Here is a 57,671-nt window from a genome sequence, read left to right as displayed (position 1 = left end):
ATCCAGAAGAATTTTTAATCATATCTATTGCCTTATTTATTAAAGCTTTAATTTCAAAAAGTTCAAGCTTTACAGTTTCTATAATAACCTTTCCCCATTTAGTTTCTTTAAAATCAAAATCCTCATTTACATTAAAAGCTTCATAAGCCTCTTTAATCCATTTTTCAGGCCAAGGTCCACTCATTACAAATTTATATAAATTAATAACTATATCTTTAAGTTTAGCATCACTTCTTCCTCCTCCATAAGCTTCAACAAGTCTTAAAAAATTACTTTCAGTATTTTCTTCTGCTTCTTTATACTTTTCTTCAAAAAATTCATCTATAGTTTCTGATTTTAAAAGTATTTCTTCCGTACTATCTGCAATTCTAAAATCAGGATCTAAATCTATGCGATGAAAATTATTTCTTATAATATCTAAACAAAAAGAATGCATAGTTGTTATTTTAGACTTATTTAAAAGAGTAAGCTGTCTTTGAAGGATTTTAGATTCAGGATTTTTATCTAAAGCTTTAGAAATTGCATCTCCTATTCTTTCTCTCATTTCAGCTGCAGCAGCATTTGTAAAAGTAACTACTAAAAGTCTATCTATATCAACGGGATTTTCTTCATTGCTTATAATTCTAATAATTCTTTCAACTAAAACTGCTGTTTTACCTGAACCTGCAGCTGCAGCTACAAGAAGATTACAATTTCTTGTTTCTATAGCTTCCTTTTGCTCTTTAGTCCAATTAGTATCGCTCATTTATATATCCTCCTTCTCAATTTCTTTTTTCATAAGAGTCCAAATTTCTTCATTCTTCTTTTCATTTAAATACTTATATTTATTTTCTTTTATACTAGCATCAAATTGGCATATACTTTTAAATTCACAATATTCGCAAGGCGTATTTTTATTTTGTTTATATGGTTTAATACTTATATTCCCATTTAACATATCTTCACAAATATTTATAACCATTTTTCTTGCATATTTTCTAAGAATTTCAAATTCTTCTAATGTAGCACTTGAAGTATGGTTATCTACAACCCCACTCTTTTGAGTAACTCTTGCAGGGATTATTAATGAATATCCTTCCTTAGTTTCAGTAATAGTTAAATCCATTGCTTTAATTATTTCTATATCTTTAAGTAAAATGCCTTTCATCTTAAGCTCTCTTAAAATAGCTTTTTTTATTTCATCTTCATTGCTGTTTCCATCTACCTTAACTATTGGATCATCTATCTTAAAATAAAATATACCTCCAGGAATAACTCCTTTTTCTATATACTTTTCTTTATTAGAAATAATAGCATCAAGATAAATTAAAAGCTGCAATTGAAGTCCATAGTAAACATCACTTAATTTAAAAGCCTTATTACCTGATTTATAATCAATTATTCTTATGTAAATACCATTTTCAGTTTCAAGTTCATCCACCCTGTCTATCCTGCCTATAAGTTCAATTTTATCTCCAGATGGAAGAATAATATCTATTGGAGGATAATCTCCTTTACTTTCAAAAGATACTTCATGTCCTACAGGATTAAATTTACTTCTTTTAACATGTTCACTTATTATATTTACTGACTTTACAAGCACTCTTTTAAGCTTATTTGATATATATTTGTATCTTGGAGAGCTATTTAATATATATCCTGTTTTACCATTAATTTTTTCTTCTACAATTTGAGTTATAGCCTCTTGTGTAAATTTTTCATCTACATCTCTAAAAGTTACAGCCTCTTTATCTAAAACATTTGCAAATTCATCTAATACTTCATGCAAAAATGTACCTAAATCAGGCATAGAAAAATCATATATCTTTCTTTCTTGTGCTTTAAGTCCATATTGAATATAATAAGCAAAAGGGCACTGGGCATAACGTTCAAGCCTTGAAACGCTTAATTTAAGCGGATATCCATAAAGTTTTTTAATTTTATTTGAATCAACTTTTGAAACTTGATTTTTATAACTTAGACCGCTAAAAGCTCTTTTACATCTCTCTCTCCATTTTTCATCTTTTAAATACCATCTATATGCATCCCACCATATAGGATTTATTTCTTTCCCTTCAGTTTCTTCTTTTATTGCAGCAATAAGCTCATTAAAAGTTGAACTTTCTCCAACAATTTCTCTTAAAGTTTCTTCATCACTGTTTCCTTTTATTATATCGCTTTCTTCTTTAATCTTTGGAAATATTTTTTTCATTCTGGATATTATTATAGAGGGTCTCATGCTTTTCCCTTCAAAATCTGCAATAGGATAGCTTATTCTTAAATACTTTCCTCCTATAGTTAATGCTCTATATATTAAAAACTGCTCTTCAAAAGCTTGTGATTTAGTATCTCCTGCTATCTCTATACCAAGATTTTTTAAATTTTCTCTATCTTTATCATTTAAAATTCCTTCCTTATCTGAAATTCTAGGGAATATTCCATCGTTAACACCAATAATAAATATAGCCGATACTTCATGACTTTTAACACGTTCAATATCTCCTACTAAAACTTCATCTAAAGAAGCAGGAATTACACCAACATCATACTCATTTATACCTATTCTCATTATTTTTATAAATTCTTCAAGTTTTACTTCTTCTTCACCTAAAACTTCAACTAATTGGCTTAGAAGATCCATAACAACATTCCAAACCTGACTGTATTCATTTGCTAAATCTAATTGTTTTTCTCTTTCAAATTTAAGAACAAAATTTTCTATCTTTTCTCCTGCCTTTATTTCAACTAAAAATTCATAAATATTTGTACATATTTCCTTTACTTTGTTTTTACCTTTAACCTTATTTTGAAGTTTTATAAGAGGATTTGCTATTTTATTTTTTATATCATTTATCCTTTGAAAACTCTCTTCTTCTTTTTCTATATTATTAAAGTTATATTCAAAAGAATAATTCCATTCATCTTCAAACCATTTCTTTCCTCTAATTCCATTTGATAATACATAGTTTTCAATAATATCTATTTCTTCTCTTTCTATATCTATAAGTCCAGTTTTTAAATATCTAAATACTGATTCATACGACCAGTTTTTTGTAAATATCTCCATAACAGAATTTAAAAGTATTATAAGAGGATTACTATTTATATCCCTTCTTTTATCTATAAAATAAGGAATATTATATTCAGTGAAAATAGCTTCAACAAGCTTTTCATAATTTCCTAAATCTCTTGTTACAACAGCTATATCTTTAAATCTTAAATTTTCATCTCTTACAAGCCTTATAATATTAGATGCTGTATTTCTTATTTCACTATACATATTAAGCCCTCTGAATATGCTTACATCTTTAGTATTTTCGCTATAAATGTTATATGGAAATTTAAAAAAGTATTTCTCTAAATGAGCTATTTCTTTACTTTCCTTAAATCTAAAAGGAGTTTCTTCGTCTAAACATATTGGTTTTTCATAAGGAATATTATTTTTAGCTGCAATATTAACAAGCTTATTTTCTGTATTTTTAATAGGCATAAATACATCTGTATTATCTGCATTACCTCCATTTATAAGACAATCTGTTGTAAGAGTAATATTTACCCTTTTACATTTTAAAAACAGCTGCTCAATTACATTATACTGAAGAGGAGTAAATGTAGAAAATTCATCTATCCATATTTCAGCTCCATCATATATAGAAGTTTCTTTCAGTTTTTCTACAAGAAGCATAAGTTCATCTTCTGTATCTATGTAATTTTTATGAAGATATTCCTCAAATTTTTGGAAAATAAGTGATATGTCTTGAATTTTATCTTTTAAAACTTCATTATCATTTAATTGTGTTAATACTATATCTAATTCTTCTGGATTTATATTATATCTTTTAAATTCACTTATAATATCTGACATTATATCTACAAATCCTTGCTGCTTAGAAGCTCTTGAAAATACTTTTAATTTATCTTTAACTTCATCTAAAATTTTATATATAAGCATATTTCTTCCTGACGATTTCATGTGAAGCCTTGTTATTCCTCCAACTTCTGCTAACACTACTTGAGCCATTCTTGTAAAACTTAAAACTTGAACTTTATGTATCCCCTTTTCCCCTAATGTATAAACTAAATTTTTATCTGCTTGAAAAGTAAATTGCTCTGGAACAAGATAAATTATCTTTTTATCGTCTTTATTATCTAAAACACTTTTTTTTATATTTTCAAGACAAAATCTACTTTTACCGCTTCCTGCTCTTCCAAATATAAATCTTAAGCTCATAAAATCACTCCTCAATTTATTTTCATAAAAATTATAATTTATGTAAAAATAAAAATACCTTATCTAATATAATTTATTATATCAAATAAGGTATTTTTAAATAAGCTTTATTTAAATTATTGCTCTTCCTGGAATTATAAGTTTTTCACCTTCTCTTATATTATCTAAGTTCTCGATTTCATTTATTTTTACCAAATCATCTACAGTTGTATAATATCTTTTAGCTATCTTCCAAAGTGTATCTCCATTTTGAACAACATATATAGTTATACTTGCTTTTTTATCTGGTTTTTCTCCTTCTTTGGGAACAACATTAACTAAAAATTCTTTATTTTTAATATAATTTACTCTTCCATAAGCTTCTACTATTGCTTTAACTCCTATAGTATTAGCTTCAATAGATGCTTCTATGCTTTCAAGATCTAACTTTGCAATACATTGCATATCTATCTTAGCATCTGGAATTTCTACATAAGTACTAAATGGTATTTCATCTTTAATAACATAAGCACATTTATCTTCATCATTAGTCTTATATAAAACTTCAACATTTAATAAACCTTCAATTAATATTTTATTTTCTATAAGCTTTTTCTCTGTTATACAAACATTTCCTGTAGACATAACAATTGAAACTGGTTTTGGAATATCTTCTGAAATTTCTATATTACCTTTAACTATAACTTCATTGCCTGCCTGGCCATGCATAACATTAAGTTCATAACTTTTTCTTTCCATATCCATAAGTACAGATGGTGAATAAGCATCTTCTATGGTATCTATTTCTTCTTTACTCATAACTTTAGTATTACTTCTTATAAGAATTTCAACATCAACAATTCTTTTTTCTCCAAGATCATTTTCCTTTACATCAAATATCATATCATCTACTCTAAATTCAGAAAAACTATCCATAAAAGAATTAACTTCCTCAGCTTCTAATTCTTTATTAACCAATACATCATCATCAACATAGCATAACTGAGAACTATCTTTATCTCTATAGAGCATATTAACATGAGCAAAAGCTGATACTTCTATTTTTCCATCTAAAACTTTAACTTCCTTTTTGTGAAGATCAACATCGCACTTTAATACTGTTCCTATTTCAGGCTTATCCATTGGAATTTCCATATGTGATTTAGCTATCATCTCTCCATCACAGTTTTTTACAATTTTATCTACAGAAGCACTGTCTTTTAATACCTGAACATCAGAAATTCCCCTTAAATCTTTAACTATTTCAAAATTATAAACCTTATATACTGATGATTTAACTTTTATTATGCCTTCTATTGCTATTTTTCTTTCATTAATAACTACAGGCTCAATATGTTCTATGTAACATTCAGCCTCACAAGGCATATTTCTATTTGCTCCATCTATTTCTATACTATTAGAGAATTTCGCACTATAATCTACATTGTAAACTCCACTTCTATTTTCATCTTCCTTAGCTAAATATAGTACATTTAATGCAATTTGACCTTCTATATATACTTTATCCTGCATTACTTCTTTAGTTACTATAGTGGGTTTTGCATCAAGTGTTAAAATTTGATACACATCCGGGTGAGTATCTGGTATTACATATTCCCCCTTAATGACTGTATCAGCAGTGTTTTCTCCTAAAAGTTGTTCACATTCTATATTTTCTTTAAGCAAATCTATAGCCATTACTTTGTCCCTCCCATAAAATACCTACTATTAATTTATATAAATGCTTCTATAAAAATATAACCTCCAAAATAAAAAAATTATAAAATATTTTTATAATTTAAAGCATTTGTATATTTTATTTAATTTCAGTATTTTATATTACCTTAATTTGCCATGTATAAATATGTTGACAATTGAATTATTTTGTCTTAATATAGAATATGGTTATTGACCATATAACCTCTCATAAATTCTCAATACCCTTTTATACCATAGTTGAAAGATGGAAAAACGCCATCTTTCTTTTTATTATATAAAATAAAATCGGCACTAATTACTTAGTGCCGATTTTCATGCAAAGACTATTTGAACTGTCTTAGTTAAAACATCTGAATAACTGTATGTCACTGTCCTCTGGGTGTCATGTTCTAGTCTAATAACAAAAATATTAGGATAAGTTTTTTCAATTACCCCTTTGTTAATAAGGACTTTCCTTCTACCGCCATTAGCCTTCAAAGTTACCTTTTCTCCAACATGGTTTTCGATGTCTGTCCTTATAGATGCAAGCACATTCATTTTTTCCACATCAAACACCCTCTTTCCACAAATATATTATATATTAAAAATCATTATATGTCAAATAAACTTAATATTTTACCAGTTAATAAAGTGTTTTGTCAATATTAATTTTTTGTAAACAAAAATAAAAACTTCAAGTCATACTTAATACTTATGACTTGAAGTGTTATTATTTAAATATCCCATAAGTATATTTTATATTATTTCCTAAAAATTTTAATATATGCACAATTTTTTACAAAATTTTATGCATAAGATGATTTAGGAAATCCTTCTCTATATTTTCCTCTAGTTTGAAGCCCTCCAATTCCTTTACTGCCAGTTATTGTATTTTCCAAAGCATCTTGAATAGAAAGTACTTTTTCAATACTTGTATAAGCAATCCTTTCGCAAAGAAATACTGGATCAAGACAATGAATTAAAACCCGAGAAGGTGAACTTGCAAAATTAGCACCTGCTCATTATACCAAAGTACGATATTAAGAAATTTTTTTGCTGATACTAAATTTAATCTATATAAAGAATTATATAAAAATTTACCTGAAGATACAATTGCCATGAAAATAATAAAATTAAGAAAAATGTATAATCTCGAAAGAGAAGAGTTTGCAGATTTAATTGGCCATCATTGGACAACCGTTAACCAATGGGAAAAGGAAGGAGTCCTTCCAAAGCCTGAAAGCATAAAAGATATATGTAATGCATTTAACCTTAGTTTACAATATTTCCATGAATATTACCATATATATTTTAATAATCCAGGAGAAAAGATAAAGGAATGGAGAATAAAGAATAACCTCACTTATCAAAAGGCAGCTGATATTGTAGGTATGTCTTACTCAGGATTTGCAAGATTGTTGAGCGGTAAAATAAACCTTTCATATAATATGTATTTGAAGTTAAAGAAGTTAGGAGCCTTTTAAGGATCCTAACTTCTAATCTTATGGTTATATATGGAATTCTCTTATATAAGATTCTTCCCGTAGCCAGTCCTTTTTATAATTATGAATTAATGTCTTTTAATCCTAATTGCTCTTTAAGAGCTGCTTGAAGTACTTGTGAGAAATTAACTTTCTTCTCTTCAGCCAATGTCTTAAGCCACTGCGGCATAGTAACTGTTGTTTTAGTGGTAGTATTCTCAATAGCGTCTCTATAAAGTGGCATATAAACTTCAACTAATAAAGGAATTTCATTTTTTTCTAATTTTATTTTATTTATAGGTGAAGGGTCTGGTATCTCATAACCATCTTCCTCCATACCAAAAAGGTGTAATGCCAATACTTCCTTTGCACATTTAGCAGCTTCTTCTAAAGTATAAGCATTTGAAACGCATCCTGGAAGATCTGGGAATGTTATTCCTATGTTATCTTCATATTGGGTGAGTACTGCCGGATAAACATAGACGTCTTTTTTCATAACCTTTTATACCTCCTAACTATTAATTAATAGTGGAAAGGGAGGGATTAATCAAATTTAATCCCAGTTTGTTTTTCAATACTCTTGAGGTTTTTTATACCTAAATCTTTTACCGGATGTCTAACTGTTGTCAGCCTATGACCATCTGTGTATTGGTAATGATCTCCGGTTACTCTTTTTAAATACCAACCATGTTCTTCAAGTATCTTAATAACTTCCCTTGATGAATAAGACCTCATGTAACTCCCTCCCACAATTTTATTATAACACGTCTTAAAACACGTGTCAATGATAAATTATATTTTGTGACATTTTTGTTTTTAAAATATAGATAAAGAACTCATATACTATTTTATTTTATCTAATGTCTTATTTATATTTTCTTTTGATGGAAAATGTTTTTTTAAATTGAGTCTAACCGTTTTAATTATAAATCGTGTATCATTTACTGAAATAATAAATTGTAAAATAGCTACTAATAAGAAATAAAGTTCTAATACCAACATAATATTGGAAAAAAAGTATTTCAAATTGTTATTTGTAATATTGTCTATACTTATAAAAGAATTCGCTACAGATATAATAATGGAAATAACACTGAATACTATTCCTGTAAATATATCTACATAAATATCATTCATTATTGATGTTCTTTCTAATTTCACTAGTAACTCATTTGAATATAAACTCATAATTACACCTAGAGATGTAAATAAAAATCCGGCAAATATTGAATTCACAGTAATTAAATTGAAGTGATTATTTTTTATAACTGAGATATCTAGTATTTCATTATTTATTAAATAAAAAAGTATAAAAAGCAAAGCTACATATATAAAATATTTAAGTTTTTTTAACATTTAGATCATCTCCTAATAATCTAATCCAGCATATCTCATAATATCAGTTCTATGCTCGGTATATAACCCTCTAAGCTTGTGAAGTACTTTTGCTGCAACTTCATCAGCTTCTAATTTAATTTTATTGCCATTTTCAATTTTATATTCGTCTATATCAATATGAAAAGATATATCTTGCTCTTCAAATTTATAATCTTTTGATAAACTATTTGGTGTTTTACCAGAAAATCTTAATGAATTTTTAATTTGATCTGGTAGTTTTGAAAAGGTATTTACAATATTTTCTAATACTGCTTGATCATCCGTTATTGGTTTTCTTCTTCTATTTTTTATTATTAGCTCAGCTTCAAAGATTTCTGCATTAGCTAAAGATGCCAATTGTGTTCTTGTGAGCCCTACTTTCTCCAAAATCTCGACATTTGGTACTCTAAAAGCATAAGAAATTTTACTTAAATATGAACCGGGTCTTAACAAAGCCCTAACACTTTCTTCACTAGCAATTCTAATAATATTCATAGTGTATTTTTCACTGTGTTCACTTACAATATTAACTAAAGAATTAACATTTGGTGCAGTTTTCCCAAAGATAAAACCAACTATTCCAGTAGTATAGTCTAGTAAAAAATAAGTACATATTTCCAAACTACTGTTATTAACGTCATCACCATTTAATACATATTCATATTTTAAGGTTTCTTTATTTCTTTTTAAAATATTGTAAAACTCTGTTTCCTTGCCTACTCGGCCAAATAAATAATTTTCATCCTCCAATAAAATATCTAAAGTTACTTCTCCATTACCTAATGAAAGTGTTCTTATTTCATTATTATTAACACAATTTTCTTTAAATATCACATCAAATACTTTTTTAATATTATCTACTTCTACATTTGTTAATGAATCTCTTATTGATATACTATAATAATAAACTACTTTTTGTGACATACTACCCCTCCAAAATATAAAGTTTCTATTGTACTCCATAGAATATTTTTATATAATAGAAGTAAATATTCACTGAAATACATTGTTATCTAGAAATCACTGCTGATTTGCTCGTCAAAGTGATTTCTTTTTATTTTCAGTATATTACCAATAATATGTACAAGCAATATTTTGAGCAAATAATTTCAAAAAAAATAAAACCCCAGGGGAAAATCCCTGGGGTAAATGTTATTTCTTAAATAATGCATTTAAAGTATTTTTACCAACAATTCCATCCACTGTTAAAGCATTTACTTTCTGAAATTCTTTAATTGCATTTAACGTCTCTGCTCCAAAACTACCATCTGCTCCATACTTAGGAAGTTTATAACCTAATTGCAATAACCTTTTTTGAACTACTTTAACAAGAGCATTTTTGTCTCCTTTTTTTAAGGCAATCTTACTAAATGTATCTAAAGTTAAATCTCCAATATAACCATCTAATTTAAGTTTTGTTTTATAAATAGTGTTAATAGCATTTTGTAGTTCTTTAGCTAAATCTCCAATTATATAGTCTTCCCACGTCTTCTTTTGCTTTGTTGCTGATTGTATTTTAACTTCTAAATTTTGCTCTACTGATTTTTGTCTGACTTCACTCATAAAATCATCTTTATCTATACTTGTTCCTGGACAAGTTTTAGGACTATTTTCCCTATGAAATCTTACATATCGCCCTTTATTATCGAAGTATCTTGCAAGTTTAATTATACTATCTCTTTGTGCTCCTTCTAGTTTATCATGACCTATATCAAAATTCCCCAAAATCTCACAAGCAAAAGCTCCTGTATTTTTACCACTTATAGAAGCTGGCGTTTTCCCAAAATCTCTTCCAGTGATAAAAGTACCATCAGGTAATAATGTTACATGTTGCCCTATATCTTGCCAACCTAAAGTATTTACATGATAATTTTTTATTCCTTCTTGAAGTGATATTCCGTTAAAACCATTAAAATCCTGATGATTTGGTTTCCAAGTATGATGCACATGTAGTTCCTTATGATTATATTTATCTAACCTTTTTAATAATTCATCAATTGTTATAATCTCAAACATTTTATTCATCTCCTTTGTCTTTTAATTGTGCTAATGCATTTACTAACTTTTCAGGTATTGGTAACCCTACTTTTGAACTATTTTCTAAAAGTGATATAGCTTCGTTTGCTATATAGAAATACGCTACTAATGTTCTAAATACCCAGGTCCCTTGATTAATAAGTTTATCTAACATTACAGCAACTATTAGCACTATTAATATTGTACATTTCTTTAAAAGACCTTTAAAACCAATTTCGCTATTAAGATTTTTTTGATAAGTTGCAGCTATAACTCCGGTGAGATAATCTAATCCCATAAAAATAACTAATACTAATAGCACTGTATCCCACCCTCCAAATATATAAGTTAAACCTGTTCCTATAGCTGCAAAAATTGAGTTTAAAGTTTCTTGTTTCATTTTTCATTCCTTCTTTCTTTTTTAAAATAGTATAAACAATAAAAAAATAAACCAACTTTAAATTGATTAGTTTGGTTTATTTTAGATTTATTTCGTTTCTTCTGTATTTTCTTCTTTATTTGATTTTGATATTTCTTCATTTAATGAATTTTGATAATCTTCTTTTAATTTATTTTTATATTGATTATATTGTCTATTAACATTATCCACCATATCATTTATTATCAATACAATCACTGAAAGCGGTAATTGCTGTTGCGTTGAATTTATTAAATTTACTAAATCATTTCTAAAATCTTCTACCTGTAAATCGAATGGTTTTTGTATTTTCATAAAAAATTCCTCCTATTTTTAATTAACATGTAATTAATTTGTTGTGTTCATCTTTATTAAATCTATAACAAAACTCCATCTAATTTGTCAACTTCATTTAATAAAGTAACCAATGCGTTGTATTCATCTTTATTAATTCTGTTGTTTAGCAAAAATACATCTAATTTTTCCAACATTTCCTCTTTAGAATCATAGGATTTATTTTTTATTATAGTTTTACAATATAAATACGTCATTTTTTATCCTCCTATTATTAGTATAAATTTAATTCTATTTTTGATAATCTAAAATCTAAATCTATTAAATAATCTATTTCACTTTTTGTTTTTTCAATTCCTTCTATTATTTCTTCGTATTCAAAGTTTTCAATATCTAATATTTTTATTTTTTTTCTTTCTAATATTAATTTTTCAATTTCTTTGTATTTATTCTCATCTAATTTAACCACATACTGATTATCTTCTATCGGATAATCAGCAGGCATTTCATTATCACCCCAACTACATATATAATCTAATATATTAGTGTCTTTATTTATAAAAGCATATCCAATCAATTTATATCAAACTCCTTTTACCAAAAATATATTGTACCTGTCCAATTATTAGAGCCACCACTATAATTAAAAACTCTAGTGTTATTGCTATCTGAATTTAAAAATGTCAATACTAAATTACCTTGTGAACCACTAGTTTGTATTATTGGATTATAACCAAGGTTATGAGTTATGGTAACATACGTATTATAATTTATTGTACCACTCCAAGTATACGCAGGACTTTTGCCAATATTTGAATATCCCCAATTACTATAAATTTTACCTTTATTTGATATATCACCTGTCCTTGAATTTATAACAATATTACAAACATCATTATTGTCGTGTATTCCAATACCCCACCATGAACGTATAATCATATTATGAGTTGTATAACTTGCTCCATCTCCATTACCTGTAGATATATAATTTTTACCAACAGAATTTTTTAGATAAAATGGCGATGCTGTTACACTACCTGCATCAATATTATCTCCAACATATAATCTATAAGGCATTGTTACATTACCACTATCACCATCAACTTTTAAACAAGTATTTTTAGTATCAGACCGTACTTGCCAATATAAGCCATAATAACTACTATTTCCAACAATATCAAAACTCCACTCTTGATTATTAGCTGTTCCGTTTAATTTAAAATTCTGTGATGGTTTCCAATACCAATCACCGGCAACTTCTAAATTATTACCGCAAATTATATCTCCTTCTACACTTAAATACGCTTTGCCAGTTTGTGTATTTAATATTGGGTCTTTTTCAATGTGCAATCCATAAGGGGTTCTTGTACTATTAAATTCATTAAATCTAATTCTAACAGCTTGATTATCACTGCCATTAAAAGATATTTGAGCACCATAGCCTTCATAATTATTTCGTGCTTGTAATAATATACGTGGTTGTGTATAATCTTCTATTACAATAGATTTTCTAGGATATAAAGTATAATCATCAATAGTTTTACTATCAATATCTATCGGTATTATTTTTAAACCATGTTTACCATGTCTAAAATAAGTCATTCCATTTTTTCTATCATCATCGTTGACAGTTGGACAAGCACCTATATAACACTCATGTTTAACCCAGTCCTCTGTTAGTCCACCTTCATGGAATTGTTTCATATATAAACCACCAGTATCTAAATTATATGAAAATTTTTTATCCCACCATTCTCCGCCGGGGTTAGGTAACCCATCATATAAGGTAATGCTATTATATCCATAATTACCATAAAAATAGTTATCAAAATGTCCATAATCTTCTTGATAATACTCGTAACTACCCGATACAATTAAAGGTTTGGACATAGCAATACCTGTTGCATCAATACCACCATATATTTGCCCTGTGGCATCTTTCATCAATAAAACACCACTTTGGTTATTTTGTCCACCTAACGTTAAAATTCCACCTTGTATCCTATCAGCTGTTAAATAACCAGTTGTTATGTTATTTGCATTTAAATTTATTACATTTATTTGACTTGCGTCTATAGTTCCTGCTGTTAATTTATTAGCAGTTAAATTAACTATTTTGGCGTCAGTAATACTACCATCTTTTATATTGGCTGTGTCTATGGTAGCAGTAGCTATTTTAGCTCCTGTAATTGTAGCAGTAGCTATTTTAGCTCCTGTAATTGTAGCATTAGCTATTTTAGCGTTTGTAATATTACCGTCAGCTATTTTTGCAGTAGTAATTGCACCATCTGCTATAATCGCACTACCTGCTGTTATAGTATTACTTGCTATTTCATTTGCAGTGATTGTTTTTGACGCTATTTCTCTAGCAGTTATAGTATCAGCCACAAGTTTATCTCCAGTTATAGTATTAGCAGAAATGTGTGTGTTCGTAACTGAATTACTTGCTATTTTGTTTCCATCAACAGCACTATTGGCTATTTTAGCATTTGTTATTGCACCATTTGAAATTTGTTCATCAGTATGCAATTTCCATTCACTTGCTACCGAACCTCTTTGCAACATAGGTTTTGCAATCCAAATTCTACCGTTTCTTGTAAGACGAAATCTTAATCTAGCTTTTACTGTACCTGTTGGAGCAGTGTCTGTTAGGACAAATCGTTGCCAAGTTGAGTTATTATCGGGTAATATTGACTGTGCACTTGCATAAATTCTTGTATTTGATGAATTATACCATTCAATTTGCATATAAACTCCATTGTCTATTGTGCTTTTGTCATTTGTATATACGTAAACACTACCAACCAAGCTTTGTCCTTCTGTTATATTTGTAAATTCACTATACAAACCATAATATTTATCAGATGTTTCACCAGTTACTTCTGATTTCATTGTTACAACATTATCGTATAATAAAGACGTATCTCTAACCCATTTGTTACTATCAATAGTCCAATAATTAGTATTATTAGCAAAATTAGTATTATGAATCAAGTTATCCCCATCAATAGTTAATGCACCAGTAGTTATATTATCAGCTTTTAAATTTATAACATTGATGTTACTTGCGTCAATCGTACCTGCTGTTAATTTATTTGCTGTTAAACTAACTATTTTTGCGTCAGTTATACTGCCATCTGCTATTTGTGCTGTTTGTACTGCTCCAGTGCCTATTAAAGCTGTGGTTATAGCACCATTTTTTATTTTTGCAGTTTCAATAGTAGCGTTGGCTATTTTAGCTCCTGTAATTGTAGCATTAGCTATTTTAGCGTTTGTAATATTACCGTCAGCTATTTTTGCAGTAGTAATTGCACCATCTGCAATATTAGCAGTCGATATGGTTGCAGTAGCAATTTTAGCATTATTTATAGCTCCATCTTTTATATTGGCTGTGTCTATTGTAGCATTAGCTATTTTAGCGTTTGTAATTGCACCATCTGTTATGTGAGTGGTTGTGATTTGCGCGTTACCGATTTTCGCGGATGTGATTGCAGCATCTTGAATGTCTGTAGTGCCGATACTAACATTTTTGATTTTTGCGTAATCAACACTGTCGATTTTCGAACCTACTACTTGACCGTCAGTTGTTGTTATTGAATTAACTGTTTCAGATGTCTCAATCAAGTTGACTTGTAGATCATCAAGCGATATTACTCTATTCGCAATCTCAATTTGATTTTTTTCTGGTTCGTCAAGATATTCAATTGTTTTTACAATTCGCTGTTTATCTTTGATTCCTTTTATTTCATCAACAAGTGTAATAGTATCGCCAATGTCATAATCAAGAAACGAATACTTGTCAGATATACTAGCTAAGTCAAAAACATCCGCTTTGTATGCTTGTCTTGGCTTACTTAACTCATTAAGGCGAAGTATTGCATCTTCTTTTAAGCTCTCAGGATTCGTATAACGATTATCCTCCCAGTACGCTGTTATAACTTTTGAACTATATTGGTAGTTTTCAATATAATTCAAACCACCATTCACAGATTCGATTGTAAGTCCATCCTTGCCTATAGGAATAAGTCTTGTTACATAATCATATGAATTCCTCTGCACATCAAGTTTTTTCAAGTTTAACTGGTCAGTGAAATATACTCCCTTGTCAGTTCCCATGGATTGGTAGATATATATCTTCTTATTTACTGTATCAAATCTAAAATCACACTTGTATATGTTTCTTATTTCCTGTAATATATCCCAAGCACTACATCTTTGTTTTCTTATTGTTCTATTTTTTGTAACGTCGCAATAACCTATATTCCATCCAGTTCCAACTATGGCTAAGTTAACAGCATTAGCACATGTTTGCTCTACTGTTTCAAAGTGTTCTATATCCTTGCCTTTAATAGCTTCTATATTAATCTTAGCAACAAATTCTCCCCAATCTTCGCCTTCGTTGACTTCCTTAATTACATACTCATTATCCTTATTCCTTACATAACACTCTTCCTTAATCAATGAATATTTTGTATCAGAAATAGGATAAAAAAAAGAGAGAACCTCATCCCCATCGAGTGTCCTCTCTCTTTTAGGATCCTTCACATTTTGAAGCAAAGCTATTTTATTATGATTTACGTCATATAATATTAGCATTTACCACCACCTCCAAGCGAAATTTATTTGAATACTGCTATATCCACCTCGGTTTATATTTTATATTTACTATACAATTAGTATTGCTAATAGTTATTGTGTTAGAGCCTGGTTGCAATACAGGAAAATTCCACCCATCATAATCTGAGAATTTATTAGCTCCAGCTTGAGTAACTAAGCAGCTCTCACCATCTACTATTACCTTTTGATTAGCCTGAAGACCTTTTATCGTGAAGCTATCACCAAATCCTGATATTATTATGTCAACCATATCTACAATTGGAGTTATCTCTATCACAGCTGGGGACGGAAGATTGCCTGGGACATTGATAGTCTTTGAAGAAACATGTTCCATTGTTTCAGTTATCTCAGTTTTATAGGCATAACCACTTTTAAACTCCATATTAAGTATATATTTACCTTTAGCCTTTCTCTCGTGATTTTTATTTACGATAAGACAGTCATAATAATAGCTTAAGTCGTCAAATTTTACATTGCATTTTTCAAATTGTTTTATTAAATTGCTTATATCATTCAAAGCACTTTCATCATCAGTATCATCAATAAATAGTTCTAATTTAATCTGCTTATATTTTTCTTCTTTCCCAATATACAAAGGATTAAGGGCATTTCGCAACCAATCGTCATATATTACTACTTCGGCTGTCTGTATATCTTTTTTTAAAAGTTGTGCTTTAAAATTACTTATATTGATATTATTAACCAGCATTAGCCCTTCCTCCTTTGCACAAGTTGAGCGGCTTTGCTCATAAAATAATCAATATCTTTTTTTTCAGCAAAAGAATAATTTCCCTGAAATATTATTTGTGTCCCTTTGTTGCCTACTTTTTCTATTGCTCTTGCCATAAGTTCATCTAATCTATCTATAGGAAGTACAGCTTCAGTTCCTGCCTCACCGACACCAATAATGCTGGGTCTATTAAAAATACCTCCTGTTGCATACCAATTAACGTCTAATGTCGGCACTCTCGGAGGTACAATCGAAAACGAACCTCTTATGGAAAAGTGTGGCAATTTTATATGGGGAATACTAATTGACGGTAAACTTAATCTTAGCCCCCCAAAATGACTTTTTATTCTGCTAATTGTGTCTGATACAGAAGATTTCAGTAAACTTAATGTACTAGTGCCAATAGATGGAATGCTCAATTTCAAATTTGTGAAATAGCCTTTAATATTATTTATAACTTCACGTGGTTTAGATAAAAGTTCATTCCACTTTACTGATGCAGTATTTTTAATTTCTTGAATTTTATTTGAAACAGAAATTTTAATTTCATTGTATTTATTAATAATAGAATTTTTCATCTCTTGGACTTTATTAGCCGCATCTGTTTTTATATTGTTCCAACCTTTTTTTGTGTTTGATGCTATATCGTTTATTTTTTGTGAAATATTATCTTTCATTTCTTGCCATTTGGTTTTTACTTGTCCTTTTTCCCAGTCAACTTGGTTTACATGTTCACCTGCTTGTTTTTTGGCTTCGCCAACAACTTTATTATGCATTTCTTCTGCTTTCTTAATTGTTTCATCCTTTTGTCTTGTTGTTTCTTTGATAAGTTTGTCTGCTTGTTCCTTTGTTATTGTTCCAGTTTCATCTCTTTGTTTTATAATGGCTTTTACTGTTTCATTATATTGTTTATTTGCATTTTCAATCGCTTTATTTTTTTGATCCAAACTGTTCTTTACAACCTCGACAGCCTGTTGTGCAGTCAAATTTCCAGCTTGTTGTTTCATTCTTTCTAATATTGCTTTGCTTTCAAGTTCAGTATCACTTAAACTTTTTACTGCATTTACTTTCATTTTCGCCTGTATTTCATTTATTTTTTGCTGTTCATCCGCTGTCAAATCTCTTTTTTCATTGCTTGCTTTAGTTAATATTTCCTTTATTTGTTTTGTATAATTATCTGTTTCTTTTTTCTTTGCATCATTTTTAGACTTCATATCAGCTAATATCTTAGCCTCTTCCCCGGAACTTAAAACTGTGCTATTTTTGAAAAAATTCTGCAACGAATTATAGCTTTCATTGAAATGTTTATCTAATCCTTGTTTAATTTGTGAACCCATATCATTAAATATTTGTATGAGATTATCTGCAGTTTCTTTAGATACAATTTGCCCTGTCAATTTTAAATGCATAAGGCTTTGTCCTGCTTTTTGATCCATGTCCATATATGCTCCAATTGCTTTTTTAGTTGATTCGGAGGTCTCATCACCAAATAATTTAACAGCAGGTATAGCACTTTGTGAAAAATGTTTATAAAGACCATAACCAGCTAATCCTATTCCTGCAATAGCTGCTATTGCAATACCTATCGGCCCTGCTAACGCTGCAAATGCTCCACCTGTAGTCGCTACTGCTGTTCCTGCTGCCGCTGTTGCAGTTGTTGCTGCTGCCATTGCTCCACTTACTGTTCCAATTACAGTAGAAAGTGTACCTGCAATACTTATTACCTTACCTATAATCATCACTAAAGGCCCCATTGCCGCTACAACTCCAGCAAATATTGTTATTATTTTTTTTGTTCTATCATCAAGACCAGCAAATTTTTGTATCATCTCATTTAATTTTTGAATCATTGGTGTAATTATTGGTAATAGTTGTTGTCCGAAAGTTTCAGCTAATTGCTTTAAACTCTCTTTGAATATTCTCATTTGATTTGCTGTTCCTACTCCAGTTCGTTCAAAATCACCATGTGCATTTATTGTTTTCTCCATTACAAAATTGTATCTTAGTTGAACTTTTTCAGCTTCTGACATATCTTTTACTCGTGTTTTTATTCCTTTTGATAGTGCAAATTCTTGAAGATTAGCTTCAGTCATTACAATTCCCAATTTTTTCAAACTTTCAGTTTCACCTGTAAATACACTTGTCAATGCAGTATTAGCAACATCTATACTTATATTTTTAAATGAAGCTAAATCTCCTGCAAGTCCTACAAGCTTCGTAGACATCTCAGCCGCTTGTTTTGTGTTTAGGCCCATTGATGTTGCCATATCCCCAAATCCTGCAGCCATATCTAAGGCAGTTCCTTTTGCAATTCCGAATTTAGTTAATGTTGTATCTGACCAATTTTTTACTTCATTAGCATTATTTTTAAAAGCAACATCAACTTTATTAATGCTTTCGTTTAGATCAGATGCAAATTTTACTGCTGCCGCTCCAGCACCAACGATTGGTGCTGTAAGCTTCATTGATAGGTCCTTGCCTACACTTGACATCTTGTCGCCAACCGACTTAAGCTTTTCTCCAACTTCCTTTGCTTTTTCCGAAAGCTTTATCCAAGCATTGCTTTGCTTATCTATCTCTGATGTAGCTTGTCTTAGTTCTGATTCCATTTCATTAAGCTTAGACTTTGCATTATTTAATTGTATTGTATATCCTTCAACTGTCTTTTGATTATTCCTTACCTTCTGTTCCTGCTGGTCATATTCTTTCTTTAACTTTTCATATTCTGCCTTAAGTTTTTGTGTTTCCTCTGCATTTTCACCTAAAGTTTTCTTTGAATTTTTCCAAGCTTGTTCTGCTTGTTCAACCTTACTTTTTAGGTCAAGCATCTTCTTTGCGTTTTCTTCAAGTCCTTGTTTCGCCTTTTCAAGTTGCTCTTGATATGCTTGAACTACTTTCTTTTGAATATCTATTTTTTGTGTGAGTGCGTCTGCATAGCTTTTCATACTGTCTAAATTTTTGCCCCAGTCTTTTATGCCTGCGGTGCTTTCACGAAACTGCGACTGCACTACTTCCATCTCTCGTTTTAGGTTTTGTATCCCTTGCTGGAACGATGAATTATCCATCGCAAGTTTGACCGCCAGTGTTAAATCATCCATCTTCTCACCACCTTTATAAGAAGGCTATTTGGTCCGCATATACTTCTTTTTCTTCTTCCTGTGTTTCTATTCCTTGTACTTGCTTATGAACCTCAAAAAGAGCCATAAGCTTTCTTGGTGTGCATTTCCAAAAAACACGCTCGCTCAAGCCTAAAATAATTGTTCCTAAATAATAAAGCCACGCCCAATCCCATCCTTTTTGGTTAGATTGAGCTGGCTCTATGCGTTTTTTTCATCTACCTTTGGCATTGCTTCTGAAATTGCTTTTGATATTGTTTCGACTACATAGGATATGTTTGACATATCAGTCATTGAGCCGACTTGTTTTATAGTTAGACTGTCATCTTCGTGAACAAGCCCAGCCCATAAAATAGCCCTTACTGCCTTGATACTTCCTTTGGTCATTTCATTCATAGCAGTTTCAAAATCACCGTATATTTCCTCAAGTTCTGCAAATGCGTTTAAATCAAACTTTAAATGTCTTTCTCTGTCTAAATTTATTGTTATAGTCTTAGGTCTAATATCATTAATCATATTTTCTCTCCTTTCGACATTGTTGGAACTAAAATGTTCCCGCTTTAAATCGCTTTAGAGCCATTTTTTAAGGTAGGTAATACATTTACCTGCTAAAAAGAAATAGGGGTTATTAATTAAACCCCTGCTCCTATCTTAGTAGCACTGAACCAGCCTGTTGCATCAAAACCAGTTTCATCTTCATCTCCTACAAGTTTCCATTTTCCATCATAAATTCTTGATACAAATGTACCTTTTATTTTTGCGGTTTGGAATTTTGCTTTATCTTCTTTGGTTTGGCTTTCGTCGTCTGGAATTTCAAATTTGCCTTTTAGTAACCAATAATAACGATATTTCCCATTACTCTTTAGTGCCCTAAAGCCAATAGCAACATATGGGGCAACATCTGTATTTTTTGCTTCAAGTACCCCCTCTGTTAAAGTATGTCCTAATAATTCAGATTGTGCTGTTAAAGGTAAATCTGCCATTTCAATTTCAACTGTAATTTCACTAAGCTGACTTGTTGTTTCAAATGCTCCATCATCAGCATATAGCGTTTGTGTATCTGATTTTGGACTTATCTTTGCAGAAATTGCTCCTGATATCAGTTCAGGTGTTTCATATGTTACTCCCGTTTTATCATCTTTTGTTAATTTTGCATAATAAAGGTCTTTCATACCTATTTTAACCGCCATATATTTATCCCTCCAAATAATAAAATCTTAGTGCTTTATGATATATTTTTGTGTCATTTTCATACAGATCAATTGCAGACATAAAAGAAAAACCAGCTTGTGTCATAGCTGATTTTATCTGCTCTACAATAGTTGAATAATTTGATTTTGACCACAGGTCAATTTGAATATAATATCCTGTACCTTTCTGAATATCGTCAGCGAACAGTTCGCCATTTTCAAAGTAGCAGAAAAAAGTTATATATGGGTCGGTTGTACCTGTATAAATTTGAAAGGATACAGGAATATTTAAGGGCTTTAGTGCATCAATTACAGCTTTATTAATATTCATTTAAGCCCCAGCCCCTTTCTAAGTTCATCTTTCATTATTTCATATGCTTTATCTTTATTCTTAAGTAAAGCAGGTCTTAAAAATGGTCTTGCTGACATTTTTGAAGTCCCATATTCAATAAACTTCATGTAAAATATTTCTGATATATCGCTTTTATCAATACCTACTAATACATATTTTGTGTCTCCTTTTGACTTTGGTCTTCCTATCTTAAGTCCTGCTCTACCTTTCCCAGACCTATCTTTAAAAGCAGTTGTTGAAACTGCATCTTCTAAAATAGGTTCGGCAGCTTTTTTAAGTGCTTCATTTTGTATTCTTGAACTTCTTGGGCCTAATTCCTTAATTCTTTCAATTAATTCATTCATCCCTATTACTTCAACATCTACACTCATTCTTTTTCAACTGCCTTCCCCTTAATTTCTATAAATTCATTTCTGTATTTTATATTGTCTATTGAAATTATATTGTATAGCTTGTCCTGAAAAAAAATTCTCATATCATTTGTCAAATCTTTTCTGTATCGAATTGTGAACTTAACTGTATTTTCAGCCTGAACTGCCGCAGCTTGCCAGTATTCTCTGCCATAGAGATTTTCTACTGACGCCCATACTGTAGCTATATCCTGCCAATCTTGAGTTGCAAAACCTTCTTCATCAGTTATTTCAATATATTTTTGAAATGTTATTCTGTGCCTTAACTCCTCTATCTTCATTATAATACCTCTTCAGTAGTGTATTCTCTTGATAATGCTAAATGTATTTTTAACATATTATAACTTTCCCTATATCTTTGAGCTTCATTGTTATCAATACTATATTCAGCTTTACAAAATGTTTTTATGGCTCTGATTATAAGAGGATCAGTTTCAACTATTTTACTTCCTAATATTCCACTTAGTTCTAAATCAGCTATTGCAGCATCTATTGAATCTTGTAAATCTTCATCAAAGCTGTTATCCTCATATCTCAATGATTGTTTAACTTTATCGAGCAACATATAATCACTCCTCTATTTTAAAAGGAAGGCTAATACCTTCCAAATTAAACAGCTTTCTTAGTAATAGTAACTAAAGAGTTTTTATCTACAACCTTACCATCTACGAGCATAATAGCTTTTGTAACTTGATCATCAGTATCATTATCCTCATATTTTTTCATAGTTATATTATAGTTGGTGTTAAGGACATAATCTTTAAAGCTAAACAAGAAAGCAACAACTGTATCCTCTTCTATAGCAGTACCTAAACTTGGCATGTATTCATTTAATACTACAGTTCTTCCTAGTAATATTCTTTCAGGTTTTCCATTAATACCATAGTTTATTCTTGCTATTGGCTGTCCGTTATTATCAAGCATCCCAATAAATTTCATAAATGTTTTCTTAGTCATACACCATACTGCATCAGATTCGTAAGCCAATGGTAAAGCCGCTTCAGCATCGACTAAAGTATTGTAAGTTACATCTTTATCTGCAGCTATCTCTATATTTTGTCCTGGAAAAACATTTTCTTTTAATATTCCTTTAGGCTGAATAATTCCATCACCATTTATAATTGATTGTTCTAATGCTTTTCCCATAGCTTCAGCAATATTATTAATTATAGTTGTTTCAAATACACTTAATGTAACTATACTTGTTTCAAAAGATATTGAAACAGCACATCTTAATTTAAAATAATTGAAAGTAATTACACCAGTAGTCTTCTTTTGTTTGTCACTGCCAGAACCTTCTGAAACCCAAGTAGCAACTGGTTTTACACTAGATATTGGAATTGATACTCCACCTTGATATGCAGTTCTAGTAACAAGTGGCAATATCATGCCTGTTGATTCTAACTTTTCAATTATTTTTTCAAGTACAGTTGTTGGAATAACTGAGCCTACATCTCCTGTAGTTGTATTTGCATCATTTATAAATTTTGCTGGAATTGGAGTACCTTTTAAAACATTATTCATAAACGCTTTTCTATACTCTAAAGAATTAAACAAATCATCATTATTTATAGATAAATCATTATTTAAACTATCCACTATTTGACCTCCTTCTATACTTACACCTTTATTAATTATATCAATAGCTTTAGGAACATTATTAAGTGCATTAAGATTAGCCTGGGATTTTGCACTTTCTTCAAAATGATTGTCAAGAGCCTCAATCTCTGCCATTTTTGCAGTTGATTCGTTAATCTTACCATCATTAATTAAATTTTGAGCCTCAGCTAATAGAACTTTTCTCTTATTTAAATATTCTTGTTTAGTCATACTATCTTTCTCCTTTCAATTTTAAAAGATTCAATTGTGCTTGAATTTTTTGCACTAAAAAAACCGCATCATTTTTATTAGGTTGCGGTTTATTAATTAAATTTCTTATTTTATCAATGGTTTCATAAGGTATACCATTAAAATTATTATAAAAACCTTTTATTGATTTATTTTGATTATCGAACATAATTTCATCAACAAATTTGTTTTTCACAGCATCTTCAGCTGACATCCAAGTTTCTTTGTTCATAAGATTTAATAAGTCTTCGTCCGATAATCCGGTTTTTTCTTTGTATGCATTTGCAATTGATTGATTAGCTGTTTTTAAAATATCTGATGTTTTATCCATAGTCCTATAATCTCCTGCTGCTTCTCCAGATACATTATGTATCATAAAAAGACCAGTAGGCGTAATTCTGCTTTTACCTGCCATAGAAATAACACTAGCAGCACTTGCAGCTAACCCTACAATATTAATCTGTACATTACCTCTATAGCTCCTCAAAGCTGTATAAATTTCAGATCCTGCGAATATATCGCCGCCTCCACTATTTATATCAACTTCTATGTCTTGTCCGTTTGCTTCATCAAGTGCCTTGATTATATCCTTAGGGCTTGTCGCTTCAATTCCAAGCCAGTCATAAATCCATTTATCACTGCTTGAAACAATATCACCTTTTACATTAATCTTCTTTGTCATTTATTCACCCCCTTTTCTGTTAATTTTGACTTACTACACCAGTATCTTTCCTAAGAAGAACATTATCACCACCTTCAATTGGAGTTAAATTCATAATTTCTCTAACTTCATTAGGCGTCATCATACCTCTATCTACGAATTGAACCAACTGTAACTTTGTTGACATTGAAGCATATTGCAGAGAACTTGCTTCAAATATTATCTGATTGCCAAAACCTCTCTCACGCCTTGAAAATAGCTTTCTTGTATATTCATTTGATGCTTGTATGGCATCCGGCTCAATTCTTGCTTCATAATAACTTATCCATTCATCTTCGGTATACCTTGATTGAACTATTTTCTCATTTGTATTGAAAAATGAATAAATTCTTTGAATGGTCCTATCTGTTTGTGTAGCGTTAGGGACATAATCTTTTGGTTCTATTCTTTGAGCACTTGCTTTTGCATCAACTCCAGCAGCTCCAAAGGTTTCACTTTCAATGCTTAAATAATTATCGGCAAATTCCTTTACATTTTTCTTCAAATCCTCTGGTCTTAAAGGAGTATTATACTGTAACAACCATCTTATTACACCACTATTTTTAATAGCCTTTATAATTCCTTGATCAATGGTCCCTACTATATTCATTAAGCTTGTTAATGCTTTGCCAGGTGGCTCTCCAAATATGTCATTGTCGTTATAATCATCTCTAAGATGAATTATATCTGAATAAGGAAATACTGAGGACTTCCCATTTTGAAAATAAAATTTTAAGAATAAATCTCCAGTTGAATTATAAAGAGCTTCAACACTTAAACAAGGTATTGGATATAATTCATATGGATATCCAAATTCATCCCTAATAATTAATATAAAAGCATTATTATTGAGTGCTAATTGGTTCATTACTTTTTCTTGAAGCATCTGACCACTCATATACGGATTAGGCTCTTCTAATAAAAATCTAATATATGGCTCCGGGTTTATTTTTAATCCATTTTGATCTTTCCTTACATGTTTTGCTACTAACTTTCCAAATGCCTTAACTCTTGGTCTTATACATGCTCTGACAATATCACTTTCAAAAAGTTTTCCATTCCATGCATAGAAACCATTACCTCTATCAGTTATCATTTTATATCTTGCAACACTTGTTACATTTTTAAATCTACTTAAAAACCCCAATTTTACACCTCCTTCTAAATAATATTTTCATATTCAGCCATTTTATCTTTTAATACAACATATCCAATAATCAAAGCTACAGCCCCATCGATTCGTTTCCTACTATCTATACCTTTTATTGGTTGTATATTGCCGTTAATATCAGTATTTACTTCAGTATTTGATAGACACCATTTATCAATAGGATTATTATTGTAAATAACTTTATGAGCACATAAATCTGCCTTTAATTCCTTCATAGGAGAAGATAACGTATAAACACCTTGCCTAACTTTAATCATGGAATCAGCTCCAAATTCATTTTTATAAGCCTGCAACAAACTATCATCAACATGCCAAGGATCATATCCAATCCAAGGAATATAAATGTCATAATTTCTACTAATTTCTTTAAACCACTCTAACATATGATATTTATTAACTTTATTACCTGGACAAACTCTTAATAATCCTTGTTTTTCCCAAAGCTTATAAGGCACATTATCATCTTCTTTATTGTCTTCCACTTGATTTAATTTTTCTTCAGGAATAAAGTACATTGAAATCACATAAACATTTTCATCATTATGCCTCATGCATAAAATTTTTGCAGCCGCTAAATCTGTAGTTTCAGCGAGGTCAAAACATCCAATGCCATACCTAAATCCCATATCTTTAATATTAAATATATTTTCATTGTTAAGCTCATCCCATCTTAGCCAAGCACTTGCAGAGTTTTCTTTAATGTTAAAATCTTTAACCATTACAGTTGCTTTAAAGGCCTTGTCAGCTTTTGCCTTATTAACACAATCCCTTAAAAATTCAATTTTCTTTATTGTCCCTAGCCCTGGATTAGCCTTAATCCACATCTCTTCTTTATCCCATTCATCAGGATCGTCAAGTTCATAAATAAAAGCCAAAAACCTGTCGTCCTTGATTTTACCATCTAACACTTTACAAGCATATTCATACTGTGCATCAAATATTGAATTTCTTACAAAACCATTTGTAGTTATACAATTTAATAGCGGTTGTCGTCTTGATGACATTGACTGCTTCATCAAATCATATAAATCTCTATTTTTGATTGCAGCTAATTCATCTATAGTAACCATGTGAGAATTTAAGCCGTCAAGACCATTTGCGTTACTAGATAACGCTTTAATAAATCCATAGTTAAATGGTATATATAAGTCAGATTTTCTCTTTCTAACATATTTGCTTAAACTAGGTGATTGCTGAATCATTTTATAACATTCATTAAAACCTTTGTGAGCTTGATCATACTTTGTAGCAACATTATAAATTTCTGGAGAACCTTCTCCATCTCCTACCGCCATATAAATTTCATCTGCGGCAAGCTCTGTAGTTTTTCCATTTTTACGTCCTCTTATATCTAATACTTCATTGTATTGTCTTAACTTAGTTTCTTCATCTACAAATCCAAAGACTGCTTGATGTTTAGCTTTTTGAAACAGTTGTAATTCTAAGCTTGCTCCCAAATCTCCTTGAGCTTGCTTACAAAATGTTTCAATAAATTCAATAGGTCTATTAGCAAGTTCTTCATCAAATACCCAGTTACCTTTACGATTATAAAGTTTGTCTACAAGAATTGTATAGACTTGCTTAATCCTATGGCAGGCAATAATTTCTCCAGACATAATTTTGTTATAGTATTCTTCAATATAAGTCATTTCTTAATCTTACCCTTCTTAAGAAACTCCATGAGTTCATCCTGCTCCTCTTTTTTTATCTCAGGAGGCAGTAAGTCAATGAGCTGTTTCATTACCTGGGAATACCTCTGGGTAAATGTCGTATATATCTTTACTTCAGGTCTTTCTCTATTAAAACTTTGCTCCCCTTGAACAAACAATTCAGTTAAACCGTTCTTCAATAAATCTGCTCTTGTATCTTCAAGTGATACCTTCATAAATGAAGCTTCATTTATTAATCCTTCAAGAACTTTAGTCTTATCTTTAGGAAAATCCTTGTACAACTTTTTAATTCTATTTATCTCTTGCTTAATTCTTTTTTCTTTATCTAATTGTTCGTATATGCTCAAAAAATTACCCCCCTTAATTTTTAAATTTCCATGCGGAGGAGAATTGTCCTCCCCTCTATCGGTACCCCAAAAACAGACCCATACCTTTAATATGGGGGGGCTATAAAGATAGATAGGTATCCTGAATTATACCATCATTTATTAGTCTATATACCTAACTTTAATCTTTATCCTCACACCTAACTAACTCACCATTCGCATTAAACATTAATCCTTCTCTTGTATATGAGACTTTATGTCTGCCAAAGTTATGTTCTTTATTATGGCAGTCACGACATAAGTACTCTAAGTTATCCCAATTTAAAGTGATATTAGGATTATTAATATTGCTGGAATTAAGTTCTATCTTATGATGTACTATATAACCAGGTTTACCACATCTTTCACATAAACCAAATACAAACTTAATATATGATTGTCTACAAGCCTCCCATTCTTTACTTTTATAAAACTTTTTAGCAAATTCCTTTGCCATAGTCCACCTCTAATTTACTTCTATAATATCTTTTGATTATTTCAAGTAGTTCATTATCAACAACTATTCTAGAATTATCATAATTATCAACTAAATAAAAGTTGCTATTAATATTGTTCAACCTGTTAAATATTTCTTTTGCAACTTCTATAGATTCAATAACTTTATTTTCTTTCTCCATTTTATTCCTCTCTTAATCAAAAAGATTGTTAAAAACATGAACAAGTCACCTTGGAATGTTCGTGTTTTTGCTGTTTGAATGTTTAATTATCTAGGAGAATCACACATTCATTTTAAAAAATAGTTACTAATATAAGCAGTGTTTTTTTAATACCTAAATATTTATGTATTAAATTATTAAACATTCATATCCTAAAATAAAAATATCATCTCACAAAATCATTAAGCGACTTTGAATATTGATGATATTTTTCTCTATCTAATCCTATATATCTTTTTGTTTCTTCTATAGAACTATGACCAAGTAACTCCTTAACAGCAACTATATCCTTATCGCTTTCAACATATATCTTATATGCATAGGTTTTTCTCATGCTGTGAGCTGTAATATCACTCAATCCAAAATAGTTTCCGGCATCTTTAAGTATATTGCTAACTGCTTGTACTCCTATATGTTTATTTGTCCCTTTCCTTGAAGGAAATATATATTCATAGTCTTTTTTATCTTTTATATATTCCTTTAAGATTTTTTCTAGCTTTGGAATTATCTCTACTACTCTTGGTTTCTTATTCTTTTCTCTTATATTCTTAGAATTCATTTTTTTACCTTCATAAATTTGAAACTCTTTTCTTTTTAGAGCTTCCTTAACATCTCTAACTTTAAGTTTTACTAAATCTCCAGCTCTATATCCCGTAGTAATTCCTAAAACAAATAATACATAATTTCTTTCGTTCTTATATTTTAGGTAATCCTGTATATCTAAAACCATTTGTGTAGAAGTTATTGGTTTAGCAGGTCTTTTTTTATTCAATCACTTCTCACCTGCCTAAGTGCACCTTTAATTCTTCTATAACTTCTTTCACTCATACATTCTTTTAAACTATTTGCTACATTTTCTTTTTTTATATGTTTACTATTACAGTAAGGACATGCAATATACCTGCCCTTTTTTATCTGTTCAACATCTTCTGTAAGTAAAACAAATTCTTTTTTACATATAGTGCATATATATGAAGTATAAATACTCTGCATGTTCTTACCTTCTTTCGTAAATTATAAAAAGCACCCATACATGGATGCCTTACATAAAAATTCTTATATTACTATATTAACATGTCCATTTCTAAAAAACCTACTGTAAACCTCTTGTAAATCTACTATTTTTCTATTTTAATTATAAAAATGGTTCAATTTTTACTAAAGCTTCATTTTCAAGTTGTTTACAATAACTATAACTTCTATCTAATTTATAAGTTACAGTATCCCATCTACAACCTTTTATGTGTTTTAGTTCAATAACTTCTCTTTCTTTATCATCTAATATGCTTAAAGCATTATCAATTCTTTCTAGTTCCCTTTCTTTTGACCTTTTTAAACTTTCTAACATTTGTGATTTATCGGCTATACTTATTGCTTCGTTCTCTGTCATGCTGTTAAATTTATATGTTGGGCTTAACTTTTCATCATAATTTATCCCAGAAGGTCCTATATTTTCAGCCTCATGTAATTCTTCTAAATCTAATTCTATATTTTTAATTTCCGCTTTAAGCACTCTGTATCGCTGTAACTTTTGAATTATATTCATTTTACCCTTCCTTTTTTATCTGTTGTATTCTTCTTTTTCCCTTTCTTTTATCCATTTTTCTTCCCATTTGTCACTTTTAGCAGATGCTTTACATAATGCTACTGTAAAAACTAAAATTATTACAATAGTAGTTAATCCTGCAATTAACATATTTTTTATCACCTCTTTTTTAACTTGTCCCCTTTTGCTTATCTGTTTTTAAAATTGTTTGCCATGCTTATATGGTCTATTTTGGTTTTTCTCCATCTTTTTTATTATTTCAATTTCTAAATCTATTCCTAATCCACCAGATAAATCAGCCAATCTTATAGCAGTATCAGCCAATTCTTCCTGGAAGTTGTCTAAGTCATCTTTTCTTAATGCTTCTAGTGCTTCAGATAGTTCAGATACTATAAGCATAAGCCTAGTTGCTATTGCATTATTTTCATTTTGCAAATCTAATGCTCTATCATAATCCTGCCAAAATCCTTTTTCTCTTGCATTTGTATGTGCCTTTTGTACTAATTCTCTAATCTCCATCTTTTAGTCTCCTGTTCTTCAATCATTTTTAATACTTTTTTCGTTGCTTCTGTTAAATCATATCCTTCAAAGTATAATCTTTTAATTTCTTCTGCCCAGTCTATATTATTCATAATATCCTCATCCTCCTAAAATGGAATATCTTCACCATCCTCCTGTGTCATGCTATCTATATATTCATATTGACTTGCAACTCCTGAATCACCTTGTCCAGTTCCTTTCTCTAAAAATTGCACTTCGTCAGCTATTATTTCAGTAACATATCTTTTTGTACCATCCTTAGCTTCATAGTTCCTTGTCTGAATTCTCCCAGAAACACCTATGAGCTTTCCTTTAGTCATATAGTTAGCTAAGTTTTCTGCTTGCTTACCCCATACTATCACAGGAATAAAATCAGCTGTTTTTTTCCCTTCTGCATCTTTCCTAAAATAATTATCTACTGCAAGAGTTACTGTGGATACAGCAGTTCCCTTGCCTGGCGTAAATTTAAGATCCGGATCTCTTGTTAGTCTGCCTATTAATACTACTTTGTTCATTTTTAAACCTACCTTTCACATAATTACTTATTTTGCTTTCACTTAAATTTAAAATTTTTGCTATTTGCTTTTGATTTAATCCTTCTTTTTTTAGCCTATCAAACTCATCATCATTAATATATATCTTCCCACCTACAGATTTCATTTTTATTCCCCTTACCTTAATCATTTAAAAATTTGCTTATTTCACTTCGTAAAATTCCTGGACAATATACTTCTGCTTTCTTTAAAAGTTCTTTAGCTCTATCTTGCTTTTTTGAGTTTTTCATTATTTCCTCAACTAATATATCCCCTAAATTTTTAATTCTTTGTTTTAAATCTTCTTGTGCTTTTAAATCTTTTATATCCATGTTTTATCTCCCTTCAAAAATCTTTTTATCATAAACCCCATCTGGAACCATAACAGCCAAATTTGCTATTCTCTGATACTGTGGCAACCACGCACATTTAGTTGCAGCCACTTGTCCATCTCGCTGTTTTGCAACTATTATCTCAATAATTCCTTTATCCTCGCTATCCCTATTGTAGTACTCATCTCTGTATAAAAACATAACAACATCAGCATCCTGCTCTATACTCCCAGATTCTCTTAAATCTGAAAGTTGCGGTCTATGATCTGCTCTTTGCTCAGGAGCTCTTGAAAGCTGAGAAAGTGCTATAACAGTTATATCCAATTCCTTAGCCAAAAGCTTAAGTTTTCTTGAAATTTCGCTTACTTCTTGTACTCTATTTTCCTTTAAATTTCCTTCAATAAGCTGCAAATAATCTATAATAACAACATCAAGACCATTTTGAATCTTAAGCTTTTTACACTGAGCAATAATAGAATTTAAAGTCATTGTTTTTTCATAAAGCTTTAAATTATCAGTGCTTAAAATTCCTGCAACCTTAGCTACATCTGCCCACTGTTTATCCGTAAGTTTTCCATCTCTTAAACTATAACTATCAATACTTGTAAGATTTGAAACTATACGTTTTATAAGACTCAAATTATTCATTTCTAAACTAAATATAGCAACTTTTTTTTTAGATTTTAGTGCTATGTTAGTAGCCAAGTTTGTAGCAAAAACTGATTTCCCCATGCTAGGTCTTGCTGCAACTACAATAAGCTCTTGAGAATGTAAGCCTCCAAGAAGGAAATCTAATTTTTCAAAGTGTGTTTTTATTCCCTGTATACCGCCTCCGTTTTGATATCTCTTTTCTAAATCATCAAGAAATGAATCAATAACTTTTGTTATATTTCCATCTTCCTCATTTTTTGCTATATGTTCTATGCTATTTTGTTGGACAAACTCAATAACTTCATCAAGATCTTGATCATCTTCAAGCTTTTTAACTGCCTGTATTAATCTAATATAAAACTCTCTTAGTTTTGATTTTTCTTTTACTATTTCTACATACTGCTTTACCCCAGCAAAACTAAAACCAGCGGTTATAAGTTCGCTGATATATGTTAGCCCTCCAACTTGAACAAGGTTTTTCCCTAACTTATTTGCCAATGTAGTTACATCTATGTGTATTGAATTCTCATACATCTCTTTCATAGCTTGAAAAATAATTTGATGTCTAGAATTATAAAAATCTTTGGCTTCTAATTGGCAAATAACATCACACATAACATCATTTTTAGAAAGTATTGCTCCAAGAATACTCATTTCAGCATCAAGATTGTATCGCTCCATTTTTTCACCACCTATATGTATGTATAAGCTTGTGCATTAGCCCTTTGTTCATCAGGGGCTGCACGTTTTTTTATATTCCCACCATTTTTATTCCAATTCTCTAATATTCCTTTAACATAAGAATAACTATGTTTACTATTTTCATCAGCAATTTCAGCGGCTCTTTTAACCAATTCTTCGCCATAAATCTCAATGTCTGCTGAAATCTTCTCCATTAAAACTGGAGACATAAGACCAAATCCACATTTTTCAAAATGCTTAAAAATTTCAATATTACTATTACTACTACTTGTAGTAGTATCTATATCTAGTTCTTTATCTAGATGCGTTAATTTTGCATTACACTCCGTTTCATGTAACGTTTCTGTAACGTTACATGACGTTACACTATCAGATAAAGCTATACAAGAATCATTAATAGCCTGTGATTCAAGCTGTTTCTTCTTTTCCCTATGTCTTCTAACTCTTTCTTTTGCAAGTTCTTTAGCTTTTTGCATTCCCTCAATGTTTTGATGTTCTGACCAGCCAACTATACTTATAACATCTTGCTCAATACTTATCATATTAAACTTGCAAAATATATTTAGAGCCATTTTTATTGTATTAAGTTCGAAATCGAATTCATTAGCAAGCATTTCTGCATCATAAGGAAGATTTTCTGTAAGAAGAATAAATCCATGAGAATTACATCTTCCTGCTAAATTTAAAAGCATAATCCAAATAAGTACAATATCATTTCCTCCTGGTAATTTTCTTATTTGCTTAATTTTTCTATTATCAAACATATCTGTATCAAGTTTAATCCATTTAATTTCAGCCATAATTTATCCCTCCATATATTAATCAATAGGTATCTCTAAAATTGTTCCTTCTGCTATGTATTCACCACAATTATTTATATCTTCTATAGTCTCTACATCAACATCAAACTTTCTTGCTATATCTGTAAGTTTTTCTCCAGCTTGTACCTTATAAAGCATTTTGAAAGATTTGTTGTCATAATTTCTTTGAATACTAGATATAATAATAATTAATATAGTTACCATTAAACTAATTAAAAAAATTTTTTTATTAATCCTCATTTATTTTCACTTCTTTCCAGTTTTATTTTTTAAGTTATATTAATAAAATATAATGAGTAGTGTTATTTATTTTTTTTAAATTAAAATTTTTTATAAGGCTTAAAAGCCTTATTTTGTCGAGTGTAATAAATAGTTATCCTTTCTACATAGTGATGTTCACTTTATCATCTTTTAGCACTTCTATTAGCTGATCTATTTCCTTTGGTTGGAGCTTATTAACAAGTATTTTTGCTAATGTATCAGCTGCCTTATCTTGTAATGTTTTCATGTCCTTTGGATAATTCACCTTAACCTTTAATATCAAGCTCCTCCCTCCCCTTTCAAAATACTGATATTATCAATTTATGCTGAAAATATTTTTTTGTTCCTAATTCCCAGTTCATTAAACTAAAATAAAATAAATTGGTTAAAATAAATTAAGAATTAATACAGCTAGTTTGAAATGAGTTAGTGTTATTTATACATTTGGTAATATGGTTGTCAAAAAAAATTTCATTTACCAAATTTATATCTAAATTAAGTATAGTAGATAAAGTTAAAATTTCTTCATTAGTAAAAGGTATTAAACCTAATTCTTTTCTGTTATAAGTCTTTGTTGACATTTTAGACATTTCTGCTAATTTCTCCTGAGTAAGTCCATTTAACACTCTCAAGCTTTTAAGCTTTTTTGTATTCATTTTTCTACCTCCTTAATTACCATTTGGTAATTTTAATATATCATACCGTTTGGTAAGTGTCAACACATTTTTTATATTTTTGGTAATTTTTATTCAATTTTTTTATACATGATTTATAATATTGGTAAGGAGTGATTTTATGGGTGAAAATATTGGAGAAAGAATATTGAGGCTAAGAATAAAAAATGAAATGAAACAAAAAGAATTAGCTGATAAGGTTGGTATAACTGAAGCTACTTTATCAAGATATGAAAATGGATTAAGAAGTCCAAAAGGAGAAATTGTATCAAAATTAGCTGAGGCCCTTGGAGTTTCTTCTGATTATTTACTTGGACTTACTGATGAAGTTAAAGAACAAAGTAAAAATGAAATCAAAAACCTTGATATTATTCCCGAGCAATTTACAGACCCAGAGCAAGCAAGAGCTTATGTTAAAAAGCATAGAATATTTGCATCAGAAGGCTTCAATGCTGATAAAATAGATGATGAAAAAATATTAGAGTTTGCAAATGCTCTCTTAGAACAGATGAAACTTATTGGATATAAATATGAAAAAAAGATAAAAGGAAATAAATAAATTTATAGTTGATGCTAAATGGGAAGTGATATATTGAATTGGATTGATAAAATTGTTATAGGTACTATTGAGTTTTATGGCACCAATAATCCTTATGATATATTAAAAGCCATGGGTATAAATATTATTAAAACAGATCCAAGTAATTCTATTCTGCTTGGGAAAAATTGCATTTATATAATGGATAACAGTGTTATTTTTATGAGAGATGATTTAAACTATAAGCATGAATTGTTTTATTTAGGGCATGAATTAGGACATATAGTATTACATTATATGCCTGGTGATAATTATGTAAGTAAAATGATACAAAATGACGGCAAAATTGAAAAACAAGCTAATTATTTTGCTCTTAAATTAGGGCAAATAACTTTTAATGAAATAGAATTATACGAAATGACAATAGAACAAGTAGCTTGTGCTTTAGAATTACCAATAAGCCCTTTAAAACAGCTTAAAAATTTATGAATTAATAGAAAATACGATAAAGGAGTTAAAGCAAATGGAGAATAACAAAATTGAAGAATTATTAATAAAAATACTTGAAAACCAAACTTCTATGCATTCAGATATTGTTGAAATAAAAGATAAAGTAAATTTCGTATTCAATCAAACTGCTGAATTGACAGAGTTTAGAACAGAAATGAATATGTCCATAAAGAAATTAAATGAGAAAATAGATGATTTGCAAATCGATGTTAATACCACTACCTCCAAAGCCGTAAAAACTGAAAATAAAGTTATTGAATTTGAAAGGCGGCTAGATGAAAGAAAGCAAGGTTAAAAAATCAAGTCAATTTAATATAAATATGAGTAATATTTGAATATCAGCAAAAAGTAAAATACCATGAAGCGGAACATATATTAAATCATGGTAATAGTAGTTATTCTGTTTGTGAATTGAATGACGATAAACAAGACTATAGTATTTATGAAGCTACTGCTGATGAATTCATGGATACTTGCTTTAGCAAGTATAAAATCTTAATTTATTAGGAGGTTTATCATGATTTTACAAGAACGTATTAATGAATTGGGGAGTGGAATTTTAATAATCAATAATTCAAAAATTGAATTAATTGGTTTTACATGTCCTGAAAGATTATATGATTATTATAATAATCATATGCAATGCTATTTTTCAATGGGGATTTATGATTTAAAACCTTTAGATTTTACTTACATTCAAAATAATGCATTATTTATTGTAGAAGATAAAAATTTAGTAACTACATCTAAACACTATTTTAAATTATTAAAAAAAGACACAGTAAAATATAAAACTAAAGATAAAAAATATACTTCAAAAGTATATTCTATAAGTAAAAATGAGTATACAAATAAATATAGGTATAAAGATATGGAAATAAGCATTCTTTTTGATACGAAAGAAGACTTGTTAAAGTATTTTAAAGAAAGATTTAATAAAGAAATTGTGTTTTAATGGGGGATATTAATCATGGAAATTTATGATGATTTTTCTTTTAGAAAATATACTAAATGGAGTGAAATTGATAAGTCTATACATACACTTGAAGGAATACTTAAGGGTATTTCATTAGATAACAAACTAAATGATTTAGAAATTAATGAACTAGTTAATTGGTCTGAAAAGCATCGAGATCTATCTGATATTCATCCTTATAATGAACTTATACCATTAATAGATAAATATTTAGAAGATAATGAGCTTACTGAAGAAGAAATAAAAGATATATTATGGTTTTGCAACAATTTAAAAACAGCTAATAGATATTATGATTTTGTAACATCTGATATTCAAAGACTTCAAGGTATAATGCACGGAATAATGTGTGACAATAAAATAACTGATGATGAAATTAATGAGTTAAAAGTTTGGCTTAATAAAAGTAACCACCTTGCAGGTTGTTATCCTTATGATGAATTAAATAGTATACTAACAACTATTTTAAAAGATAGTGTTATAACTGACGAAGAAAGAAACTACCTTAAAGTATTTTTTAGTGAATTTATAGATATAAAAACTACTCCAAATATTGACGAAGAAGAATTAGCTAATTTAAAAAAAGAATTTAGTATTCAAGGCATATGCTCAATATCCCCGAAAATAACTTTTGAGGGAAAACAATTTTGCTTTACTGGTGTTTCTTGTAAAGCAAGTAGAAAACAAATTGCTAATATAATAACAGCTCTTAATGGTAAATTTATGAATTCAGTATCTAAAAAAACTGATTATCTTATTATAGGCAATGATGGTAATCCGTGTTGGGCCTTCTCTTGCTATGGTAGAAAAGTTGAAACTGCTGTAAATTTACGTAAAAATGGAAGTAAAGTTATTATAGTCAATGAAAATGATTTTTGGAGTACTATCGAGAATTATAATGTATAATAAAAGGAAGTGCTTATTTTGAAAGCAGCAATTTATAGTAGAAAATCTAAATTTACCGGTAAAGGTGAATCTATTGAAAACCAAGTGCAAATGTGTAAAGACTATGCACAGAATCAATTAAAGGATAAAAATATTACTGAGTTCTTGATTTATGAAGATGAGGGATTTAGTGGTGGCAATACAAATAGACCAGAATTCCAAAGGCTTATGGAAGATGCCATGATTAAAAAATTTGATGTTCTTATATGCTATAGGCTGGATAGAATATCTCGTAATGTTGCTGACTTCTCGAGCACACTGGAAATACTGCAAAAGTATGATATTGACTTTGTTAGTATCAGAGAGCAATTCGATACAAGCACTCCAATGGGACGTGCTATGATGTATGTAGCAAGTGTGTTTGCTCAGCTTGAAAGAGAAACCATTGCAGAAAGAGTGCGAGACAATATGTTGGAATTGGCCAAGACAGGACGCTGGCTTGGCGGGGTTACTCCCATTGGATATAAATCTAATCCAGTAACATATTATGATACTGAAATGAATGAAAAAAAAATGGTTAAACTTACACAAGTACCTGAAGAACTTAAAACAGTTAAGTTGATTTATAATAAGTATTTAGAATTTAAATCTTTATCAAAAGTAGAAACATATTGTTTACAAAATAATATAAAAACTAAACGTGGATCAGATTTTAATAAAGCTAATATAAGATTAGTATTAAATAATCCTGTTTATGTAAAAGCTACTGATGAAATTTTAGAATATCTAGAAAGTAAAGGAATTACATGTTGTGGTATTCCTGATGGTGAGCATGGATTATTGACATATAATAAGCAGAAAACAATATATGGTGATAACGGTAAAGTTGTTAGAGTAAATAGGGATACCAAAGAATGGATTGCTGCGGTAAGCTCACAAAAAGGAATTATAGAAGCTTCTGATTGGTTGAAAGTACAAAAAATTTTAACAGAAAATAAAGATAAGGTGCCTAATCTTGGTAAAACACATAATGCTCTTTTAACTGGCGTTTTGAGATGTGCCAAATGTGGTAGCACTATGCAAATTAATCATGGGCATCAAAGTCGAAAAACTGGGGAAACTATATATTACTATGCTTGTTCTATGAAAAAATATTCTAAAAGCGTTCGTTGCAATAATAAAAATGCTAAGGTAGCAGAATTAGATCTTGTAGTAAAAAATTATCTAAAAAAATTAGCTATGAATAAAAAAGTCTTACTCGCTAAATTATCTGAACAAAACCGAAAATCTAAAGAATTTAATAATTCTATGAATAGAGAAGAAACTTTAAAAAAGTCTATAGCTGAAAAAGAAAAACAAATAGAAAATTTAATAAACAAACTTGCCATTGATGATGAAATATCAGATTTAATTATTAATAAAATAAAAAGTATTAAAAATGAAATATCTGAATTAAAAAAAGAGCTAGTAAATATAGATACAATAAAATCACAATTTAACGAAACTGAAGTAAATTTATCTTTTATAAGTATGCTGCTAGATAGATGTTCAATAATAGATACCTTAACAGATGATGAAATAAAGCAATTGATTTATGCTTTAATAGATAAAATTACATGGGATGGAGAAAAATATGAAATAGAAATAAATTTTATTGGAAGTAATAAGGAAAATGATGAAGAATATAAAAAAAAATAAATTTCATACTCCCTTTACTTTCCAAAAAGTCGCATTTTAGTAAAATTAGCACCTGCATCTAAAATTGCTTCGTAATTGCTTTGGCAGGCTCCTGCAAAAATAACTAAATCATCATAACTAGGCTCATAATTTCTAAGTTCACTTACTGTTTCTACAAAATATCTTGAGTTTCTATAATTATTTATATTTAAATAATCTTCAGCTCCTTTTGTTATAGCATCATGACCAGTTATAATAACTATATCTGGTTTTATTTGTTTAACTAAATCTGGAACTTCTCTAGGCTGATTTTTTTCTTCTATAACTTTTCCAACAACCTCTAATTCTAATTTTTTATATACTTTAAGGCATACATCTAAATATTCTGCATCTCCATCTACATGAAGTATTTTCCCAGGTCTTCCAAATGCCATTTCTTTAGTTAAGTTAACCTTAGAACTTCTATAATATCGCTTATTTGTACTAAATCTGTTTATTAATATGTTATTTATAGAAGTATTTACCTTCCTATTTAATATTTTTTCTTTTTCTCCAAAAGAATTTGGAACTACTTCCTCTAAATCTTCTGGTGGAGCATCTGCTATAACTCTAAGATTGATTCCTTTAAGAGTATATACAAGACCATTTTCTGTATCTTTTACATCAATTATTTTAAAAGTTATATCTTTCCCATAAGATTTCCTTACAACAGTATCTCCTATATTCATACCCTCATCTCCAACTTACTTATAGTTTAACAAGTATAAACAAGCTCATATTAAATTTATGTTATAGATATCAAACCCGAAATTTTAACATTAATCTAGGAAAATAACAACTTAATCAATTAAATATATTTTTAATTTATTGTTTCACTATACTATTACATTAAATTTTAAGGTTTGATATATTTAAATATAAATATTAAGCTTTTAAATATATGATATATACAATAAGATTACTTATATTACATATTATGAATTTACAATATTATATGTGCAAAATTATAAATAGGTCATGAAAATAAATATTTCATGACCTATTTATAAAATATTATTCCTTTTGAGCATATATATTTTTAAACTCTTCTATAAAATTTATAAAATTATCTTGCTCCTTAATTAATTTTTCTATTTTATTGTTAAAAGTATTTTGAGCCCAACTAACTTCATTATAATAATACCTATTAGCAAGTCTCCAATATCTTTGAGGAAATAAAAGATATGCAAATAATACTCTATATTCATCTTCCCTTAAAGGACTTATCTCATTATAAGCATCTATTATTAATCTAGCATATTCTATGTTCCAATCTTGCCTTTTAAGCACTTTTGTAATAAAAAGAGATAAATCGTATGTTCTTACTTCTTTTTTACAATAATCAAAATCTATTACATTTACATCATTTTTATTATCTATTATTATATTATGATAAGTATAATCATGATGACAAAAACTTTTTTCTTCATCAGTTATTCTGCATATTTCATTATAATTTGAATTTTCAAGTACTTTTAAAGCTCTCTTCCCTAAATTCTTATAAAATTCTACTGATTTAATATAATTTAAATCAAAATTTGTTTTATTATTTTTTTTCCTAGCCATGTCCCTCATTTTTTCAAAAGATTTTATTCTCTTTTCCATAAGATGAGGCCATCTTCCTAAATCACTTTTTAATTTACTGTTTTCCGGTGGTTCATATCCTTTTGATGCTATATGAAGCATTGCTAAATTCTTAGCAGCAATCACTAAATCCTCTTTACTATAAAAATCGCACTCTCTTCCATCTATCCATTCAGAAAGTGTATAAATGTCTTCATTTACTAAAGCATAAGGATTGCCATCTATATTTAAACAATATCTATCAACTCTAGGAAAACCATTTTTTATAAGATGTTCTTTAGCTCCATATACAAAAAGCAGCTTTTGAGTACCATAGTTTATTTTTTTAAGACATTTCATTCCTTTATTGGTTTTTAAAATGTATACTCCTTTATTTGGTTTTAAACTTTCAATTTCAATATCAAACTGCCTTTCAAGTTCAAATTCTCTCATCATTTTAATCACCGCCCTCCCTTTTATTATGCTTAGATTTATAAATCAAATCCTCTATATAATTTATATGTAAAGTATAATTTATTTATTAACACTTTTTATTAATTCTTAATATAATAAACTATAAACACTTTGAAAGGATACCAATATGAAAATAGGTATAGATGGAAGAGGTGCTAAATGGTATAGGGGTACTGGTATTGGTACTTATACTTATCAGCTTATTTCATCATTAAATACTATAGATAAAATTAATGAATATTTACTTTTTATGCCCGAATCTTCTGTGTCAGATATATCTTTTAGCAATAATTTTCATATAGAAAATATATCAGAAGGAAATTTAAATAATTTCTGGGATGAAGTAAATATTCCTAATATACTTACGAATAAAGATATTGAAATTTATCATGTGCCTCAAAATGGTGTTGGGCTTCCTAAGGAAAAAAATTGTCCTTTTGTTATAACATTACACGATGTTATTCCACTAAAAATGCCCGAAACCGTTGGTGAAACATTTCTTAAAATATTTAATAATGATATGCCTTCTATAGTTTCTTCTTGTGATGGTATAATAACAGTTTCAGAATTTTCAAAAGAAGATATTGCCAAAAGTTTTAATTATCCAAAGGAAAAAATATTTGTTACTTATTTGGCTGCTGAAGAAATATATCATCCTTTAGATAGAATTCAATGTTCAGAATTAATAAAAAAATATTATGGAATTGATGGAGACTATATTTTGTATGTAGGTGGATTCAGCCCTAGAAAAAATATAATAGGATTAATAGAAGCTTTTAGTAAATTTATTTCTAAATATAAAAAAGATATAAAACTTGTAATTGCAGGTAAGCAAGGTAAATCTTATGATATATATAAAAAACGTTCTCAAGATTTAAATATAGAAGATAAAGTTATATTCCCAGGATTTATACCTATAAAATATCTGCCATGCCTTTACAATGCTTCTAAACTTCTTGTGTATCCTTCTTTTTATGAAGGTTTTGGACTTCCTCCTATAGAAGCCATGGCTTGTGGTATTCCTGTTATAGCTTCAAATTTAACTTCTATTCCTGAAGTTGTTTCTGACTGTGCAGTACTTGTAGATCCTTATAATATAGATGAAATATCTAATGCAATATATAAGGTAATTAATGATCATAAATTTAGAGATAAACTTATAATAAAAGGACTAATAAGAAGCTCAGAATTTAATTGGAAGAAAACAGCTAAAAATACTTTAATAGCGTATAATAAAATAATTAATAACTAAATAAAAAACAGAAGGATAATATACACTTTAATATCCTTCTGCTTTTTATTTTATTTATCTAAAAAGCGCTTTAATTATATATAATAATCACATATAATTAAAACGCTTTTTATACTTTTTATTTATTATGAGAAAAAAATTTTTCATTAAATTCTTTCAAAAATTCTATTCTATCTTCTTTAAAAGATACTTTTTTCATAAGCCTATATAAAAAAACTTCTTCTTCCCAATCCTTTCTTCTTGTATAATAATCTTTAGAAATACTATAAAAATCTTCTGGAAAATATAAAAATCCATATAAAACTTTTAATTCTCTTTCATCAATAAAGTTTATACTAGAATAATCATAAATAATAGAACTAGCTTTTTCTATATCAAAAGCAAAATTTTTTATAACTTTATTTATAAAATTACATAAGTCATGAACCTTTAAATCAATTAATGCATAATCTAAATCTATAAAATATGCTTCATTATTATTTATAATAATATTGTGATAAGCTAAATCATGATGACATAAGGCAATTTTATCTTTTTCACTGCAAATTTCATAAAAAGAAGAATTTTTTAAAATATTTATGCTCTCCTTTATTTCATTTGTATAATGTTCAAAATTTTCTAAAAATATTTCATCGAATTCTGTTTTATACTGATGCATTTGAGCTATACTTTTAAATAACTTCATTTCTTCTAATTTTCTTTCAAAACTATATATAGTATTACCTACTGCATATTTATTTCTTATATTACTTGTAAAACCCAAAGAAGCTTTATGAAATTCTCCAAGCCCTTTAGATGCTATACTCAAATCAATTGGATTATTAAACTCACATTCTTTACCCGATACTAAATCCATGACACAATATATATCATCTTTAATTTTAACATATATATCTCCTTCTTTTGTATTTACAAAATCTATTACTCTATCAAATTTATTTTTAATATACTTTATTGCTTTATTTATAAACTCCAATTCCTCAAGAGAATAATCAATTTTCTTTAACACTTTATTCCCTTTATCAGTAGATATAATATAAACACTTCTTATTGGTACTACATCTATAACTTTTAAATTAAACTTTTCAAAAAGTTCAATAGATAAATCATATTTTGCTAAATACTTTTTATCTCTATATCTTACATCTGTCTGCATTTTAAAATTTGAAGATAACTTTTCTGTTGCATTCAATTTTATATCACCTCCTAAAATAAAACTTCTCCATCTTTAATAATTGCTTTTTTTAATTTATTTTCATATTCTTCTTCGCTTAATTCTTTTGTTTTTTCTCTATATCTATTAAAACATTTCATGAATTCATAAGGATAAGATAACAAAGCTAAAATAAATCTATTACTTTCTTTTGAAAGATTTGAATATTTACAAAAATCATCTACAAGATATTTAAAATCAAGTTTAATTCCTTTTCTTTTGTATTTACTTAAAATATTAAAACAATCTATTTCTATGTTGTTATAATTGCATTTATCTATATTTATTATTTCTAATTTATCAGTTTTTCTTAAATTAGAAAAATCTGCATCACCTATACAAATTTCAGTTCTATCCATACTTCTTTTTATAATATCCATATAACTAGAATTAAAAATTTCAGATATGCAATATTCTGCCCTTTTTATATATTCATTGCCAACTTTTAAAAGCATTATTTCAAAATCATTCTCTGGTGAATTCATTTTTATATTATTTAAGTATCTTTTTAATCTTTTTATATAAACTTTATATTGTTCTACTATACTACCGGTTTTATTATTAAGTCTTTTACCAATATATCCTTTATATCCCATAGCTTTATTTTGAAACTCATTTATAAGCATAAGTTGATTTGACATTAAACTTTCATCAATATTATTTGGTAAAACATATTTATCTTTAAAATTTTTAACTATATTTATATCTTTTGACATAAGATATTCTGCAAAAGGCTCAAACAATTCATCTCTAGCCACCAAAAACACCTCTATATATTTTTATATTTATTTTTATACTCCGTATTTTATAAGCCTGAATTCATCAACAAAATCTTGTTTTTCTTCATTATCATCATATATCTTTTTTAATTTTTTAATAAAGAAATCTTCACCCCAAGGCTGTTTTTCCCAATAGTACTGAATTCCAACCTGCCAGTAATCTTGTGGAAATTCCATAAAAGCAGCCATAATTTCTATATCTCTTTTCTCTATTACTCTTTCTTTACTATAATTGTCCATTATAAAAATAGCATCATCTATACTCCATTTGCCGTTTTTTAGTTTTCTTAGTAAAAGACTTGCTAAATCATGTATATTTATATCTAATATACAATAATCAAAATCTATAATATCAATATCACCATTATCTTCAATTAAAACATTATGATGTGCATAATCATGATGGCAAAAACCTTTCTTTAATATTTCACTATCTACTTTTTTAATATACTCACTTTTCATAAGATTTCTTATAGATTTATCTGCTCTTTCTATCTCTTTAGACATAGCTTTAAGATATAAATTATCAAACTCACTTTTTTCTTCTTTTTTCAATATTCTATTTCTAAAATCTAATATTTCTTCCCTTCTTGTAACAAAATGATTTATCCACTTATACCAATATACTCTTGGATTCATATCTTCTGTTACATTAAATCCTTCACTTTTATTGTGAAGCTGTGCTAACTTAACTGCAGCTTTTGAAACATCAATTGGATTGTCATAGTTACATTCTCTTGCGTTTAGCCATTTAGTTAAGTAAGCATTACAACCTTCAAAACTTATATAATCTAAACCATCTAATGTTTTTATTATCTCAGGTACTTTATCAAATCCATTATTTTGGAGATGCTTTATTGCACTTAAAATAAAATAAAAGTGAGGAAAATTATATTTAATAACTTTTAAACAGTAATCTCCATGAAGAGTTTTAATTTTATAAACATTTTTTATTTTTTCAAGGCCTATTATCTTTAATCCATAATTACACTCAACTAAATTTTTAATTTCTTCTAATTCCAAGGAGCTTCCTCCAAAAATATTGCTCTAATTGCATTATATGAATTTAATATAGAGTGTGTGATAATTAAAGATAAACAAGTTAATTATCAAACATTGTGGAACATTTTTATATTAATTCTAATATTTATAATATATAGGCTTATTTTCTTTAAATTAAACTTATCTTTTATCAATTTAAGGGAGAGGATTGGATGAGAATTGCAATTGATGCACGAGGTATCAATTGGTATAGAGGTACTGGCATTGGTACTTATACAGATAAAGTTTTAAGATATTTATTAAAAATGGATATAGAAAATTATTATCATATATATTGGTCTGGGGAAAATTATGAGGAATTTAAATCTAAAAATACAGACATTATTATGGCGTCCAAAAAACATCATAGATTTTTTGAACAAGTTTATTTTCCAAATAATTTAAAAAATAGCAATATAGATATATATCATGTACCTCAAAATGGAATAGGCATAAATGAAAATATAAAGTGCAAAAAAATTACTACTATACATGATTTAATACCTTATATAATGCCTGAAACTGTAGGGAGAGGATACCTTATTAAATTTCTAAAAGAAGTGCCAAAAGCTATAGAGTTAAGCCATGCTATAATAACTGTTTCTGAATGGTCAAAACAAGACATATTAAAGTTTTTTCCTATAGATAAAGATAAAATTTTCGTCACTCCTCTTGCAGCAGAAGATATGTATAGACCTATGGATAAAGAAAAGTGCAAAGATTTTTTATCAAAAAATTACAATATAAATAAACCCTTTATACTATATATAGGAGGTTTTAGTCCTAGAAAAAATGTAAAATCTCTTATAACAGCTTTTCAAAAGATATATAAAGACTTAAATAAGGACTATAATTTAGTAATAGTAGGAGCAACAAAAGATCAAGGAGAATATTTAAATAAGTTTTCAAGCAATTTAGAATTTGCATCTAAAATAATATTTACAGGATTTGCTCCTGAAGAACATCTTCCTATTTTGTATAATGGCTGCGATGTATTTGTATATCCTTCACTTTATGAAGGCTTTGGACTTCCACCTCTTGAAGCAATGAACTGTGGTGCTCCAGTTATAACTTCTAATTTAACTTCTATACCAGAAGTTGTAAAAGATGCTGGTATACTTATTAATCCTTATAACGAAAATGAACTTTCAAGTTCAATTTTAACGCTTTTAAATAGTGAAAGTCTTCAAAATGAATATAGAAAAAGAGGTCTTAAAAGAGCACAAAATTTTTCATGGTCTAAAACTGCTGAAAAAACCTTAGAAGTTTATAAAAAAGTTTATGAAACAAATTATGATATATAAAGTAAAATCAGAAGGCAAAAATACCTTCTGATTTTATTTTTACAATTTATTTATTATACTTGCTAAATATCCAGCACCAAAACCATTATCTATATTTACCACACTTATACCACTGGCACAGCTGTTAAGCATAGTTAAAAGTGCTGATAGCCCTCCAAAATTAGCTCCATAGCCTACACTTGTAGGCACAGCAATGACAGGTTTATCAACCAATCCTCCTACAACACTTGCAAGAGCTCCTTCCATTCCTGCTATTACAACTACAACTCTCGCCCCTCTAATAATATCTAATCTATTAAAAAGTCTATGTATTCCTGCAACACCTACATCAAATATTCTTTCAACTTTATTCCCAAGTATTTCAGCAGTTACAGCTGCCTCCTCTGCTACAGGTATATCTGAAGTTCCAGCAGTTACCACAGCTATATAAGTATCAGGTATTTTTAACTCTTTCTTTTTTATAGTTATAGTACGTCCAAGTCTGTTATATTCTGCTTCAGGGCAAATTTCTTTAACTGCATTATAAATTTCTTCATTTGCTCTGGTTCCTAAAATATTGTTATTCTTAGTAAGCATAAATTCAACTATTCCTTTTACTTGATCTACAGTTTTTCCTTCACAATATATTACTTCAGGGTATCCTACTCTTACTTCTCTATGATTGTCAATCTTTGCATAACCAAGTTCTTTAAAAGGAAAATCTTTAAGTTTTTTTACTCCTTCTTCTATGGTTAAATTCCCGCTTTTTATGCTTTCAAGTAAATCTTTTATCTCTTTTTCATCCATATTAGTATCACTACCCTTTTATATTAAAATATTTATATTTCTTTGTTAACTTCATTATAAACTTCATTTATAGATATATTATTTTCTATTGCAATTTTTTTACAATCATCATATTCTGCTTTAGATTTTATCTTCTTATTATTAAAGAAAGAAGATTTTATTCTAACTTCACCATATTTAGTTTTTACTATGCTAAATTCTCTTTTAAGCATTGTTTTTTTCACTTTATATTTTCTTATACCTAAAGTAGTAGTTTCCTTTAATATAATTTCTATAAGTTTTTCCTCTATATCTTCATCGCACAAAACACTAAGTTTAATTCCTGGCCTTCCTTTTTTCATAATTATTGGTGTCATAAATACATCCATAGCACCTTCATTAAATAATCTTTCCATAACATAGTCATAAAGCTCTGGATTCATATCATCTATATTACATTCAATCATAACAGCATCTTCATAAATTTTATTATTTTTATCAATACTAAATTTATCTTTTATTTTTTCTTCAGTTTCTCCTAAATATACTCTTAAAACATTTGGAATATCTGTATCTCTATGTCCTATTCCATAGGAAACTTTATTTATTTTAAAATCCTTTTTATCTGTAAATTCATCTACAACAACTTTAAGTATTGCCGCACCTGTAGGTGTTGTAGTTTCAAAAGGTACTGCTCCAAGCTTTACAGGTATTCCTTTTAATATTTCAGCTGTTGCAGGTGCAGGAACAGGAAATAATCCATGAGCACATTTAACAAAGCCACCTCCAAGCTCAACCTTAGATGACATAATTTTATCAACATTTAAATAATCAAAACATATAGCTGCCCCTACAATATCAACAATAGAATCTACTGCTCCTACTTCATGAAAATGAACTTCCATTAAAGATTTGCCATGTATCTTAGCTTCAGCCTCAGCAACCTTTAGAAATATTTTCTTACTTAAATTTTTAACTTTTTCACTTAGAGAACTATTATCTATTATAGTTTCTATATCGCTTAAATTTCTATGATGATGTTCCCCTTCTTTATGATTATGTTCATGTTCTTTATTATTTAAATTATGATTATGTTCATGTAAATTATGGTGATGTTCATGTTCTCCATGCTCATGATTATGCTCTTCATTATTTAATTTTACAGTTACTTTTGTACCAGTAATACCTTTTCTATTATCTTTACTTACTTCTATTTCATATCCAGAAATATTAAGCTTTGAAAGCTCATTAATAAGATAATCTTTATCAACTCCTAAATCTATCATAGCTCCCAAATTCATATCTCCGCTTATTCCAGAAAAACAATCATAATATAATATTTTCATGCTATTTCTTCCTTTCTTTCCTCTTTTCTTTCTTCTCTTATTTGAGGTAATTGTAAATTTATTACTATCATTCCTGACAATATCAAAAGACATCCTAATAAAGCTTTACCTGTTAATTTATCTCCAATAAAAACTGAAAATATTGCACTAAAAACTGGTTCTGCTAAAAATATTATTGCAGCATGAGTAGGTGTAGTATACATTTGAGCTATATTTTGAAGTCCATAGGCAAATACAGTACAAAATATTGCAGTAAATAAAATAGCACCAAAAGAAAATGTATTTAAATCCATTTTTAATCTATCAACAAAAACTGCTGGTACTAAAGAAATTATACCTACAGTTAAAAGTTCAATAAAAGTCAAAATAGCAATATCTGTATTTTCTGTATATTTATCTACTAATATTATTTGAACTGCAAAACATACAGCACTTAATAAAGTTAAAAAATCTCCTTTATTTAAGCCTAAATCTCCACTTATAGACATTAATCCTAAACCTATTACAGATATGACTATACCTATAATAGTTTTAAAATCTGGAAATTTCTTATATAAAAAAGCTAAAAATAAAGGAACCATAACTACATTAAGTCCAGTTATAAAACCAGATTTACTTGAACTTGTGTAAACAAGCCCTACTGCTTGAAGTATGCTTCCAATACCCAATGCCAATCCTATTAATACACCTGATTTTACCATATTTTTATTGCAATTTTTTAACTTTTTAATAGATATAACTCCAATTATAATGGCAGCTAAAATATATCTTAACGCTATAAAAGAATACGGCGGAATACTTTTTAGTGCTATACTCATAATTGGGAAGCTAGAACCCCATACTACCGTTACTAATATTAAACTTAAGTCTGCTTTTAATTGTTTTGTCATATTTTCCCTCCTGTATTGCTTTAAAATACATAAAAATTAATTATTATCTACTTATATATTTTATCAAATCTTAATACTTCAATAAACATAATTATATGAAAATTTATACTAAAATAATATTTATTAATAGTTTTTATTAATAAATATAAAAAAATAGGGTATTGCGAAACTATTTTTTAATAATTTTGCATTACCCTATTTTAATAAAATCTGATACATAAAATAACCTGCTTTAATATTTACAAAAATTTATTTAAAAAATCTTCTTTTTTGATTTCATTTACTAGATGTTTTACTTCCTGCTCTTTGTTTTTATCCATAATTAAAACTACATCTCCTGCATCAACAATAACCAGATCTTTAATACCAAATCCTATAATAAGTCTTTCGTTACCAAACACATAACAATTTTCACTTTGTTCCATAAAAGTTGTCCCTAATACATTATTACCTCTGTAATTATTCAAAAATCTTCCTAAAGAGGCAAAGTTTCCAATATCATCCCATACAAATTCACACTTTACAACATAAGCTTTTCTTGTCTTTTGCATTATTCCAAAATCAACTGATATACCATCTATCAAATTATATTGTTCTTCTATAATTTCTTTCTCATTTTCTTCTCCTATGCTCTGATAAATAGTCATTAAATTTTTATACATTTTAGGAAGATACTTTTCCATTTCTCTTAAAAATACATCTGCTCTCCAAACAAACATTCCACTATTCCAAAGATAAGTTCCTTTTAACAAAAAATCTTTTGCTACTTCAATATTAGGTTTTTCAGTAAATCTTTCAACTTTAAAAGTAGCAATATCTCCTATGGTTCTTTCTCCCATTTCAATATATCCATAACCTGTTTCAGGCCTTGTAGGTGTTACCCCTATGGTTATAAGACCTCTTTTTCTTTCAGCTATTTCTACAGCTTGAGTTAAAGTATCTATAAATACTTTTTCTCCCTCTATATAATGGTCTGAAGGAAGAACTATCATTGTAGCATCCTTGTCCTTTTTTAAAAGCTTAACTGCTGATAATCCTATACATGTTGCAGTTTCTTTATTAGCTGGTTCTACAAAAATATTGTCTTTACTTATCTCAGGAAGTTCTTCATGAATTTTATCTAAATATTCTTCATTTGTAACTACATAAATATTCTCTTTATTTATAAGAGGTTTTATTCTATCTACTGTATTTCTTAAAAAGCTTTTATCATTTATTATTTTTAAGAACTGTTTTGGTCTTTTATCCCTGGATAAAGGATATAGCCTTATACCTTTCCCTCCTGCTAAAATTAGTGCGTATAGCAAAAATACTCACTCCAAATATTGCTTTGGTTTATAATATGAATTTTTCTTTGCATATGTGAAAAATAAATAATCTTATATTAAAATATACTTAACCCTATATATTACAAATCAGCAATAGAAACTTTCCCAAATACAGCTTCCCAATCATTTTTAAAATCATCAACTGCTTTGTAAATTGCTGGCATTTTTAAAGCATCTATTAAAATTTCAGGGGCAATTGTTACACTTTGTGCACCTGCAGCAAAAGAAGCATTTACCTGCCCTATATTTTTAAAACTTGCCGCAAGTATTTTTGTTGGATAATTATATTTTTCAATTATATCAGCACAATTTTTTATAACTTCATGTGGATTAATATTCATATTTTCCATGCGATTAAAATATGGTGCTATAAAGTCTGCCCCTGCTTCTATTGCCAATAATCCTTGAATTGTTGTGTAAATTGCTGTTGCAGTTATTGATACCCCTTGTGATTTTAGTATCTTAATTGCTTTTAATCCTTCTTCATTAACTGGTATTTTAATAAACACTTTATTATCAATATTTTCCAAAATTGCTTTTGCCTCTTTTATCATGCCTTCACAATCTTGTGCAACAACTTGAACATGAATACTTTTATCTTCCCCTATTATTTCGCGTATTTTTCTAAAATGATTAAAAAAATCTATTTTTCCCTCCTTTTTTATTATGCTCGGATTGCTTGTAACACCTTTAATATTGAAAATTTCAATACACTTCTTAATCATTTCAATATTTACTGTATCTAACATATATTCCATTTTATATCTCTCCTTGTTATTAAAATTTTCTACAAATATTTTTTACTTATAAAACTTGTTCTGTTCTTTCAATTATATCATCTTGAGTTTGTTTAGATAATACATTAAAAAATGCACTATATCCTGCAACTCTAACTATTAAATCTTTATGTTTTTCTGGATTTTTTTGAGCATCAAGTAATATTTCTCTAGATACTACATTATATTGAACATGAAATCCATTTAAGCGATTAAAAAAAGTTCTTATTAACAAAATTAACTTCATTTTGTTTTCTTCTTTTGATAACATTTGAGGCGTAACCTTTTGATTTAACAATACCCCTCCTGTAATATCACGTATTGGCAATTTTGAAACTGACTTAAATACTGCTGTAGGTCCTTTTTTATCCATTGCATGTGAAGGTGAACAACCTTCTGCTAAAGGCTCTCCTGCTTTTCTTCCATCTGGAGTTGCTAAAGTTCCTGCCCCTTGTGGTACATTAGCAGAAATAGAAGATGTACCTGCATAATAACAGCCTCCAATTGGTCCCCTTCCATATCTCGTATTTTTGTATTTTTTTATTTCATCAATATATATTTCATATGCCTCTTTTAATAACAAATCTACATAATCATCATCATTTCCGTATTTAGGTGCATCATTAATTAATATATCTCTAATTTTTTTACCTTTTTCCCCTTCAAAATTATTAACTAAAGCATCCCATAACTCTTTTGGAGTTATGCTTTTATCTTCAAATACACATTTTTTAATTGCAGAAAGAGAATCTCCAAGATTTGCAATGCCTACTTGAAGTCCACTTATAAAATCATACACTGCTCCGCCTTCTTTTAAATTTAATCCTCTTTCAATGCAATCATCTGTTAAAGCTGAACATAACACATCTGCTGTAACTTCTTCTATAGCTAAATCTATACAGCTGTCAATTATTACACTGTGCCTTGTAAATTCTCTAATTGTCTTATCCCATGCTTTCATAACCTCATCAAATGAAGTCATATCTTTAAAATGTCCTACCCCTTGGCAAAGCCTGATTCCTGACTCAAGATCAATCCCATTATTTAATGCAATTAGTAATGATTTGGGGAAATTTAAAAAACTCATACCTGTACATCTATAACCCCATTTGCCTGGAACTGCTACTTCTACACAGCCAATTGCACTATAATTATATGCATCTTCTTCTGATACTCCTTTTTCTATAAATGACGGAATTATAATTTCATCATTATTAAATGCAGGCATACCAAATCCTAACTTTACAACCTCAATACATTCATTCATAAAATCATCTGATAATCCTTTATGATAACGCACTGTTAAATTAGGCTGAGGTAATTTTGTCTGAGCAACACTTTTTAAAATTAAATAGCTTAATGGATTTACTGCATCTTTTTTATCTACTGTCTGTCCACCAATTGTAACATTTTGATATAATGGACTTCCTGCACTAAAACGAGTATGAGACCAACTTCTTATTTTATTTATAGTAAATGTTTTAAGCCATAAATTTGTTAATAATTCAACAGCTTTACTTTCAGTTATTTTACCTGATTTTAAATCTTTTTCATAAAAAGGATTTAAATATTGATCCATTCTTCCATATGAAACTGAATGTCCATTAGATTCAATTTGCAATACAAGATGAATTATCCATAAGGATTGAACTGCTTCATGAAAAGTTTCTGCTGGATAATAGGGAACTTTATTTAGTATTCTTGACATTTCTAATAATTCTTCTTTTCTAGATGTGTTTGACTCTTTTTTAGATAAATTTAATGCTAAATCTGCATAACGTTTTGCAAAATTAACTACTGAATCTAATACAATTAAAACCGCTTTATAAAAATATAATTTATTTAAATTCCTATAATCAGAAATGTCCAATTCTTTTAATTTCTTTTCTGTTCTTTCTTTATAATTAATTAATCCAAAATTTAATACTTTTTCGTAATTTACAGCTATATGTCCGTCCCCTGATGTTATATTACCTTCTGCTTTTATTATTCCTAAATCATAAAAAACTCTACTTTCTGAAGGTATCCCCGCAAGCCCCCTATCTTTTAAAGTTTTCTTCTCCCAAAATGGTGCAATTTCTCTTAATATATTTTTATTTTCTTCAGTAATATAAAATACATCTCCATCACGCTTTTCAAATTCATCAAGTTCATCAATAACCCAATCCATTGCATATTCCGGGAAAATAGGTGCTGCACGGTTATAAGAAGCTTGATTTCCTGCAATCATTGTTTCATCTTCAATAAATATACTCATATTTTTCAATATATTTTCTAAACATAATGCTCTACGTAAAATCATAGGTTTGTCTGCATGTTCTTTATAACTTTCTGTAACAAGTTTTGCCCTCTCTACACATACCATAGGTTTTGAATTTATTAATTTTTCTCTAAAATTACACATTCTCTCTGTTAATTCTCCAAAATGATTCATAATAATCCCCCTTTCATTGTAATGAGTATTTTGCTTTCATTTGAAATTTTTTATCTTTCTTTTATAATTTTATTATATAGCTTTATTATTCTTTGTCAATATTTTATTTCATTCAAAACTATAATAGTTATCTTTTGAAATTTTATAAAAATATTATTATAAAAAACACCATACTATAATATTAAATTTTTATAATATTTATATAGACTTAGTAAAATTATTATAAAAAAATACACAGACTATAATACCTACTACTTTTAGTAAATATTATAAACTGTGTATTTATACTTCTAATTTATTTTATTTTTTATTAATCTATATTTACCATTCTAACATCCACATTTTCTTTTTTTAAATTTTCTAAAATGTCTTTTGGAATATTGCTGTCTGTAAATAAATAACTTATCTCACAAGCTTTAAACTGAGATACCACCCCACGTTCTGAAAACTTTGATGAATCAGTTAATATTATAATTTTTTCAGCACTTTCAGCCATAAACTTAACTGTTTCTGCACGCATTAAATTTTTACCTGTAAAGCCTATTTTAGGACTATAACCATCAATTCCAATAAATAATTTATCTACAAAAAAATCCTTTACACATTTTTTTGTAAGAGGTCCTACTGAAACCTGAGATTCTGTCTGATAGTCTCCCCCAAGTAATACTATCTTTGCACCTCCTTCTCTAATATAGTTAGCAATAAAAATAGAATTAGTAATTATGGTTACATCTTTTTTATTATAGGCAAGCTCTTCTGCAAGCAAAGCACAAGATGAACCCGACTCTATCATAACAGTTTCTCCATCACTAACAAGTTTACTTGCCAAATGTGCTATCTTTCGTTTTATATCATAATTAAAAGCTAATCTGCTTCTAATATCATCACTTGAACTTATAACAGCATATCCATGCTCACGTTTTAATAATCCTTTTTCTTCTAATATATCAAGATCTTTGCGTATAGTCACTTGAGATACATTTAAAAGCTCTGATAATCTACTAACTTCTATACGTTTATTTCTATTTACAATTTCAAGAAGCTTTGTATGCCTATCTATCATAGTAACTTCCTCCTATCTCTTAAGTATAATGGTAATTATAACATAAACTATTTCTAAAATAAAATATTTATATTTCGAATAAAAGTAAATTCATCTAATAAGTATTATATTTTTATTTATATACTTTTAATTCACGACTTTTTATTTATTTGAAATTATTTTTAGTTTCAAGTGTAATTTATAATTTACATTTAAGTATTTTGATGTTATTATTAAACTATAAAGCAATTTATAGTTATTATCTTTACTAAATATCCCTTATATCCCTTCCAGTTTTGACATTATTGTTAAACTATAAAGTTGAATTGTATAATATTAACTGGTTTAAATATATTAGTAAATTAAATAGTACTATATGGAGATGATTATATGAAAGATATAAAGGCATGTATTTTTAATATTCAAAGATATAGTATACACGATGGTCCTGGTATTAGAACTGTTGTATTTTTTAAAGGCTGTCCTTTAAGCTGTTTATGGTGTTCAAATCCAGAATCTCAATATAATAAAATACAAATTGTATGTGATAAAAGTAAGTGTGAAAAATGTCTTTGTTGTGTAAATGTATGTCCTAAAAAAGCTATCTATTTAAACAACAATCATATAGAAATTAATTATAATAAATGTATTTCTTGTCTTAGCTGTAAAAATTCTTGCCCTAATAATGCTCTATCAGTTGAAGGCGAATTTTTAAGTGTTTCTGAAGTTTTAAAAGAAGTTTTAAAAGATGAAGTGTTTTATGAAGAATCCAACGGTGGAGTTACTCTATCTGGAGGCGAAGTATTAATGCAGCATGAATTTGCATCAGAGCTTTTGAAATCTTTAAAAGAAAAAAACATACACACAGCAGTTGAAACTACTGGATATTCCCCAAGTAAAATATTCTTAAAATTTATAGAAAATGTTGATTTATTGTTATTTGACATGAAACATTATGACAGAGAAAAACACTTTAAAAATACAAATGTTTATAATGATTTAATTATTGAAAATTTAAAAATTGCTATAGATGCAGGAAAAGAGGTTATTGTTCGTATACCTGTTATACCAAATATAAACTCCAGTTTAAAAGACGCCGAAGAATTTTGTAAATTACTTAAATCTGTTAACGCTAAAAAAGTAAATCTTCTTCCATTTCATCAATTTGGGCAAAAAAAATATGAGCTTTTAAATAAAAAATATGCTTTTCAAAATATCCAGCAACTTCATGAAGAAGATTTAATAGATTATAAAAATATCTTTCTAAAAAATGGATTTGATTGTTATTTTTAAATATTCATTTCTAAATTTTTCTTTAATAAAATGAAAAATATACAAAGGATCATATTGAAATTATATGTGTATGATTAAAAAGAAGGGGATATATATCCCCTTCTTTTTATTTTAACATTATTCTACAAGCATACATTTCAATATTTCAATAAAGCATCTTCGCTAGGTGCTATTATAATATGTGTTTTTTTATTTGGATTCATTAACTTTAGTATTTTTATCATATTAGATTCACTTGTTGAAACACATCCTGCTGTTCCTCTGCCTGTGCTACAATGTAAAAAAATTGCCGAACCTTTACCTTTAACTCTATCAGTATTATAATTTATTATAGCTCCATATTTATATTGAGTTGGATATTTTATTAGATGTTCTGCACTATTCCATCTACCATCAGCGGGTCCAACTTGCCATGAATTATAAAAGCTAGAATTAACATCGTCAACCCAAAAATCATTATCTGTAACCTTTCTGTAAGCTAGTGATGTGCCTGGATTAGCATTAACTCCAAAAGCCTGTGTTATTGAAAAAGAACCTGCTGGAGTTTTTCCATCACCTTCTTTTTTACTATATGTAACACCATTTTTACCTACAAATCCCGTAGTAGACATTACTTTTGCCCATACACCACCACTCTTTTCAAAAACCTCTATTTTTGCCCTAGGCCCTTGTCCTACAACAGTAATTATTAAATTGCTTTTAGTAGCAGTTTTAGTTTTTGATATAGATAGCTCATTATTTATTGGCTTGTTTTTATCAATAACAGCCTCATTAGTAGTAAGTTTATCTTTAGTTTTTGATATAGCTGACTTATTATTTATTGGCTTGTTTTTATCTCTATCAACCTCATTATTAGTAGATTTATCTTTAGCTTTTGTTGATGGAGTCTGCTTTTGGCTTGATTTTTTATTTGTATCTGTTTGTATCTGTTTTTTTACTTCTTCAACTTTTATATCTATATTTTTAACTTGAACTTTATCTTCAAACTTTGTTTCATTTAATTTTAAATTATTGTCTTCTATAGTTTTAATATCTGTATTAGTAGGTGAACTACTATCAACAGGCTTAATATTATTACACCCAAATAGCAATATAGGTAAAGTTAAAACTAATAAAAAAACAATTTTTTTCATAGGTTTTTTCAATTAACCCAACCCCTTTAAATCT

65 protein-coding genes and 3 pseudogenes (1 of these 68 running past the window's edge) are annotated in these 57,671 nt (G+C 28.5%); 10 read left to right on the top strand and 58 right to left on the bottom strand.

Annotated features, from left to right (window positions below; translation table 11 throughout):
- The 5 genes and pseudogenes from addA to B5D11_RS10800 all read right to left on the bottom strand — a co-directional run.
- Positions 1-745, bottom strand: the beginning of a protein-coding gene (addA, locus tag B5D11_RS10820) for a helicase-exonuclease AddAB subunit AddA (RefSeq protein ID WP_078683052.1). 3,059 nt of this gene lie to the left of the window's left edge; 745 of the gene's 3,804 nt are visible here — the first part of the coding sequence; the start codon lies at positions 743-745; its stop codon lies off the left edge, out of view.
- Positions 746-4,210, bottom strand: coding sequence for a helicase-exonuclease AddAB subunit AddB (gene addB / locus B5D11_RS10815; RefSeq protein WP_078683051.1), 3,465 nt, complete (start codon positions 4,208-4,210; stop codon positions 746-748).
- Positions 4,211-4,321: 111 nt separating this feature from the next.
- Complete coding sequence (locus tag B5D11_RS10810; RefSeq protein ID WP_078683050.1) at positions 4,322-5,887, bottom strand: DUF3794 and LysM peptidoglycan-binding domain-containing protein; 1,566 nt, start codon at positions 5,885-5,887, stop codon at positions 4,322-4,324.
- A 333-nt stretch (positions 5,888-6,220) separates the two neighbouring features.
- The gene (locus B5D11_RS10805) at positions 6,221-6,454 is read right to left on the bottom strand and encodes a Veg family protein (RefSeq protein WP_078683049.1); all 234 of its coding nucleotides are present in this window, start codon (positions 6,452-6,454) and stop codon (positions 6,221-6,223) included.
- Between the two features lie 239 nt (positions 6,455-6,693).
- A pseudogene (locus B5D11_RS10800) lies at positions 6,694-6,906 on the bottom strand (sporulation peptidase YabG); the annotation flags it as partial.
- 99 nt (positions 6,907-7,005) lie between these two features.
- Here B5D11_RS10800 and B5D11_RS10795 point away from each other — a divergent pair.
- On the top strand, positions 7,006-7,371 hold the full coding sequence (locus B5D11_RS10795; RefSeq protein WP_242942283.1) for a helix-turn-helix domain-containing protein: 366 nt from the start codon (positions 7,006-7,008) through the stop codon (positions 7,369-7,371).
- 79 nt (positions 7,372-7,450) lie between these two features.
- On the opposite strand, the gene B5D11_RS10790 is transcribed toward B5D11_RS10795, so the two are convergent.
- The 40 genes and pseudogenes from B5D11_RS10790 to B5D11_RS10615 form a co-directional block, all read right to left on the bottom strand.
- Positions 7,451-7,864 carry a type II toxin-antitoxin system HicB family antitoxin gene (locus B5D11_RS10790; RefSeq protein ID WP_078683048.1) on the bottom strand — a complete coding sequence of 138 codons (414 nt, stop codon included), beginning with the start codon at positions 7,862-7,864 and terminating at the stop codon, positions 7,451-7,453.
- Between the two features lie 47 nt (positions 7,865-7,911).
- The gene (locus tag B5D11_RS10785; protein WP_078683047.1) at positions 7,912-8,103 is read right to left on the bottom strand and encodes a type II toxin-antitoxin system HicA family toxin; all 192 of its coding nucleotides are present in this window, start codon (positions 8,101-8,103) and stop codon (positions 7,912-7,914) included.
- Positions 8,104-8,211: 108 nt separating this feature from the next.
- Complete coding sequence (locus tag B5D11_RS10780; RefSeq protein ID WP_078683046.1) at positions 8,212-8,724, bottom strand: hypothetical protein; 513 nt, start codon at positions 8,722-8,724, stop codon at positions 8,212-8,214.
- A 12-nt stretch (positions 8,725-8,736) separates the two neighbouring features.
- On the bottom strand, positions 8,737-9,669 hold the full coding sequence (locus B5D11_RS10775; protein ID WP_078683045.1) for a hypothetical protein: 933 nt from the start codon (positions 9,667-9,669) through the stop codon (positions 8,737-8,739).
- Between the two features lie 228 nt (positions 9,670-9,897).
- Positions 9,898-10,761, bottom strand: coding sequence for a peptidoglycan recognition protein family protein (locus tag B5D11_RS10770; RefSeq protein ID WP_180377008.1), 864 nt, complete (start codon positions 10,759-10,761; stop codon positions 9,898-9,900).
- 1 nt (position 10,762) lies between these two features.
- Positions 10,763-11,161, bottom strand: coding sequence for a phage holin family protein (locus tag B5D11_RS10765; protein WP_078683043.1), 399 nt, complete (start codon positions 11,159-11,161; stop codon positions 10,763-10,765).
- A gap of 87 nt (positions 11,162-11,248) precedes the next feature.
- On the bottom strand, positions 11,249-11,494 hold the full coding sequence (locus B5D11_RS10760) for a hypothetical protein (RefSeq protein ID WP_078683042.1): 246 nt from the start codon (positions 11,492-11,494) through the stop codon (positions 11,249-11,251).
- 62 nt (positions 11,495-11,556) lie between these two features.
- Positions 11,557-11,730, bottom strand: a complete 174-nt coding sequence (locus B5D11_RS12720; RefSeq protein ID WP_180377007.1) for a hypothetical protein — start codon at positions 11,728-11,730, stop codon at positions 11,557-11,559.
- Between the two features lie 17 nt (positions 11,731-11,747).
- A complete protein-coding gene (locus tag B5D11_RS10755; RefSeq protein WP_078683041.1) occupies positions 11,748-12,050 on the bottom strand; it encodes a hypothetical protein in 303 nt (100 codons plus the stop codon).
- A gap of 17 nt (positions 12,051-12,067) precedes the next feature.
- A complete protein-coding gene (locus B5D11_RS10750; protein ID WP_078683040.1) occupies positions 12,068-16,069 on the bottom strand; it encodes a phage tail spike protein in 4,002 nt (1,333 codons plus the stop codon).
- A gap of 37 nt (positions 16,070-16,106) precedes the next feature.
- Positions 16,107-16,799 (bottom strand): phage distal tail protein, encoded by a 693-nt coding sequence (locus B5D11_RS10745; protein WP_078683039.1) that lies wholly within the window; start codon positions 16,797-16,799, stop codon positions 16,107-16,109.
- A complete protein-coding gene (locus B5D11_RS10740; protein ID WP_078683038.1) occupies positions 16,799-19,918 on the bottom strand; it encodes a phage tail tape measure protein in 3,120 nt (1,039 codons plus the stop codon). Before B5D11_RS10740 ends, B5D11_RS10745 begins: the two co-directional genes overlap by 1 nt.
- 13 nt (positions 19,919-19,931) lie before the next feature.
- A complete protein-coding gene (locus tag B5D11_RS13000; RefSeq protein ID WP_278320359.1) occupies positions 19,932-20,066 on the bottom strand; it encodes a hypothetical protein in 135 nt (44 codons plus the stop codon).
- Positions 20,067-20,137: 71 nt separating this feature from the next.
- Complete coding sequence (locus B5D11_RS10730) at positions 20,138-20,452, bottom strand: hypothetical protein (protein ID WP_078683036.1); 315 nt, start codon at positions 20,450-20,452, stop codon at positions 20,138-20,140.
- Positions 20,453-20,568: 116 nt separating this feature from the next.
- Positions 20,569-21,126 carry a major tail protein gene (locus tag B5D11_RS10725; RefSeq protein WP_078683035.1) on the bottom strand — a complete coding sequence of 186 codons (558 nt, stop codon included), beginning with the start codon at positions 21,124-21,126 and terminating at the stop codon, positions 20,569-20,571.
- 4 nt (positions 21,127-21,130) lie between these two features.
- Complete coding sequence (locus B5D11_RS10720) at positions 21,131-21,457, bottom strand: hypothetical protein (RefSeq protein WP_078683034.1); 327 nt, start codon at positions 21,455-21,457, stop codon at positions 21,131-21,133.
- Positions 21,454-21,849 (bottom strand): HK97-gp10 family putative phage morphogenesis protein, encoded by a 396-nt coding sequence (locus B5D11_RS10715; protein WP_078683033.1) that lies wholly within the window; start codon positions 21,847-21,849, stop codon positions 21,454-21,456. The genes B5D11_RS10720 and B5D11_RS10715 overlap by 4 nt, the downstream gene beginning before the upstream one ends.
- Positions 21,846-22,169 (bottom strand): phage head closure protein, encoded by a 324-nt coding sequence (locus B5D11_RS10710; RefSeq protein WP_078683032.1) that lies wholly within the window; start codon positions 22,167-22,169, stop codon positions 21,846-21,848. The genes B5D11_RS10715 and B5D11_RS10710 overlap by 4 nt, the downstream gene beginning before the upstream one ends.
- Positions 22,169-22,453, bottom strand: coding sequence for a head-tail connector protein (locus B5D11_RS10705; protein WP_078683031.1), 285 nt, complete (start codon positions 22,451-22,453; stop codon positions 22,169-22,171). Before B5D11_RS10705 ends, B5D11_RS10710 begins: the two co-directional genes overlap by 1 nt.
- Positions 22,454-22,497: 44 nt before the next feature.
- Entirely contained in the window at positions 22,498-23,718 is a 1,221-nt protein-coding gene (locus B5D11_RS10700; RefSeq protein ID WP_078683030.1) for a phage major capsid protein, read from the bottom strand.
- A 1-nt stretch (position 23,719) separates the two neighbouring features.
- Positions 23,720-24,418, bottom strand: coding sequence for a head maturation protease, ClpP-related (locus B5D11_RS10695; protein ID WP_078683029.1), 699 nt, complete (start codon positions 24,416-24,418; stop codon positions 23,720-23,722).
- 19 nt (positions 24,419-24,437) lie between these two features.
- Complete coding sequence (locus tag B5D11_RS10690; RefSeq protein ID WP_078683028.1) at positions 24,438-25,583, bottom strand: phage portal protein; 1,146 nt, start codon at positions 25,581-25,583, stop codon at positions 24,438-24,440.
- A 14-nt stretch (positions 25,584-25,597) separates the two neighbouring features.
- A complete protein-coding gene (locus tag B5D11_RS10685) occupies positions 25,598-27,256 on the bottom strand; it encodes a terminase large subunit (RefSeq protein WP_078683027.1) in 1,659 nt (552 codons plus the stop codon).
- Positions 27,253-27,624: a hypothetical protein gene (locus B5D11_RS10680; RefSeq protein ID WP_078683026.1), complete on the bottom strand. Its 372-nt coding sequence runs from the start codon at positions 27,622-27,624 to the stop codon at positions 27,253-27,255. Before B5D11_RS10680 ends, B5D11_RS10685 begins: the two co-directional genes overlap by 4 nt.
- Positions 27,625-27,784: 160 nt before the next feature.
- Positions 27,785-28,099: an HNH endonuclease signature motif containing protein gene (locus tag B5D11_RS10675; protein ID WP_078683025.1), complete on the bottom strand. Its 315-nt coding sequence runs from the start codon at positions 28,097-28,099 to the stop codon at positions 27,785-27,787.
- The gene (locus B5D11_RS10670; protein WP_078683024.1) at positions 28,080-28,280 is read right to left on the bottom strand and encodes a hypothetical protein; all 201 of its coding nucleotides are present in this window, start codon (positions 28,278-28,280) and stop codon (positions 28,080-28,082) included. Before B5D11_RS10670 ends, B5D11_RS10675 begins: the two co-directional genes overlap by 20 nt.
- 205 nt (positions 28,281-28,485) lie before the next feature.
- Positions 28,486-29,091, bottom strand: coding sequence for a tyrosine-type recombinase/integrase (locus tag B5D11_RS10665; RefSeq protein WP_078683023.1), 606 nt, complete (start codon positions 29,089-29,091; stop codon positions 28,486-28,488).
- Positions 29,088-29,312 (bottom strand): hypothetical protein, encoded by a 225-nt coding sequence (locus tag B5D11_RS10660; protein WP_078683022.1) that lies wholly within the window; start codon positions 29,310-29,312, stop codon positions 29,088-29,090. Before B5D11_RS10660 ends, B5D11_RS10665 begins: the two co-directional genes overlap by 4 nt.
- 142 nt (positions 29,313-29,454) lie before the next feature.
- Entirely contained in the window at positions 29,455-29,865 is a 411-nt protein-coding gene (locus tag B5D11_RS10655; RefSeq protein ID WP_078683021.1) for a hypothetical protein, read from the bottom strand.
- Positions 29,866-29,880: 15 nt separating this feature from the next.
- Entirely contained in the window at positions 29,881-30,015 is a 135-nt protein-coding gene (locus B5D11_RS12995; RefSeq protein WP_278320358.1) for a hypothetical protein, read from the bottom strand.
- A gap of 48 nt (positions 30,016-30,063) precedes the next feature.
- Positions 30,064-30,384, bottom strand: coding sequence for a MazG nucleotide pyrophosphohydrolase domain-containing protein (locus B5D11_RS10650; protein WP_078683020.1), 321 nt, complete (start codon positions 30,382-30,384; stop codon positions 30,064-30,066).
- On the bottom strand, positions 30,366-30,497 hold the full coding sequence (locus B5D11_RS12990) for a hypothetical protein (RefSeq protein WP_278320357.1): 132 nt from the start codon (positions 30,495-30,497) through the stop codon (positions 30,366-30,368). The genes B5D11_RS10650 and B5D11_RS12990 overlap by 19 nt, the downstream gene beginning before the upstream one ends.
- A 99-nt stretch (positions 30,498-30,596) precedes the next feature.
- Positions 30,597-30,920: pseudogene (locus tag B5D11_RS10645) on the bottom strand (single-stranded DNA-binding protein); the annotation flags it as partial.
- Positions 30,871-31,065: a hypothetical protein gene (locus B5D11_RS10640; RefSeq protein ID WP_078683018.1), complete on the bottom strand. Its 195-nt coding sequence runs from the start codon at positions 31,063-31,065 to the stop codon at positions 30,871-30,873. The gene B5D11_RS10640 and the pseudogene B5D11_RS10645, both read right to left, overlap by 50 nt.
- 16 nt (positions 31,066-31,081) lie before the next feature.
- Positions 31,082-31,270, bottom strand: coding sequence for a hypothetical protein (locus B5D11_RS10635; protein ID WP_078683017.1), 189 nt, complete (start codon positions 31,268-31,270; stop codon positions 31,082-31,084).
- Positions 31,271-31,273: 3 nt separating this feature from the next.
- On the bottom strand, positions 31,274-32,602 hold the full coding sequence (gene dnaB / locus B5D11_RS10630; RefSeq protein ID WP_078683016.1) for a replicative DNA helicase: 1,329 nt from the start codon (positions 32,600-32,602) through the stop codon (positions 31,274-31,276).
- 11 nt (positions 32,603-32,613) lie between these two features.
- Complete coding sequence (locus tag B5D11_RS10625; RefSeq protein WP_078683015.1) at positions 32,614-33,423, bottom strand: phage replisome organizer N-terminal domain-containing protein; 810 nt, start codon at positions 33,421-33,423, stop codon at positions 32,614-32,616.
- 18 nt (positions 33,424-33,441) lie between these two features.
- On the bottom strand, positions 33,442-33,684 hold the full coding sequence (locus B5D11_RS10620) for a LysM peptidoglycan-binding domain-containing protein (RefSeq protein ID WP_078683014.1): 243 nt from the start codon (positions 33,682-33,684) through the stop codon (positions 33,442-33,444).
- A gap of 142 nt (positions 33,685-33,826) precedes the next feature.
- The gene (locus B5D11_RS12715) at positions 33,827-33,988 is read right to left on the bottom strand and encodes a hypothetical protein (protein WP_180377005.1); all 162 of its coding nucleotides are present in this window, start codon (positions 33,986-33,988) and stop codon (positions 33,827-33,829) included.
- A gap of 112 nt (positions 33,989-34,100) precedes the next feature.
- Positions 34,101-34,361: a helix-turn-helix transcriptional regulator gene (locus B5D11_RS10615; RefSeq protein ID WP_078683013.1), complete on the bottom strand. Its 261-nt coding sequence runs from the start codon at positions 34,359-34,361 to the stop codon at positions 34,101-34,103.
- Between the two features lie 139 nt (positions 34,362-34,500).
- Here B5D11_RS10615 and B5D11_RS10610 point away from each other — a divergent pair, with 139 nt between their 5' ends.
- The 6 genes from B5D11_RS10610 to B5D11_RS10585 all read left to right on the top strand — a co-directional run bounded on the left by B5D11_RS10610 (position 34,501) and on the right by B5D11_RS10585 (position 38,986).
- Positions 34,501-34,938: a helix-turn-helix domain-containing protein gene (locus tag B5D11_RS10610; protein WP_078683012.1), complete on the top strand. Its 438-nt coding sequence runs from the start codon at positions 34,501-34,503 to the stop codon at positions 34,936-34,938.
- 33 nt (positions 34,939-34,971) lie between these two features.
- Positions 34,972-35,406 (top strand): ImmA/IrrE family metallo-endopeptidase, encoded by a 435-nt coding sequence (locus tag B5D11_RS10605; protein WP_180377004.1) that lies wholly within the window; start codon positions 34,972-34,974, stop codon positions 35,404-35,406.
- A gap of 34 nt (positions 35,407-35,440) precedes the next feature.
- Positions 35,441-35,722 (top strand): hypothetical protein, encoded by a 282-nt coding sequence (locus B5D11_RS10600; RefSeq protein WP_078683010.1) that lies wholly within the window; start codon positions 35,441-35,443, stop codon positions 35,720-35,722.
- Between the two features lie 222 nt (positions 35,723-35,944).
- On the top strand, positions 35,945-36,382 hold the full coding sequence (locus B5D11_RS10595; protein WP_078683009.1) for a hypothetical protein: 438 nt from the start codon (positions 35,945-35,947) through the stop codon (positions 36,380-36,382).
- A 15-nt stretch (positions 36,383-36,397) separates the two neighbouring features.
- The gene (locus B5D11_RS10590; protein WP_078683008.1) at positions 36,398-37,309 is read left to right on the top strand and encodes a BRCT domain-containing protein; all 912 of its coding nucleotides are present in this window, start codon (positions 36,398-36,400) and stop codon (positions 37,307-37,309) included.
- An 18-nt stretch (positions 37,310-37,327) separates the two neighbouring features.
- Positions 37,328-38,986, top strand: a complete 1,659-nt coding sequence (locus tag B5D11_RS10585) for a recombinase family protein (RefSeq protein WP_078683007.1) — start codon at positions 37,328-37,330, stop codon at positions 38,984-38,986.
- 41 nt (positions 38,987-39,027) lie between these two features.
- Here the strand turns inward: B5D11_RS10585 and yabG are convergent.
- Together yabG and B5D11_RS10575 are read right to left on the bottom strand one after the other, a co-directional pair.
- Positions 39,028-39,693, bottom strand: a pseudogene (yabG, locus tag B5D11_RS10580) (sporulation peptidase YabG); the annotation flags it as partial.
- Positions 39,694-40,018: 325 nt separating this feature from the next.
- Positions 40,019-41,023 carry a CotS family spore coat protein gene (locus tag B5D11_RS10575; protein WP_078683005.1) on the bottom strand — a complete coding sequence of 335 codons (1,005 nt, stop codon included), beginning with the start codon at positions 41,021-41,023 and terminating at the stop codon, positions 40,019-40,021.
- Positions 41,024-41,168: 145 nt separating this feature from the next.
- On the opposite strand from B5D11_RS10575, the gene B5D11_RS10570 reads away from it, so the two are divergent.
- Positions 41,169-42,293, top strand: a complete 1,125-nt coding sequence (locus tag B5D11_RS10570) for a glycosyltransferase family 4 protein (protein WP_078683004.1) — start codon at positions 41,169-41,171, stop codon at positions 42,291-42,293.
- 118 nt (positions 42,294-42,411) lie between these two features.
- Here B5D11_RS10570 and B5D11_RS10565 read toward each other — a convergent pair whose 3' ends face one another.
- From B5D11_RS10565 to B5D11_RS10555, 3 genes are read right to left on the bottom strand one after another with little or no spacing between them, the layout of a single operon-like run.
- Positions 42,412-43,449 carry a CotS family spore coat protein gene (locus B5D11_RS10565; RefSeq protein WP_078683058.1) on the bottom strand — a complete coding sequence of 346 codons (1,038 nt, stop codon included), beginning with the start codon at positions 43,447-43,449 and terminating at the stop codon, positions 42,412-42,414.
- Between the two features lie 50 nt (positions 43,450-43,499).
- Positions 43,500-44,264, bottom strand: a complete 765-nt coding sequence (locus B5D11_RS10560; protein WP_078683003.1) for a hypothetical protein — start codon at positions 44,262-44,264, stop codon at positions 43,500-43,502.
- A gap of 33 nt (positions 44,265-44,297) precedes the next feature.
- The gene (locus B5D11_RS10555; protein ID WP_078683002.1) at positions 44,298-45,308 is read right to left on the bottom strand and encodes a CotS family spore coat protein; all 1,011 of its coding nucleotides are present in this window, start codon (positions 45,306-45,308) and stop codon (positions 44,298-44,300) included.
- Positions 45,309-45,499: 191 nt separating this feature from the next.
- Between B5D11_RS10555 and B5D11_RS10550 the strand changes: the two genes are divergently transcribed.
- Positions 45,500-46,630 (top strand): glycosyltransferase family 4 protein, encoded by a 1,131-nt coding sequence (locus tag B5D11_RS10550; protein ID WP_078683001.1) that lies wholly within the window; start codon positions 45,500-45,502, stop codon positions 46,628-46,630.
- A 39-nt stretch (positions 46,631-46,669) separates the two neighbouring features.
- Here B5D11_RS10550 and larB read toward each other — a convergent pair whose 3' ends face one another.
- From larB to B5D11_RS10515, 7 genes are all read right to left on the bottom strand, one after another.
- On the bottom strand, positions 46,670-47,416 hold the full coding sequence (gene larB, locus B5D11_RS10545) for a nickel pincer cofactor biosynthesis protein LarB (RefSeq protein WP_078683000.1): 747 nt from the start codon (positions 47,414-47,416) through the stop codon (positions 46,670-46,672).
- Positions 47,417-47,448: 32 nt separating this feature from the next.
- Positions 47,449-48,741, bottom strand: coding sequence for a nickel pincer cofactor biosynthesis protein LarC (larC, locus tag B5D11_RS10540; RefSeq protein ID WP_078682999.1), 1,293 nt, complete (start codon positions 48,739-48,741; stop codon positions 47,449-47,451).
- Positions 48,738-49,631, bottom strand: coding sequence for a DMT family transporter (locus B5D11_RS10535; RefSeq protein ID WP_078682998.1), 894 nt, complete (start codon positions 49,629-49,631; stop codon positions 48,738-48,740). Before B5D11_RS10535 ends, larC begins: the two co-directional genes overlap by 4 nt.
- A 239-nt stretch (positions 49,632-49,870) precedes the next feature.
- Complete coding sequence (locus tag B5D11_RS10530; RefSeq protein WP_078682997.1) at positions 49,871-50,938, bottom strand: mannose-1-phosphate guanylyltransferase; 1,068 nt, start codon at positions 50,936-50,938, stop codon at positions 49,871-49,873.
- Between the two features lie 101 nt (positions 50,939-51,039).
- Entirely contained in the window at positions 51,040-51,717 is a 678-nt protein-coding gene (locus B5D11_RS10525; RefSeq protein ID WP_078682996.1) for a fructose-6-phosphate aldolase, read from the bottom strand.
- A 46-nt stretch (positions 51,718-51,763) separates the two neighbouring features.
- Positions 51,764-54,169, bottom strand: a complete 2,406-nt coding sequence (locus B5D11_RS10520; RefSeq protein ID WP_078682995.1) for a glycyl radical protein — start codon at positions 54,167-54,169, stop codon at positions 51,764-51,766.
- A 310-nt stretch (positions 54,170-54,479) separates the two neighbouring features.
- Positions 54,480-55,232, bottom strand: coding sequence for a DeoR/GlpR family DNA-binding transcription regulator (locus B5D11_RS10515; protein WP_078682994.1), 753 nt, complete (start codon positions 55,230-55,232; stop codon positions 54,480-54,482).
- Between the two features lie 369 nt (positions 55,233-55,601).
- Between B5D11_RS10515 and B5D11_RS10510 the strand changes: the two genes are divergently transcribed.
- Positions 55,602-56,504, top strand: coding sequence for a glycyl-radical enzyme activating protein (locus tag B5D11_RS10510; RefSeq protein WP_078682993.1), 903 nt, complete (start codon positions 55,602-55,604; stop codon positions 56,502-56,504).
- A gap of 137 nt (positions 56,505-56,641) precedes the next feature.
- Here the strand turns inward: B5D11_RS10510 and B5D11_RS10505 are convergent, their stop codons facing one another.
- A complete protein-coding gene (locus tag B5D11_RS10505) occupies positions 56,642-57,649 on the bottom strand; it encodes a L,D-transpeptidase family protein (RefSeq protein ID WP_078682992.1) in 1,008 nt (335 codons plus the stop codon).
- Positions 57,650-57,671 lie beyond the last annotated feature (22 nt).

The sequence above is a fragment of the Clostridium sp. USBA 49 genome (assembly GCF_900167505.1).
In the GTDB taxonomy this organism is placed as follows: domain Bacteria; phylum Bacillota; class Clostridia; order Clostridiales; family Clostridiaceae; genus Clostridium_AT; species Clostridium_AT prolinivorans.
The sequence above is the reverse complement of the archived record's forward strand: the minus strand, read 5'-3'. Positions and strand labels throughout refer to the sequence as shown.

What these genes read in the sequence shown, in the direction of transcription:
- addB (WP_078683051.1), bottom strand. Translation starts at nt 4,210, where the DNA reads ATGAGCTTAAGATTTATATTTGGAAGAGCAGGAAGCGGTAAAAGTAGA.
- B5D11_RS10810 (WP_078683050.1), bottom strand. Translation starts at nt 5,887, where the DNA reads ATGGCTATAGATTTGCTTAAAGAAAATATAGAATGTGAACAACTTTTA.
- B5D11_RS10795 (WP_242942283.1), top strand. Translation starts at nt 7,006, where the DNA reads ATGAAAATAATAAAATTAAGAAAAATGTATAATCTCGAAAGAGAAGAG.
- B5D11_RS10790 (WP_078683048.1), bottom strand. Translation starts at nt 7,864, where the DNA reads ATGAAAAAAGACGTCTATGTTTATCCGGCAGTACTCACCCAATATGAA.
- B5D11_RS10785 (WP_078683047.1), bottom strand. Translation starts at nt 8,103, where the DNA reads ATGAGGTCTTATTCATCAAGGGAAGTTATTAAGATACTTGAAGAACAT.
- B5D11_RS10780 (WP_078683046.1), bottom strand. Translation starts at nt 8,724, where the DNA reads ATGTTAAAAAAACTTAAATATTTTATATATGTAGCTTTGCTTTTTATA.
- B5D11_RS10775 (WP_078683045.1), bottom strand. Translation starts at nt 9,669, where the DNA reads ATGTCACAAAAAGTAGTTTATTATTATAGTATATCAATAAGAGATTCA.
- B5D11_RS10770 (WP_180377008.1), bottom strand. Translation starts at nt 10,761, where the DNA reads ATGTTTGAGATTATAACAATTGATGAATTATTAAAAAGGTTAGATAAA.
- B5D11_RS10765 (WP_078683043.1), bottom strand. Translation starts at nt 11,161, where the DNA reads ATGAAACAAGAAACTTTAAACTCAATTTTTGCAGCTATAGGAACAGGT.
- B5D11_RS10760 (WP_078683042.1), bottom strand. Translation starts at nt 11,494, where the DNA reads ATGAAAATACAAAAACCATTCGATTTACAGGTAGAAGATTTTAGAAAT.
- B5D11_RS12720 (WP_180377007.1), bottom strand. Translation starts at nt 11,730, where the DNA reads ATGACGTATTTATATTGTAAAACTATAATAAAAAATAAATCCTATGAT.
- B5D11_RS10750 (WP_078683040.1), bottom strand. Translation starts at nt 16,069, where the DNA reads ATGCTAATATTATATGACGTAAATCATAATAAAATAGCTTTGCTTCAA.
- B5D11_RS10745 (WP_078683039.1), bottom strand. Translation starts at nt 16,799, where the DNA reads ATGCTGGTTAATAATATCAATATAAGTAATTTTAAAGCACAACTTTTA.
- B5D11_RS10740 (WP_078683038.1), bottom strand. Translation starts at nt 19,918, where the DNA reads ATGGATGATTTAACACTGGCGGTCAAACTTGCGATGGATAATTCATCG.
- B5D11_RS10730 (WP_078683036.1), bottom strand. Translation starts at nt 20,452, where the DNA reads ATGATTAATGATATTAGACCTAAGACTATAACAATAAATTTAGACAGA.
- B5D11_RS10725 (WP_078683035.1), bottom strand. Translation starts at nt 21,126, where the DNA reads ATGGCGGTTAAAATAGGTATGAAAGACCTTTATTATGCAAAATTAACA.
- B5D11_RS10720 (WP_078683034.1), bottom strand. Translation starts at nt 21,457, where the DNA reads ATGAATATTAATAAAGCTGTAATTGATGCACTAAAGCCCTTAAATATT.
- B5D11_RS10715 (WP_078683033.1), bottom strand. Translation starts at nt 21,849, where the DNA reads ATGAGTGTAGATGTTGAAGTAATAGGGATGAATGAATTAATTGAAAGA.
- B5D11_RS10710 (WP_078683032.1), bottom strand. Translation starts at nt 22,169, where the DNA reads ATGAAGATAGAGGAGTTAAGGCACAGAATAACATTTCAAAAATATATT.
- B5D11_RS10705 (WP_078683031.1), bottom strand. Translation starts at nt 22,453, where the DNA reads ATGTTGCTCGATAAAGTTAAACAATCATTGAGATATGAGGATAACAGC.
- B5D11_RS10700 (WP_078683030.1), bottom strand. Translation starts at nt 23,718, where the DNA reads ATGACTAAACAAGAATATTTAAATAAGAGAAAAGTTCTATTAGCTGAG.
- B5D11_RS10695 (WP_078683029.1), bottom strand. Translation starts at nt 24,418, where the DNA reads ATGACAAAGAAGATTAATGTAAAAGGTGATATTGTTTCAAGCAGTGAT.
- B5D11_RS10685 (WP_078683027.1), bottom strand. Translation starts at nt 27,256, where the DNA reads ATGACTTATATTGAAGAATACTATAACAAAATTATGTCTGGAGAAATT.
- B5D11_RS10675 (WP_078683025.1), bottom strand. Translation starts at nt 28,099, where the DNA reads ATGGCAAAGGAATTTGCTAAAAAGTTTTATAAAAGTAAAGAATGGGAG.
- B5D11_RS10670 (WP_078683024.1), bottom strand. Translation starts at nt 28,280, where the DNA reads ATGGAGAAAGAAAATAAAGTTATTGAATCTATAGAAGTTGCAAAAGAA.
- B5D11_RS10660 (WP_078683022.1), bottom strand. Translation starts at nt 29,312, where the DNA reads ATGCAGAGTATTTATACTTCATATATATGCACTATATGTAAAAAAGAA.
- B5D11_RS10655 (WP_078683021.1), bottom strand. Translation starts at nt 29,865, where the DNA reads ATGAATATAATTCAAAAGTTACAGCGATACAGAGTGCTTAAAGCGGAA.
- B5D11_RS12995 (WP_278320358.1), bottom strand. Translation starts at nt 30,015, where the DNA reads ATGTTAATTGCAGGATTAACTACTATTGTAATAATTTTAGTTTTTACA.
- B5D11_RS10650 (WP_078683020.1), bottom strand. Translation starts at nt 30,384, where the DNA reads ATGGAGATTAGAGAATTAGTACAAAAGGCACATACAAATGCAAGAGAA.
- B5D11_RS12990 (WP_278320357.1), bottom strand. Translation starts at nt 30,497, where the DNA reads ATGAATAATATAGACTGGGCAGAAGAAATTAAAAGATTATACTTTGAA.
- B5D11_RS10640 (WP_078683018.1), bottom strand. Translation starts at nt 31,065, where the DNA reads ATGAAATCTGTAGGTGGGAAGATATATATTAATGATGATGAGTTTGAT.
- B5D11_RS10635 (WP_078683017.1), bottom strand. Translation starts at nt 31,270, where the DNA reads ATGGATATAAAAGATTTAAAAGCACAAGAAGATTTAAAACAAAGAATT.
- dnaB (WP_078683016.1), bottom strand. Translation starts at nt 32,602, where the DNA reads ATGGAGCGATACAATCTTGATGCTGAAATGAGTATTCTTGGAGCAATA.
- B5D11_RS10625 (WP_078683015.1), bottom strand. Translation starts at nt 33,423, where the DNA reads ATGGCTGAAATTAAATGGATTAAACTTGATACAGATATGTTTGATAAT.
- B5D11_RS10620 (WP_078683014.1), bottom strand. Translation starts at nt 33,684, where the DNA reads ATGAGGATTAATAAAAAAATTTTTTTAATTAGTTTAATGGTAACTATA.
- B5D11_RS10615 (WP_078683013.1), bottom strand. Translation starts at nt 34,361, where the DNA reads ATGAATACAAAAAAGCTTAAAAGCTTGAGAGTGTTAAATGGACTTACT.
- B5D11_RS10610 (WP_078683012.1), top strand. Translation starts at nt 34,501, where the DNA reads ATGGGTGAAAATATTGGAGAAAGAATATTGAGGCTAAGAATAAAAAAT.
- B5D11_RS10600 (WP_078683010.1), top strand. Translation starts at nt 35,441, where the DNA reads ATGGAGAATAACAAAATTGAAGAATTATTAATAAAAATACTTGAAAAC.
- B5D11_RS10595 (WP_078683009.1), top strand. Translation starts at nt 35,945, where the DNA reads ATGATTTTACAAGAACGTATTAATGAATTGGGGAGTGGAATTTTAATA.
- B5D11_RS10590 (WP_078683008.1), top strand. Translation starts at nt 36,398, where the DNA reads ATGGAAATTTATGATGATTTTTCTTTTAGAAAATATACTAAATGGAGT.
- B5D11_RS10575 (WP_078683005.1), bottom strand. Translation starts at nt 41,023, where the DNA reads ATGATGAGAGAATTTGAACTTGAAAGGCAGTTTGATATTGAAATTGAA.
- B5D11_RS10570 (WP_078683004.1), top strand. Translation starts at nt 41,169, where the DNA reads ATGAAAATAGGTATAGATGGAAGAGGTGCTAAATGGTATAGGGGTACT.
- B5D11_RS10565 (WP_078683058.1), bottom strand. Translation starts at nt 43,449, where the DNA reads ATGCAGACAGATGTAAGATATAGAGATAAAAAGTATTTAGCAAAATAT.
- B5D11_RS10550 (WP_078683001.1), top strand. Translation starts at nt 45,500, where the DNA reads ATGAGAATTGCAATTGATGCACGAGGTATCAATTGGTATAGAGGTACT.
- larB (WP_078683000.1), bottom strand. Translation starts at nt 47,416, where the DNA reads ATGGATGAAAAAGAGATAAAAGATTTACTTGAAAGCATAAAAAGCGGG.
- larC (WP_078682999.1), bottom strand. Translation starts at nt 48,741, where the DNA reads ATGAAAATATTATATTATGATTGTTTTTCTGGAATAAGCGGAGATATG.
- B5D11_RS10535 (WP_078682998.1), bottom strand. Translation starts at nt 49,631, where the DNA reads ATGACAAAACAATTAAAAGCAGACTTAAGTTTAATATTAGTAACGGTA.
- B5D11_RS10525 (WP_078682996.1), bottom strand. Translation starts at nt 51,717, where the DNA reads ATGGAATATATGTTAGATACAGTAAATATTGAAATGATTAAGAAGTGT.
- B5D11_RS10520 (WP_078682995.1), bottom strand. Translation starts at nt 54,169, where the DNA reads ATGAATCATTTTGGAGAATTAACAGAGAGAATGTGTAATTTTAGAGAA.
- B5D11_RS10515 (WP_078682994.1), bottom strand. Translation starts at nt 55,232, where the DNA reads ATGATAGATAGGCATACAAAGCTTCTTGAAATTGTAAATAGAAATAAA.
- B5D11_RS10510 (WP_078682993.1), top strand. Translation starts at nt 55,602, where the DNA reads ATGAAAGATATAAAGGCATGTATTTTTAATATTCAAAGATATAGTATA.